Origin of the sequence: Bullifex porci (genome assembly GCF_009695635.1) — a bacterium.
GTDB lineage: Bacteria > Spirochaetota > Spirochaetia > Sphaerochaetales > Sphaerochaetaceae > Bullifex > Bullifex porci.
In genome coordinates, this window is record NZ_VUNN01000006.1 from 1 (window position 1) to 56,921 (window position 56,921).

A 56,921-nucleotide genomic window follows, 5' to 3' on the forward strand; every position below is an offset into this window, starting at 1 on the left:
ATATCAAAATTACTTAAGATGCTTTTTCCTTTTTTAACTGACTTTTTTTGTCCCTTTTTAGTTGACTACTTTTAAATTGTCCCTTTTCATTTGACTATTTCTAGCCCTTTTCAACTGACTCTGACAATGTCATGGCGTGAACACCGAAATAGCTGAAGCCATCATATGCGACTATAACGGAAGGGACAGGGAGCACAGCCTTGAAAGGCGCCTTCCTGAAGCTTTTGAGAAGAGGAAGCAGGGACGGCCGAAGGCAGAAGCTACAGCAGCCCCCGAGGCTGTTCCTGCCCAGCCTCCCATTAAGAGAGGAAGGCCCAAAGGGTCAAAGAACAGGAAGACGCTTGAACGGGAAAGGATGGCACTCATGAATGCGGGAGCCACTCCCAAGCGGGGGCGGGGACGCCCCAGGAAGGATGGTACCTGATCGGTAACTGGATATTATTCGTGTTAGAATTTTGGAAATTTAGGTATATAAAATATCTATCTACAAGCTGTGAGAATGATTTAAATTGTAGATAGTGTGATAAGTTTGTATTAACATAATAGAGTAGACATAGCTTTAAAGAGGAAAATATGAAGGAAATATCAATTCAAGAATTGCAGATTAATCCATATACGATTTTTGGTAAAGATTGGATGGCTTTAACAGCTGGAGATGAATCATTAGGCTTTAATACGATGACTATTTCCTGGGGCCATATTGGTTCTATTTGGGATAGTAAAAGTAGAAGTAATTTACCAACTATTATTAGCTATGTACGTCCAAGTCGCTATACAAAAGAGTTTATGGATAGCCAAGAGTATTTCACTTTATCGCATTTTCCAGAGGAGTATCATAAAGCTCTTTCATACCTTGGAAGTCATTCTGGGCGTGATAGTGATAAGGTTAAAGAAGTTGGTTTAACACCTGTTTTTAGTGATAATACAACATATTTTGCTGAAGCTGATTTAGTTTTTATCTGCAAAAAGCTTTATACCCAGGAGCTAGCTGAAGAGGGATTTGTTGATAAATCTATAGTTCCTCGTGTATATCCAAAAAAGGATTTTCACACAATGTATGTTGGTGAGATTGTAAAGATTTTAATGGCTGAATAATGAGATCAAAAGAGTTAATTGGAAAATTGATAGGGCTTGCTAGAGCTACCGAAGGAAATGAGCATCTAATAAGAGAAAGCTTATTTACTCTTATTAGAGCCTCTTTATCTCAAGATATAGATGATAAAGAGCTTATCAAGCTTTGTGATGAGGAAAAGAAATATCTTGTCCCTGATTGCTTTTCCTGTATGTGTCCATGTGGTAGAACCTCTGATTATGATATTGAGGAACTAGAAGAAGAAAGCGGAGTAGGTAGAGATTTAAGAGTCATTATCCTTAATGAGCTTTTTAATCAGAAGAGTGTTGATAATAATCTCTTATTAAAAGCTTTGTACTCAGTTGGTGCTAATTATTGGGAAAAAGAAGAGCTTATACCAATTTTAAGAGAGCTTACTAATGGACAAATAATTGTAAAACCAACTATTTATCAAGAAATTAGAAGAATTAATTCTATTTTAGAAAAAGAAGATTTTATTATTTCTTTCCCAAGTTAATTTAATAAAACCTCCAAATCTTAATGATAAGGAGGTGTGGCTATAAATAATTATCTAATCATTGATTAACAATGGGTTTAGTAATTTCAGTAATTACGCTTGGAATTACTATTGGTAAAAAAAGATAAAAATAATAGCCACTAATCCTACCAAGATTTATAGTGACGATTTATTTGTATAATAACTTCTCCAAGCTTCATGAGTCAATAATCTATTTTATTTATAAAAACTAATGTTTTACCTTCAAAAAAGTAAGATAAACAGTTTTCTTCAAAATTGAGGTATTCTGCAAATCAAAGTGTATCGCATTGCATTTGCACTAATATGCACTATAAAGAGGTATAGCTTTTGATCTTAGCTTTGCTTAATTAAGTAATCCTTTTTCTATTTCATGAGAATAATGCTTAGTCATGGCATCAGTAGAGTGACCAGTAGTCCTTTGAATATCTTTTTTTATCAAGTCCAGTATCAACCATTGCAGTATTATAAAAATATCTTGAGCTATACATATTAATATTTCTATCCTTTTTCTCTTCTTCAGATGTACCAATAGCAGCAAGAGCTTCTCTAAATACTTCTCCAATAGTTGTGCTGTTAATTGGAACTTCTCTCTTTACAAAAGATTCAAAGATAAACATAACTGGATTCCAACCTGAATAATCCAATATTCCATTACTAGGATGAGTTAGTGCTTTAAGCTTAAGCTAGTCTTAACAGTGATGTATGTAGTAGTTTGATCTTTTTTATACAGGGAAGCAGTTTGATTAAGTGTACTAATTTCAGTAACTCTCATCCCTGTTTGGTGGGAAAGAGCAATTTGAAGATATTTCCAAATTCATTAGCTTTTGATTTTTATGATTTAATTTCTTTAGTATGTTTATCAAACTCTTTAGTATCAAAATGTTTAAATGTAAAATTTGCTTTGTAAAGGTGCTAGTTGATTATATAGGTTTTTGATTTGTTATCTACATCTTTTTCCTCCATGTAAGATACCACTATTTAAGTAAGCTCTTACATGTGTGGGAAAATATTCGAGACCAAGAGGATTCGAACCTCCGACCCTCAGTTCCGCAAACTGATGCTCTATCCAGCTGAGCTATGGTCTCATATCAAGCGCTCACAATTATTAACTAAATAGAAGAAAAATGCAATAGGATTAAAGTCCTATATTACAAAGATTTTTCCGCTAAGCGTTTAAATGCCTCAAATGTCTCCTCTGAAATCACATGCTCCATTTTACAAGCATCTGCTTCAGCAATGTCTCTTGGTACTCCAATAGATGTTAACCAATCAGATACCTTAACGTGTCTATCATATATTTTAGTGGCTAGGGCTTCACCCTGATCGGTAAGGTATATCCTGCCAGTTTCATCCATAGTAATATATCCAGCTTCCTTAAGATTTTTCATTGCAACACTTACAGAAGGCTTAGAGAAATTCAATTCACGTACTATATCGATAGAACGTACAATTTGCTTGCGTTCTCTAATCATAAGAATTGTTTCCAAATAGTTTTCTGCTGATTCCTGTATCTTCATTTTTTTACCTAAGTTCTAAGTTAAAACGTTATAGCATAAAAATCAATCTAAAGTGTTGACTAACAAGGTTAGTGTCTTCTAACCTATTTATTGGTTAGAAATGCCTAACTAAAGGAATTGTTATGCCATTAATCTATGCTAAACCAGGTGAAGAACATGTTATCAAACGTGTTGGGGGCTCTGATAAAGTAAAATCTCACTTATCGAATCTTGGATTTACCTCTGGAAGTACAATATCAATAGTAAATGAGCTTGCGGGAGCATTAATAGTAAATATAAAGGACTCAAGAGTAGCTATCTCATCTGAGATGGCAAAGAGAATTGTGGTTTGAAAGGAGTTTGTATGACAACATTAAAAGATATTCAAATGGGCGTTAAATACAAGGTTGCTCAGATAAATGGTTCTGGCGCTGTAAAGCGTAGAATTATGGATATGGGCATAACTAAGGGAACTGAATTAGTAGTACGTAAGGTTGCTCCACTAGGGGATCCTATTGAGTTAACTGTTAGAGGTTATGAGTTATCAATTCGTAAGAATGATGCTGAATTAATTATTGTTGAATAAAATTTTTTTGACTAAAGAGTTAGTTGAAACTAACTAAAGGTGGATACAATGGATCTAAGAATAGCGCTAGCGGGAAACCCAAATAGTGGAAAAACAACACTTTTTAATGCACTAACAGGGTTAAATCAATATGTAGGTAACTGGCCTGGTGTAACTGTAGAAAAGAAGGAAGGAAGATTAAAGAACCATAATGATGTTAAGGTTGTCGACCTCCCAGGTATTTACTCTCTTTCTCCTTACACCTTAGAGGAGGTTGTTTCAAGAGATTATCTTATTTCTGAAAGACCTGATATAATTTTAAATATTGTAGATGCAAGTAATCTTGAGAGAAACCTATATCTTACTACACAGCTTACAGAATTAGGCCTCCCAGTAGTAATAGCACTTAACATGATGGATGTTGTTAAGAAGAATGGAGACCAAATAGATTCTAAAGCGCTTTCAAAGAAGCTTGGTGTCCCTGTTTGTGAGATTTCAGCACTTAAGGAAGAAGGAATTAAGGAAGCAGTTGATACTGTTTTAAAGAGTGTAAAGGATAATAAAGTAACAATTCCTACTCACTCATATTCAAATGAGATTGAAGAGGTTTTAGCCGATATTACAGAAAAAGCATTAGCTAATGTGCCTAAGGAGGTGCAAAGATGGCATGCTATCAAGCTATTTGAACGTGATAGCAAAATAACTGAAAAGCTTAATATCGATTCAAGAGCTCTTTCCCAAATTGAAAATGATATTTGTAAGGTAGAGAAGGAATTAGATGATGATTCTGAATCCTTAATTACAAATGAAAGATATCTTTTTATTAATAATGTAATAGATGGATCCTATAAGAAAAAGAGAAAGGGCGAAACAACCTCAGATAAAATAGATAAAATTGTTACTAATAGATTCCTAGCACTTCCTATCTTTGCTGTAGTAATGTTCCTTGTTTATTACATTAGTATATCAACAGTTGGTACCTGGATGACAGATTGGGTAAATGACTGTCTGTTTGGTGATGAGCTATCACTATTTGGGCTAGCACTGCCAGGTATTCCTGCCGCTGTTACTTCTCTCTTAGAGAGTATCAATTGTGCTGATTGGCTCATTGGATTAATCGTAGATGGAATAATTGGTGGTGTTGGTGCTGTATTAGGCTTCTTACCTCAGATGTTAGTTCTATTCTTATTCCTAGCATTCCTTGAGGGTTGTGGATATATGGCTAGAGTTGCCTTTATCATGGATAGAATTTTTAGAAAGTTCGGTCTTTCTGGTAAATCCTTTATCCCAATGTTAATTGGTACAGGCTGCGGTGTACCTGCAATAATGGCTTCAAGAACTATTGAGAATATTCGAGATAGAAGAATGACTATAATAACAACAACCTTCATCCCTTGTGGTGCTAAGCTACCAATTATTGCTTTAATTGCTGGTGCTCTATTTGATGGTGCATGGTGGGTTGCTCCAAGCTCATACTTTATTGGAATTATTGCAATCGTAGTATCTGGTATTATCCTAAAGAAAACAAAGCTATTTAGTGGCGACCCAGCACCATTTGTAATGGAGCTTCCTCAATACCATATACCAACAGTATCATCAGTTTTAAGATCTATGTGGGAACGTGGTTATTCCTTTATTAAAAAAGCTGGTACAATTATTTTACTTTCAGCAATTGTATTGTGGTTCTTACAGGCCTTTGGCGTTGAAGATGGTTCCTTCATGATGGTAGAGGATTTAAATAACTCAATCCTTGCATTCATCGGTAACCTTATTTCTTGGATCTTCATTCCTCTTGGATGGGGTAACTGGGAAATGGCAGTTGCTACTATCACAGGATTAATTGCTAAGGAAAATGTTGTATCTACATTTGGTATTCTCTTTGGCTTTGCAGAGGTTGCAGAAGATGGAGCTGAGATTTGGGGTACAATGGCACAAGCCTTTACATCTCTCTCAGGATTCTCATTCCTAGTATTTAACCTTCTTTGTGCACCATGCTTTGCTGCAATTGGAGCAATAAAGAGAGAGATGAATGATAAAAAGTGGCTTGCAATTGCTATTTCCTATCAGTGCATATTTGCTTACATCGTATCCTTTATGATTTACCAAATTGGCTCCTTAATAGTTGGAAGCGGAAATATTATTGGTGGACTACTTGGAATAGTTGTCTTTGCTGCAATGATATATCTACTAATTTGTAAACCAAAGTCAGTTAACTAATTCAAATCTATACTCCTGACCTGCATTTGGATATTTAGTTTTATCGACTAAGGATGCAAACATTTCGTAAGGTCGAATATAGAGTGCTTTATCACCATACAGAGCACGATAGACAACATATCTCTCTCGTGTCTCTGAATGTATAGCAATATCTACTACCTCGTAGTATTTATTCTTAAAGTGTCTATATCGACCTTTTACTATTTCTCTGGAGGTACTAGGAATTAAAAGCTTTCTTATTTCATCCCATGATTTAACTGTTTTAAATTGCTTTGAATAGCAACCATTAACAGGACTTAAGAACATTAGTACATCAATTCCTGCCTTTGATACATTATCAAGATTTGAAAATGTGTCATCGATAAGTAAATCAACCCTTTCCCTTTGGCATGCTTTGAGCTTATCTCCTGTGCAAATTAATAAATCATATTCTATCCCACAGTTTTTTAACTCAAGCTGTGTAGTTAAATAGCAATCACTATAGAGCGTATTATTTCTATGTGTGATGATAATAATTCTATGCCCAAGCCTTCTTAAAGCTCTAATTACATCTGCAGCACCATCCTTTACAGGAGTGTCAGGAATGAGTAGGTCAAAGTACTTCTTTGCAAACTCATTCATTACAAGCCCCCACTCTGGAGGAGTATTGTCATAGGAGATTACTTTTTCCTTTAATTCCTCTAATGGATGTGAGCAATACTCAGCTGTATAAGGCTGAAGATACTCAAATGTATTGGTAATTGTATCATCAATATCAATTGCTATATTCATACTCTTATAATTAACCCCATAGGTACAGGACGTTCTGAATCGCTATTATCGGGATGTCTATCTGATACATGCATCATAGCCTTAGCATCTATAAACATTTCAGCAGATCCGCCTCCATCTAGATTTACTAAATGCTTTAAGCCCTGTCTATAGCCAAAGTCTGCAAGCTCTAAAAGTGAGGTTCCTGCACTTTCATTTCCTATATCATACCTAAGCTTACTGCAACCCTCTGCCCATATTAATATTGGCTTATCATCATTTGTTGCTCCAATAGCCATACGAGGAGCACGAGCATTATCGTAATCTAATGGATATAAAGTAGGAGGGTAGGAAATAGGGTCAACCTCGATATCATAAAATGGTGATGAGAGCTCACAAATCTTATTAAAGTCCTTTACTACAGCTGAACCAACTTGGATTCCAAAAATATAATCCTCTAAGCCTCCATATATTACTTCAGCTTCAACAAAAGGAATATTTTCATTTGTTTGAATTACAAAGCCTGAGGATGGAATAATAGTTTCTCCTCCCTTATGGTATGCAATTACCTTGTTTCCTATAATTACAATATCAGTGCCACTTGTCTTAGGTGTTACTCTATCTACTGGTCTTTGATAGAATGCACTATTTTCTCCATCCTTAAAGGTAGTACCATTAATTTTAACACTTAGCTCTGTAACAGATATTTTTCTTACATAGCTTTTCCCACTTTTATCAACTAGGAGTGCTTCTCTATAAAATAGAGGAGGCTGGGTAAGTGAGCCATTTTTAAGTGCAAGACCATATGATACACCAAAGGTGTCATATGGAGAGTCGTGGTCAAAAATATCCATTGTAAAGAAGTGACTATTTACACTTAGCTTTGGAGTTGGCTTTGTTTGACTTAAATAACCAAAGGTATCACTAACTGGAAGTATCGAGATACAATCCTTATCTCCACATAAAATAGTTAAGTGGCCTTCCTTTATTAGATAAGAAACAAATTCATTTAATGCCTTATCACTAATTACAATGGTATTATTGTCTTTTTTTATTAATCCAGCCTTATACTGCCTTTCAAGCTCAGATGCAAGGATAAGCTGAGGATCAAATAGTGTCCCAATATCTGTTTGAGCCTTAAATGGTACAGTAATATCCTTAGGAAGGTGGAATATTACTAAAGCTCCGTACCAAGAGCGATGCTTAGGTATTATAAACGCCTCATACATTCTTACAAATTCTTCGTAAGCTTCTCTTGAAAACGGTGGTATTTGAAAGGAGATATTTGACCAATCAAAGCCCTTTGCTATTTGGTAGCGCTGCATCTCTTGGTTTTCATATCTCTCTGTAATTATTTGTGTCTCTATCATCCCTTTACTCCTGAAGAAAGTGAGTTTTCAATGATATATCTCTGACAGAATAGATATACGATTATCAAAGGTAGAACAGAAAGTACACTACCTGCAAGTAGTAATGACCATTGTGATGAATATGCACTTTGGAATTGAGTAAGTCCTAAGGTAACAATATATAAATCTATTTTAGCTATATAGTATTGGCCTTATAAAAATTTTTTTGTGCGTTTAGAAGTTAAATAACCAAAAAACAAATGGGTGAAGAGATTAGAAAATATCAAAAAAACAAAATGTGAACATAAACGAACAAGATTATGATATTTCATTATAATACTAACAATTATAAGAAAAAAATGTTTGACATCGTACTTTAAATAGCTTATTATCCCATTAAACATGGCCATGAGGATTTAACTAAATAGTTTTTCTGCTAATAGATTTCTATTGGCATATAGGAGAGGAAAAATGAAAAGATTAAATTTGTTTGTGGTTCTTTTTGCCCTTTTGGGTATATTGCTCTTAGTTTCCTGTACAACTGTTAAGGAGCCTTCAGTAATAGAGGAATTGCCAACAGTTGAGAGTGCTATTTCAATTTCAGGAAAATTTACTAATACCTCAAAGTATGGAAATATCGATACAGATATCCCTGCTACAGCAATGTTCGAAGCAGGCTTTGAGCTTGGTGATATTTGTACTATTACAGCTGGTGATATTACCTATGACGCTCCATTTGTAAATTCCTATGGTGATGTTGAGCCAGGAAACTACCTTTTCCACCCACATCACGAATGGGTTGAATTTGCTATTTGTAATGGAAATTATTCAAAAACAACAGGCTTAAAAGAGGGTGATGTCGTTACCATTACTATGAAAGAGAAAGCTGGATACCTCACACAGTATGAAATTAGAAATATAGTAAAGAGTGAAGATAGAAATGATTATATCTCAGATTCTGTTTTTGCAAATGTAAGAGCTATCCAGTTAGGAGAAATTGGTTTTAGAAAGCTCTATAGATCTTGTAATCCTATATTAGATGATGCGCGTGGCCCTTATGCAGCAGAGCTATTAAGTGAAGCTGGAATTAAGACAGTAATTAACCTTGCTGATAAGCAAGAGGATCTTGCTACTAAAGCAGCTGTAGCTCCTAATGCTGAATGGTATTTAGAAATTGTAGAGGAAGGAAATGCTATTGGTCTTGATATGGGTATAGCATTCTTTGATCCAGTATTTATCTCACAGCTTAAGGAAGCTCTAATATTTATGAGTGAGCACGAGGCTCCATATTTGATCCACTGTAATGAGGGCCGAGATAGAGCAGGTTATCTATCTGCATTATTAGAAGCCTTAATGGGTGCTTCTACAGATGAAATTTGGGCTGACTATATGGCATCCTTCGATAACTATTTTGGTATCAAGGAGGATACTCCAAAATATGATGCCTATAAGCAAATACAAATTGACCAGCTTAAGACTGTAAATGGTGGCGTTGAAATAACTAATGCTACAGTAGCTGATGCTGTTAAGAATTACTTTATTAATACTGTAGGCTTAACAGAGGGGCAGGTTGAGGCATTAAAGGCAAATCTAAGATAACTTCGAAAAAAAATAAAGAGATAGGAAAAGGGTGATAAGCTCTTTTCCTATTTTTTATCATAAATAATTACTCTTTTTTCCTTTTGTTGGTATATTTCAATATGGCAGGAGAAAGATAAAAATGGCAAAGAAAAAAACACCTATTACATTACTCTGTGGATATCTTGGAGCTGGAAAGACTACACTTTTAAATAAGGTATTAAATAACCAAGAGGGATATAGAGTAGCAGTAATAGTAAATGATATTGGAGAAATAAATGTTGATGCTTCCTTAATAGCTAAGGGTGGTCATATTACAGATACTAGTGATATCGTCCCACTTACAAATGGTTGTATCTGCTGTACCCTTAAGAGTGAAATGACTAAGGGAATTGAGAAGCTTATTTCTAAGGGCCTTTATGATTACATCCTTATTGAGGCTAGTGGCGTATGTGAGCCAATGCCTATTGCACAGGAGCTTGAACTAATTAGAAATGGTTATCTTGATAATGTTGTAGGAGTTGTTGATGCCGCACGCCTTGTAGATGAATTTGCATCAGGTGAGAAGCTATTAAAGAAGGATGAAATTGATGAAGAGGATATCGAAAGCCTCTTAGTTCAGCAAATTGAATTCTGCTCAACTCTTGTAATTAATAAAAAGGACTTAGTATCACCAGAGGAGCTTAAAAAGGTTAGAATGGTTGTAGATGCTCTCCATCCAGGTGCTAAGGTAATTGAAACAAGCCAGGGAGATGTAGCTGTAAAGGATATTCTAAATACTAATTCCTTTGATTTCGAAGCAGTGTTTAATAGCGCAGGCTGGTGTCAGGCTCTCTCTAAGGAGGGTGAGCTAGGAGATGCAGAGGATGAAAATAATCCTGATCACCACCATGAGCATGAACACCATCATGATGAAGAAGATCATGAGCATCACCACCATGAAGATGAGGAGCACCACAATCATGAGCACCATCACCATGAACATAGACATGAGGGTGAGAGTGAGGATGAATATGGAATTGGTACCTTTATTTACTATAGAAGAACTCCTTTTGACAGAGAAAAGCTTCGTGCCTTTGTTCCATCTTTCCCAAAGAATATAATTAGATGTAAGGGTGTTATTTGGTTTAGTGATGAAAATGACATGGCTTATGTTCTAGAAACCAGTGGACGTCAAATGCTTTGTGGTGCATATGGAAGATGGGTTGCAACTGCTCCTGAAAGAGAGAAAAAGCAGCTTCTTAAGGAAAATCCTCAGCTTAGAGCCGATTGGGATGAAAAGGTTGGCGATAGAATGATAAGACTTTGTATCATAGGTCGAAATTTAGATAAAAAAGAGATTGCAAAAACATTTGATGAGCTCTTAGATAAATAAGATATTAAAGGGACAGTAGCTAATGATGAAACTAATACTGTCCCTATTTTTATATATCTAAGCTAAATGTGTGCTTTCTTCCTTTTTACTAGATAGCATTTAAAGCTATCTATGAAATACTCTTCCAAGTTCTGTTTTGTAGGAAGCTAGTTTTTTGTATTATTAAGGCCAGTGGACGCAAGGAATGCGTGATATTAGTCCAATGTCCAAAATAGATAATAATGTCCTCTTTTCTGACCTTATGGCTCGATATTCTTTGGGTTATTAATTCTTTTCACAATATAGTTTTTAGTGTTATTCTAATTAAGAGAAGACAAATTGTGGCATTCCAAAAAGTAAAGATGGCTTAAGAGGTTGAAGCATAATGTAGAATGGAGATTATCCAATTCTAAATGTGTAAAATGATTTTTTGGGATGAAAGAATATGGATAAAGATAAAGAGAATATCCAACTTTTGGATGATGAGGATTTAGATAAGGTTACAGGTGGCATATGAATTTTTGAAGCAAGTGAGGAGAAGCGAAAAGATAACAATCGTTCTAGGGATTTTTTATTTTTCTTTTTTAAAAAAGAAGTAAGTCCATATTTAAAACAATTTCAATCATAGATTGGATAATGAATTTGTACTTTATCGTTTTCTAGTATAAGAATGAAGTAAAGTACCATGAATGTAAGTAGCTTTATACAGTTCGTATTTTTACCTTTGCTGGCTTTAAATTGTGTAATACTCTTTTTTTTGTAGCATTAGTATCTGTCAGCAATTTTCTCTTATTTTTATCTCAAGTTTACATATTTTGAAAGTCGTCAAATGAATTTATTCGACGACTTAAAAAAATATCGAATTGGGGGCAGATGATTACCAGAAGCACCTTCCTATTAATACATCTATCCAAAGTATTTCGTTAGCTATCAGTCTTTATATTTGTGGACTCTTAAAGTAAAAACAATGGTTAAATAGAAAACTCTCCTAATTATCTTTTGCTACCATGCTTTCCTGCTCTTCTCTTTCGTTTACAGTGAACAATCAAAAAGACGATTAATGCAATTAGAAGGAAAAGGATGACAACCACGGCTGCAAAGGCTTTTTGTGCCATTCCTCTTAGGTCAATGACCTCTCCCACAACAGGTAGAGTGGTGCTATAAGAATTTAGGTTACTCTCATTTTGGAAGCTTACACGCCACACAGTGACACCATTTTCGATAGCTAAAGGCTCCAGGGAAGAGATTTTTGTACTGTCGATGTTCATGGCGGGACGTGCACATGAGGTCATATGAAAGAGGAATTGGCCATTGACAGGATAGTCCATCAGTGTTCCAAACGAGAAGACAAAACCTACATCTAGAGGGAAGGTGTCAATATGTGGAGACCTCAACCAATAGCCAGCAGGGGTGCCTTTATAAAGAGCAACTCTAGATTTGTTATCTACAAACCCATAGTCCTTATTGTATGCCTCCTCTGCGGAGAGAAGAAATAGCTGGTCTCCATCAAGGATATTTTCTACAGGATCAAAATCCACTGTACCATGTAGGGCTCCAGGCAGAGGAATACCTAATCCAGGGATTGTAGAGGCTTCATCTGATTTATAGGTTGGTAGGATGGCCTTCTTTTCCGCATCAGAAAAATGGGTGTCGAGAAAAGCCTTACACCAAAGTTGGATCTCACTACCTTGATAAGTTTGGGAACCAGGATGAGCTTTAGCAAAGTCTTCCCCTCTGTCAAGAAAATTGACAGATACATCCCCAATGTTTCGGAAGAGTAGCTCTTCTCCAGTTTCATCCCCGATGAGACTCAAGGATGTAAGGAACATTCCTGGTTTACCATCATTGGTGCTGGTATTATCCAATACTAGCCATCTACCATCAAAGCCACACTCGTCATCAGGTGTTCCAAAGCATAGAATATCTCCAACCTTAATTGCCTCTTCTGCATAAGCTGGAAGCGTAGAAAGCATAGTCAGAACCATGCATATGAGTAGAAGAGTCCTTATCTTCTTACGATTAAAATTCATTATCATTATTCTCCTTGCCAAAAGTCGTGTTTAATTAATTTGAAGATATCTAGGACATGAGATAGAGGTCAATTTTCAATAATTAACTTATGTTTACTTTATTTATGAATTGATATCTATGTATAATAACTTAACACGAGTAAAGAATAGTGCTTACAGGAAAGGTACAAACGGTATGGCAAATGATGTTAGGACACAAGTGACAAAAAGACTTTTGAAAGATGCTTTTCATTCTATGATTGCAAGGGATATGGAGAATGAAATTACTGTAAAATCGCTTTGTAAGATGGCTCAGGTATCTAGAGTGACTTTCTATACGCACTACAAGGATATCTATGAAATGATATTAGAGGACCAAACAGAGAATCTTCGACTTCTTGGAATTGAAGAACTGTACCAATCAAAACGATGCTACAAGGAGATTACTGAGGAGTTGATTTTGCGTCTACTTGTTCATATAGATACTAATGAGAAGCTATACAGATACTACTTTTCTGTCATTAAGGACAATTACATGGAGATTGTTATTCGTGATTTACTGTCTCATATTTCTGTTCAGGTTGGTGAGTATGAAAAGAATCTGTATCCGGAACTGGTGAAAATGTTTGTAAACTACCATGCGGCAGGTATCATTCAGATCATGAGGCAATGGATGGATTATAAAGGTCAAAAGCCTTGTACTAGAGAGTTCTATGCCAAGGAATTGGTCTCTGTGATGTTTTATACAAAACAAAGAGATTCATTTTATTGAAGGAGTTAAAAATGATTAGCTTTGATAATTATGAATTCATATCAGAGTATAAGAACAAGACCTTGAACACTGTAATCTCTGTATTACCAAATTATTCAAAGACAGAAATCAGTAATGAAGTATTGTTTAACTTTATGGTTGGTGCTCAGCTATTGATAAGTTCAGATTATGCAGATGTTTAAAATTTGGAAGATGCTTCTGTTTTAAAAAATTCCAGAAATCATGAGCCGTTTTGCAACATTGAAGAATTAGAACTTTCTTCGATTCAAGTGAATGAACCTGCATTGTCAGTGAAGCTTGTAATTGACGAGGCGTGTATTTAAGTTTCCTTACGGTTTCTTGTGCTTTTCTTATGGCTACTAAGAAACTTATTAGAAAACTTTAGGTGAACTTTTTGGGTGACTTTTTGAGGTATAGAAAACTAAAGAAGTCTTTATTACTGTTTTCTGTTTGAGAGTGTGAAATCTTTTTTGTATCATAGAAATAACTCAATTCTTGCATTCATCGGTAACCTTATTTCTTGGATCTTCATTCCTCTTGGATGGGGTAACTGGGAAGCATCAGTTGCTACTATCACAGGATTAATTGCTAAGGAAAATGTTGTATCTACATTTGGTATTCTCTTTGGCTTTGCAGAGGTTGCAGAGGATGGAGCTGAGATTTGGGGTACAATGGCACAAGCCTTTACATCTCTCTCAGGATTCTCATTCCTAGTATTTAACCTTCTTTGTGCACCATGCTTTGCTGCAATTGGAGCAATAAAGAGAGAGAGATGAATGATAAAAAGTGGCTTGCAATTGCTATTTTCTATCAGTGCATATTTGCTTACATCGTATCCTTTATGATTTACCAAATTGGCTCCTTAATAGTTGGAAGCGGAAATATTATTGGTGGACTACTTGGAATAGTTGTCTTTGCTGCAATGATATATCTACTAATTTGTAAACCAAAGTCAGTTAACTAATTCAAATCTATACTCCTGACCTGCATTTGGATATTTAGTTTTATCGACTAAGGATGCAAACATTTCGTAAGGTCGAATATAGAGTGCTTTATCACCATACAGAGCACGATAGACAACATATCTCTCTCGTGTCTCTGAATGGATAGCAATATCTACTACCTCGTAGTATTTATTCTTAAAGTGTCTATATCGACCTTTTACTATTTCTCTAGAGGTACTAGGAATTAAAAGCTTTCTTATTTCATCCCATGATTTAACTGTTTTAAATTGCTTTGAATAGCAACCATTAACAGGACTTAAGAACATTAGTACATCAATTCCTGCCTTTGATACACTATCAAGATTTGAAAATGTGTCATCGATAAGTAAATCAACCTTTTCCCTTTGACATGCTGTGAGCTTATCTCCTGTGCAAATTAAAAGATCATATTCTATCCCACAGTTTTTTAACTCAAGCTGTGTAGTTAAATAGCAATCACTATAGAGCGTATTATTTCTATGTGTGATGATAATAATTCTATGACCAAGCCTTCTTAAAGCTCTAAAAGTGAGGTTCCTGAACTTTCATTTCCTATATCATACCTAAGCTTACTACAACCCTCTGCCCATATTAATATTGGCTTATCAGCTTGTTCTGAGATAAGATAGTACGAGAATATACAAGATAGTTTTAATCATTCAATAGGACATTGTTATCTAAGAAAAAAACCTCATTCTATGCACAGGAATGAGGTTTTAAGTCTTTTTATGACTTATTAAGTTCTAAACTTTAAAAGCTACGAAAATAATTAATATGAGATGCAATAACCTACATATGGAGTTACTATGAAATAGCTTCCAAAATCGATTGAAGTATTAGAAGTTGCTGTTTGATTACCGGTTTTAATTGTCATGCTTCCCCAGAATGGAGCCTGTCCTTTAACTCCAAGACGAAATGCTGACATTTTACCAAAGCTATATGAACAGCTTAAATCTGCAATTGCGCGTACATCTATGTATGTTTGTTTAAATGTCATTGGCTTATTTTTTCCTGCGGTAACTTCAATACCTGCATTTGCAGCAAAGCTCAAGTTGGAGGTCATATTTAACTTATAGGAAGCAAAGAGTCCAAAGCCAAATCCTATAGGATTTTTTGATTCTATGGCCTTACCATTATTATAGTTGTATATTGGAGCTTCAACAGAGAGAAGAGAACCAATACCAAAGCCACTATCAAAGTAATAGATTGTTTTAGACTCAAGGAGAAGGCCTCCTTCAAAGCCCTTGACATCCTTTAATAGAGCAAAAGAATGTCCGATATCAAGTGTAGTGGAAAAATCTTCCGCAAATACGGAACCTGTAAATACCAATGCTATTAGCAATACAATGACTATTTTTTTCATTATAATTTCCTCTTTGATTAAATTTTTTTTACATAAGATATCGTAACAACTGTTACAGAACCGTTTCAAATGAGAAAAATACACATAAACTTCTAATAATTTGGTATCAACAATACAAAAATTCAAATATCAATAATCAAATACTCAAAAAAAAATAGGCTATTCTTGTTCTTCTTATATATTATTTGGTGAATGACTGAGAAAAATAGGTTAACCAGGCTTCAAATAATTTTATAAACAACTAAATGCTTTATTTTACAAGATGCAGGGATAAAGTAACTTATCTGCAACATAAAATGTGAACATTTTAAAGTAGGGATAACCCAAGAAGTCTTTACAGTTGATAAGTAGGCATATCAATATTGTTATATGAAAGGAGTGATAAAAATGATTAGCAAAGATAATTATGAATTCATATCTGAGTATAAGAATAAGACCTTGAGTACTGTAATCTCTGTATTACCAAATAATTATCCAAAGACAGAAATAAGTAATGAAGTATTGTTAAACTTCTCGGGTGGTCTCAGCTGTTGATAAGTTCAGATTATGAAGATGTTGAAACACCGTTCCATGATGAAGAAGATGATTCTGTTTTAAAAAATTCCAGAAATCATGAGCCGTTTTGCAACATTGAAGAATTAGAACTTTCTTCGATTCAAGTGAATGAACCTGTATTGTCAGTGAAGCTTGTAATTGACGAGGCGTGTATTTAAGTTTCCTTACGGTTTCTTGTGCTTTTTTTATGGCTACTAAGAAACTTATTAGAAAACTTTAGGTGAACTTTTTGGGTGACTTTTTGAGGTATAGAAAACTAAAGAAGTCTTTATTACTGTTTCCTGTTTGAGAGCGTAAAATCTTTTTTGTATCATAGAAATAACGAGTATCAGATATTTTTTTGTGCTATGCTATAGGTAAGAAGCAAATTAATGCTATGAGTATGTGGAAAACAATTAGATGTTAGTATGTTTGAGGTCACAAAATGTGTACTCAAAGGTGGTGTTTATGGAAAGTCAAGAACATGTTAAACCTACAGATATTATCTCTGCAATGTCAGATAATAAAGATATTCGAAGTCTAATATACATGGTACGTGGACAGCAGGTTATGTTGGATAGTGACCTTGCCAAGCTGTATAAAGTTGAAACTAAAGTATTCAATCAAGCAGTAAACAGGAATTTAGATCGTTTCCCAGATAATTTCAGGTTTCAACTCACAAAAGAGGAATTTGATGCTTTGAGGTCACAGATTGCAACCTCAAACGGAAAAGGTGGTAGAAGATATAGACCGTACATGTTTACAGAGCAGGGTATAGCCATGTTATCTGGTGTTCTTCGAAGTGATATAGCGGTTCAGATGTCAATCCGAATAATGAATGCTTTTGTTGAAATGCGTCGTTTTATTTCCAATAATGCATTGCTTTTTGAAAAAATCAGCAGCATAGAACTGAAACAGCTTGAATACCAGAAAAGTACAGATGAGAAATTTGATAAAGTATTTAGATATATTGCGGATCATGCAGAAGTAGAACAAAAGATATTCTTTGATGGTCAAATATATGATGCTTTTAGCTTGATTACTTCCATAATACAAAAGGCGCAGAATGAAATCATTCTGATTGATGGATATGTTGATGTTGATACATTAAATATTCTGGCGAAGAAGAATAAAGGAACTGATGCAAAGATATATACATATGCAAGTGCAACACTTTCGAATAAGGATGTAGAAAAATTTAATTCCCAATACCCGACTTTGACGATTAAAAAGACACAAGTATTTCATGATAGGTTCATCATTTTGGATAAAAAGATGGCTTATCATATAGGTGCTTCTATAAAAGACGCAGGGAAAAAGTGTTTTGGCATTTCCCTAATGAAGGACAATGAAATAGTAATAGAGTTATTGAATAGACTGAAGACAATTTGAAAATCACATTTAATGCTGGTTCTCAAAAAAAATTAAGCTATTATCAAATATAATTATCTTTACGGTTTTTAGTGCTTTTCTTATGACAATAAGAAACTGATTAGAAAACTTTAGGTGAACTTTTTGGGTGACTTTTTCATAAACAGGATGTTTCACAAGAGATCATATAAAAGTATATCGGTAAAGTATTTTATTTTAGAATAAACATTTAGTAAAAGAAAAACCCTAGGATAACCTAGGGTCTATAATCTCGGAGAAGGGGGGATTCGAACCCCCGGACCCGAGTTTAGCAGGTCAACTCCTTAGCAGGGAGCCCGATTCGGCCTCTCTCGCACCTCTCCAAATAAAAAAAACGGAGAGAGAGGGATTCGAACCCCCGGATACTTGCGCATCAACGGTTTTCAAGACCGCCTCCTTCGACCGCTCGGACATCTCTCCATTATTACAAATGGTGCTTAACACCAGTCATTTTTAGGATGATAGAGTAATGAATGTTTTTTGTCAATATGGGTTTATTGCTTTTTTTTATTACTACAATATAGTTTTCTGTTCTTGATATAGCTGATATATTTACAAAGTATGTTTTGGCCCTTTAAAAAGAAAAAAGAAAAAAAAGATATTTTTGAAGTAAAAAAAGGTAATGAGAACCTTGAAACTCTAAAAGCTTCAAGGCTAGCAGATAAAGCCTTTGAGTTAGCTAATAACATTTTTGAACAAACAGGGGCTAGAAGAGCAGGAGATGAAAGCTCCAAAAAGTGTGCTCGAATACTACACGAAGAATTAAAGAAATACAGTGATGATTCTCTAATCACATCCTTTAGGTCGAGTGAGAGTTCATACTATGGATCTCTAAAGCTATTAGCATTAAGTGCTCCTGTAATAATATTACTAAGCTATTTTAGTCTTACTATTTTTGCATTATCACTATTTTGCTTTATTTCCTTTATCTTTCTTTGGGAATTTATCTATTGTAAGGGAAGTGATAAGACCTTCTTTCCTAAATGTGATATGACTAATGTTCATGCAACAATAGAGCCAAGTGAGAGTTATGAAAATACAATTATCTTTACCTCTCATCATGATAGCGCTCCACTATTTAATAGAGAAAAATCATTATTAGTAGCTTTGTATATTCCATTAATCCACTGGCTATTTCTAGGTGTTATATGTTTGGTAGGCTTTATTACAGATATATTTACTTTAGGATTATTTAAAATAAGTCTTCCTCCTATATTTGTATTAGTGCTCCTTTCGATAATGGCAATAACCTCCTTTGTTTATATCAATTTATATAAGCTTGTATCTAAAGAATATTCACCGGGAGTAGGTGATAATCTAATGTCATCCTGTGTCTTAGAGGAGCTTGCAAGATATTTTCACTGGAAAAAGGAAAGAGGAGAGGGCTTAAAGAATACTAAGCTAATATTTGCATCCTTCGATGGAGAGGAGTGTGGACTTAAAGGCTCAAGGTGGTGGTTTGAGCACCATAAGGAGCAATTAATAAAGCCAATAGTAATTAACCTTGATTGCCTATACGATTCCTCTGAGTTAACTATCCTTACAAAGGATAATAATGGGTTAGTTAAGCTATCAAGCTCATTAGCTTCAGATATTGCGGCTCTTTGTGAGAAGATGGGCTATAAGGTAAAAATGGGTGGAATGGAAATGTTCTGTGGCTCAACAGACGCTACATCGGCAGCTAGATGTGGCTTTGATGCTATCTCTATTGTTTGCACAAATATGACACCCTCTGATAAGAGCTATTACCATACATTAGAGGATACTATTGATAAAATTGATAAAGCTACTATTGAGGAAGTAATCTCAATTTGTATTAAAATTGTTGAAAATAATAGTGTTAGTAATACTCCAAAAAAAGAGATACTAGCTTTGCAGGATAGTGATAGAAAGCTAGCTGTTATGAAAAGGTAATTGTACACCTACCCATTGTAATAGAAACAAACTTTGACGATAGAGCTTCCTTCTCTGTTAGAGGAATCATACCCTTAATTGTAATTCCTGATGTAAATTCCTCTTCAACATTTGAAGCCTTAACCTGTACTAATAGTCTTTTTATTAGCTCATAAAAGTCATATGAAATCATCATTGAAAAGGATACTTTAGCTATTAGGGGCTCTGTCTTAATTACATCTAATACCTCTTTTGTGCTATCACCATATGCCTTTACTAAGCCACCTGTACCAAGAAGAGTTCCTCCAAAGTAGCGTACTATACATACTAAAATATTCGTTACTCCGCTTCCCTTTAAAACCTCTAAGGCTGGACGACCTGCTGTGTTTTTTGGCTCTCTATCATCACTCATTGAGTATAAATCACCCTTAGGCCCAATAACTGCTGCATGGACAACATGGGTTGCATTAGGGTGTTCATCTCTAATTTGTTTAACTAAGCTCTTAATCTCCTCTAAGGATGAACAAGGAAGTGCAATTGAAATAAATCTACTCTTTTTGACAATAATTTCGCTTTCAGCTCTTTCAAGTAATATTTCCAATTTTTACCACCTATGTTCATATATATTATCTGTTGAGTTTAAGGCACAAAGCTTATCAGCTAATTCTCTAAGCTGCTTTATTTCATCATCAAGCAAAGAAAGCTTTGATGAAAATATCTCTAATTGATTAAGCTTGCTTACTCCTATAAAGATTTTATCAAAGCAAGCAGAACGTGAAAATGCTAAAGCTACCTCTTGCATCGATACATCATGATTTTTTGCAATTTGTGATACCTTATCTAGCAGTTGATTATAAACTAGAGGATATCTAAAAACCCAAAGCTGCTTTCTATTATCATTTAAGTCCTCAGGCCTTCGATATTTCCCACTTAAAAGCCCTTCCCCTAGAGGAGCATAGCAATAAAGCTTTATCCCTAGAAGCTTAGCTTCATCGATTTCCTTAGTCCATATAAGCGAATATGCACGTTCTAATACATTAATTTCAAAATCTCTACTTATTTTTGCTAGCAGGGTAAAAGGGAAGTTGCTAACTCCGATATTAATGCATTTTTTCTCTTCCTTTAGAGCTTCAAGAGTCTTTAGAGTAGAAAATAGTAGTGCTTCATCTTGAGTTGGCCAATGGATTAAAAGAGTATCGAGAAAGTCAACGTTCAAGCGTTTTAAACAAACCTCAGCCTTCTTTTTAAAGGTTGGAAGAGGCATTATCTTAGTTGTGATATCATAATCCTCTCTTTGGATATGCTGTTCCTTAATTACGGAACTTAGAAGCTCATCTGCATTTTGATACGTATAGGCAGAGTCAAAGCTTCTAAGTCCATCTCTGATGGCTTTTCGAATTATATCCTTATATGCTTTCGGGTCTGTATTATTAAAATATGATAGCTTCCCGCCAGCTTGAACAAGCCCTAATCCTAAATCACTCTTCACTTAGCCAAATCACCTTATGGTCAACAAGCTTTCTATCATCTAGTAAGAAATATGCTTCAAATTTCTTGCCTTCAAGCATTCCTGGTAGCCAAAGTACATCGTCCTCCCACATGTTTTCATATGGGATTTTATCTTTATCAATCCAAAATGGACGAGCTTCCTCACATTCCTTTAACTCGCCCTCTGCACCATATGATGTAAAGACATATCCAAGCTCTCTAATATCCTTATGCTTAAATTGAAAATAAATTGTACCCATAAGCTTTGGTTCTTTGATATCAAGCCCTGTTTCCTCTTTAGTTTCACGTATAGCAGCCTCACTAGCTGTTTCCTCAAGCTCAATGTGACCACCTGGAGCATTATAATATCCCTCTCCAAGACCTCTCTTTTTTTCAATAAAGAGGATTTTATTATTTTCTTGGGTAAATGTAATTACACATCTATCTGTAGGCTCCCAAAGATCCCAGTTGATATCATCGATCTTCTCAGCTTCCATAAAGCTTGTTTGTAATAGCTCAGGATTTTCTCTATTTGCCTTTTCTCTTTCCTTTCTCTCTCTTTCAGCCTTTTCTTCAGGGTGCTCTAGCTCATGACAATCCTGACAGAGACAATCATCATGTCCAATTATATATTCATAGGACAATCTCTTTTTACATTTTTTACAGTGAAGTCTAAAAGGCCATATCTTATTTCTAAATATAATTCCAATAATTATTGAGATTACAATAGGAACAATTATAAACCACCCTGAAAGCTCCTTTACATCGATAATTATTACACCTAAATATGTTAATAATGATAAAAGAGCAATGTATATTATTGCCTTACTTTTATAATAAGTACCTTTAATTCTTCGTTGAGACATGTTTATTAACAAAATAATAAATAGAATCCAAATATATACGTCATTAAATTTTTCTATCATGGGTTTAAGATATTATGTCTTTTGACGATTTACAACCTTCTTTTTTCTTTATTGCACCGTAAATGAAAATGGGGTAGTCTTAATGACGTATAAGGAAAAGAAAATGAATAATATTGCATTATTTATTGATCATACTATGCTTGCAGCAAATGCAACTATTGATCAAATCAAACAGCTTTGCGAGGAAGCTAAGAAATATCACTTTGCTTCAGTTTGTGTAAACTCTTGTCATGTAAAATATTGTGCTGAACAATTAAAGGATACAGGAGTTAATGTATGTACTGTTGTTGGCTTCCCTCTTGGAGCTATGAGTACAAAGGCAAAAGCATATGAAGCTAGTGTAGCTGTCGATGATGGTGCTAATGAAATTGATATGGTACTAAATGTTGGTGCTATGAAGGATAAAAACTATGACTTTATCCTCTCTGATATCAAAGCTGTAAAAGAGGGTTGTAAGGGAAAACTTTTAAAGGTAATTCTAGAAACCTGTCTTTTAACAGATGATGAAATTGTTAAGGCTTGTGAGCTCTCAGAGAAGGCTGGAGCAGATTATGTAAAGACATCTACTGGTTTCTCAAAGGGTGGTGCTACAGTTGAGGCTGTTAGCTTAATGAGAAAAACAGTTGGTAATCGTCTTGGAGTAAAAGCATCAGGTGGTATTAGAGATAAAGAAACAGCTCTCAAGATGATTGAAGCAGGTGCATCAAGACTTGGTTGCTCAGCTGGTGTAAAGATTATGGAAGGTGAGGTATCTGATGCCGCATATTGAGGCTACTTCCTCAAGTGAGGATTTCTTAAAATCCTTAGGGTTTCCTACTATCGATGTTCATGAAACCTTTACTCACTTTGATTTCACAAAGCCAGGTCGAAGAGTTTTACTTATCGGACCTATGGGTAGCGGAAAAACAGAGTTCGCTGCCCGTGTTTGGCGTGATGCAGCTATTGCCCAAAAAAAAGGTGAGGCCGTAAGAAAGCTAACTAGTACTGGAAGTGTAGACAGAAGAAAGGTTTTCTTTATTCGTAGTGAAATTGATGGAGCTCGTTTCACAGACTACCCAGAGGATGCATTAGCATATCGTTCTGGATATATTAGATGTGGAGATAATATTGCAAGGATTAAGGACTCCTTTGGTCTTGAACAGGTTATAAAGGATAATCCTACAGTTGGAACCTATATTATTGATGAAGCATCCTTCTTTGATGAGCGTCTTGCATATGTTGTAAGAAACTGCTCTTTAGAGAAGGGGTGTATGTTTATATTTCCAACTCTAGTACTCAATTTTAGACGTGATTTATTTAATAACACGGCTAGATTAATGCTAGATATTGCTACTGACGTAATCCCTCTTACAGCATACTGCGAGCATCCAGATTGTATGGATTCTGCATTCTATACCTATAGATATTATTCTATTGGTGGGAAGGAGTGTCCTGCTCTCTTCTTCGATCCTCTAATTATTGTTGGCGGAGATAAAACAAAGGATAGCTCTCTCGAACCAAATTACGCATCACGCTGTGATAAGCACCACTATCTTCCAGGTAAGGAATATACCTTCTTTACTCTTAAGCCTTTAGGAGAGGCTGCTGGTAGAGGTGATAGCGCACCTCTTGTAAAGGAGATTGAAGCCTTAAAATGTAATAAGAAGGCTTCTATCCTATATTCGAACCTACAAAAAAGCTATGGTGATTCTCCAGATGGAGAGAAGTATCTAAATAGCTTATTGCCTGACTATACTGCTGAAAAGGCATTGAGCTTTTTATTCTGTGAACAAAACTTAATTAGTGAACAGTTATTACAGAGAATTGTATTTGATTTGGAGCTTGATATTAATTATTTGACAAAAACGTTATCAGATAATAGAAGGCCAGTCAGTTTCGACCAGCCTTATTTGCTCTAGTTCGGAATAGTCCAAAAAATCAATGTTAATTTTCCCTTGCGTCCTTGGTTTTCTGTTTTAGAATTTATTAAGGGTAGCAAGGGTTTCTTTTAATGTCTTAGGATTGTGATTTTCAAGCAATATTGGGACATTGATGTTTCTCTTTCTGAGTTCTTTGAAAAATAGATCCCATCTAAAGATACCGGTAGTTACAGGAAGATCTCCCTTCTTGTGACCATCTTCAGAAAGGACATAATCTTTACAGTGTAGAGCACATATTCTTAGGGCGAACGCATCTAGACATGTATTAATGTACTTTGCTTGAGCTTCTTCGCTTGGAATTGCTCTATAGGAGCCATCAAGCTCAGGAATTCCTAGTCTAGGAACAAGATTGATAGGGTCAAAGATAAGCTTAAGGTGCTCATCCTGGAACTTATTTAGTACTCTGAGAGTTCTTTCTACTGTGCACATAGTATGTGGGAATGCAACTGGCTCGATAGCACAAATTGCATCGTTTTTGATCGCTTCATTTAACATATAGTCTATCGATGAAAGAAGTGCTTCAAAGACATGTTCCTCATATGTTTCTGGGCTATAAGTAATCTTTGGGGTCCATGAACCAGTCTCAGTACCTACTATCCTACAACCGAATGCTTTATTGAGCTCTAAGCTTCTTTTAAAGCGTGTAAGTTGCTTTTTCCTTTCATCCTCATCAGGATGCACAGGATTGATATAGCAGCCAATAACTGCGACAGAAACATCTTCTTTTGCAAGGTCATCCCTGATGCTAGAGATGTATTCTTCATCCCATTCTGGCCATTTCTTGGCGGTTGGAATGACTTTATTAAGTGCAAGTTGAATCACAGCTGGTGATTTAACTTCCGATACAACCTTTGCCAGTTCGCTGGCAGAATTAAATGAGCCAAAATCGTGAGCTCTGAAACCAATGTTAAACATGGTTTAAGAATATTTCACTTTTGCTGATTTAGTAAATAAAAAAAAGAGAGGAAAGAAAATGAGTGATCTTGCAACAACAACCAAGAATCTACAAGCGATGCTCGATAAAGCTGGTGTAGTAACAATCCCAGCAGGTGAATATTTCATAGGCCCTATTGAAGTAAGATCAAATACTACACTTATTTTAGAGAAGGGTGCAGTTTTAAAGTTCTCTTCAGATCCAGCACTTTATGAGCCAGTTTTCTCAAGATGGGAGGGTGTAAAATGCTACTGCATGCATCCTTGCTTTTTCATCAATAACGCCCATGATGTAGTAATAAAGGGTGAAGGTATAATCGATGGAAATGGAGAGGCTTGGTGGAAAGAGGTTAGAAGAAAAAAGAGTGTCGGACAAAGCGCTCCAGAGTCTGAAATAGAGAAGAAATTCGCTTCTCTTAATCCTGGCTATGAGACACAACCTGGTGGAGGTGGCGGAAGACCATGTCAGTTCCTTCGTCCAGCTCTTTTCCAGATAAAAGATAGCTCAAATGTAACTGTTGAGGGTATTACTGTACAAAATAGCCCATTCTGGACTATCCATCCAGTATTTAGCCAAGACCTAGTTATTAAGAATGTAACAGTAAAAAATCCATATGATTCACCTAATACAGATGGTATTGATATCGAATCCTGCTCAAGAGTAAAGGTTATCGATTGTAATGTCTTTGTAGGAGATGATGGTATTGCATTAAAGAGTGGTTCTGGCCCTGAGGGAATTAAGGATAATGTCCCAACAACAGATATTCTTATTAAAGGATGTCGTGTAGTTAAGGCTCATGGCGGTGCTGTAATTGGCTCTGAAACAGCCGCAGGAATTAATAATGTAGTAGTTGAGGACTGTGTCTTTGATGATACAGATAGAGGAATAAGAATTAAATCAAGAAGAGGACGTGGTGGTGCTCTTCATGACCTAGTATTTAGAAATCTAACAATGAGAAGAAATATTTGTCCTCTAGTTGTTAATATGTTCTATAAGTGTGGCTGTAATGATGACTCTCTATTCTCTCTTGAAAAGCAGGAAGTTACAGCAGAGACACCAAGCTTATACAATGTTGTAGTTGAGGGTTGTATTGCAGAGGATAGTAAGGCATCTGCAGGTATGATCGTAGGTCTTCCAGAGATGCCAGTTAAGAATCTTACAGTGAAGGATTGTAATCTTGCAGTTGCTCTTGATGCAGATGTTGATGTTAATACATCCGGTATGTATCGCGGCCTACCAACACCAGAAAGTCGTGGCTTAAGATTAAGATATATTGAAGCTCTTAAGCTTGAAAACGTTAAGGTTAGTGGCACTGATAAAGAAATCTTGATTGAGGATAGTGTAACATTCGCTTGATCAAAAAATAATTAAGATTATCCTGAGAGCAGTCCAGTCTTGTTTCTCCTTATGGACTACTCTCTTTTCTTTTATTAACCATTTGCTTATTATTAGTTCATATTTTTTTATGGGGAGTAATTAATGATACAAGCTGTCATTTTGTTTTGTATTGGACTTGTACTACTAATTAAGGGTGGTGACTGGTTTGTCGATGGTGCTGTTGGTGTTGCTCATAAATATAGACTTCCTGAGATATTAATTGGCGCAACAATCGTTTCTATCGGAACTACTATTCCTGAGGTAATGGTTTCTTCAATTGCAGCAGCTGCAGGCCAAAGCCAGACTGCTTATGGAAATGCTATCGGTTCATGTATTTGTAATACAGCTCTTATTGCTGCAGTAACAATTGCCGCAAAGAGTGTTCAAGAAATAGATGCAAAAGCATTTAGAACTCCAATAATATTCTTTTTTATTGCAGCTATTTTCTACTCTGCGGTTGCATGTATTACAGGTGAGTTCTCAAGATTAATTGGTATCCTTTTACTTGCTATCTTTGTAATTTACATGGTTATTACAGTTAGACAGGCTTTAAATAATAGAGTTAGTGTAAAGGTAGAGGAGGAAGAGCAGGAGGAAAAGCCAATGTGGAAAAATATTCTTTTCCTAATTGGTGGAGCTGCAATAATTGCAGTTGGTGCTAACCTTTTAGTTAATAATGGACAAATTATTGCTAAGGGACTTGGAGTTCCTGAATCAGTAATTGCACTTACATTTATTGCTCTGGGAACCTCACTTCCTGAATTTGTTACTGCAATTACTTCACTTGTAAAGGGCCACTCATCACTTTCTCTTGGAAATATTATTGGTGCAAACCTATTTAACTTAGTATTTGTAAGTGGTATGGCTATTACAATCAATCCATTTAAAGTCCCTTCAGAGAAATTAATCGCAGGTCAAAATGCTTCTTTAGTAGTTGATATCCCTGTAATGTTTGCAACTATGCTTCTACTTACTGTTCCAACACTAATTTCCAAGAAGCTAAGAAGATATCAAGGTATAGTCCTATTGCTAATCTACTTTACATATGTTCTTTTCCAGTTTTTCTTTTAATAAAAAAATGGTAGCAAAGCTCATTTTGCTACCAAATTTTTATATTTTACTTATTAAAGAAGGCTGCTTCTTTATTAGAGTACTCTGCTAAAGGAACCTTTTAGTTTTTAATCTATTACTTAGCAAAGTAAGATTTCATATCCTTTTCAAACTTTTCAACAGTAATATTAAGTTTATTAGCACCAGTTTCCTTTGTAATTATTCCATCACGAGTAAGCTCATAAAGAGTTTCAGCTTTGCCTTGAGAATAACCTTCCTCTAAAGTATGCTTTTTCATTTGTTCTATAGCTCTACACATATTATTTCCTCCATCATTTGGTATTTTATCATCAACAAGTGCTTCAATTAACTCAAAAGTTACTTCATTAAGATTTTTAAAGTATTCTTCACTATTGAAATACTTTAAAAGCTTTTCCTCATCTGATTTAAATTTAATAGTATTGAGAACATACTTCAAGTCTGTTTGTAAGCTATTTATAACAGAGCTATCTAATGTATGTGGGTCTACTACTATTAACTCAACATTAGTTTGCAAAAAGCCAAAGTACTCTAAATCCTCCTCTGAGATAAACTCTCTTAAGGAATAAGGTCCCTTCCAAATATCATCACTCATATTTAAGACAATGATATAGTTTAGCTTAAGCTTCTCTTCATCCTTTATTGACGATAGCTGCCAATCATACAATAAAAGAGATGCAAGTCCTACTCTTAATACCATATGTTTATCAAAGCTTGATTGGTTTTCAAGACCAAGTAAACAGTATGTGTTTACTTTTTCATCTTGAAAGGCTGCAGCATAAAGCTTATCGATTAAAACCTCTAATGATTTATGCTTCCCTAGTACCTTGTTTACAACTGGGTCTTGAGAGGATAAACAATTAGGATCTGTTTTAATCTTATCACTTAGTCTTGAGATGTTTACAAGCTCAGAAAAGTGTTTTGGATTAGAGAAAAACCTTTTTCCAGCACGATCTTTTGTTTTACTCATATTTACTCCTTTTTTAAAAAAGTCTTTATACTAATAATTCAAAAAAGAGAGTGAAAAAATCGTAATAAAAATGAAGAAAAATCATAAAATCCGGAGATTCTATGATTTATAATTATATAGAGTAAAATAAATTAAAAAATAATAAATAATTTTATAATATAATAAAAAGGTGCCTTTTACAGCACCTTAATACTTAGTAATTCTTTACTAATTATTTGATAAGATGGATAGCAAAGCCGCTAACCTCTTCGTTGAAGTAGCAAACCTTCATCTTACCCTTAGCATCGAGAGAAACAGAATCCTTATTGAGTGTGAAACCATTGTTTTCAAGGTAGTATACAGCTCTTTCAATATCGTTACATCTGAATGCAAGGTGACCCTTAGCACCTCTTCCCTGCTTTGGAAGAACTTCAATTGACTTATTCATAAATACAGATGAGTTACCTCTGTTTGTAGCCATACCAAAGGTTGAGAATGCTTTGATATCTGCTTCGCTTTCTTCTACGCTATCATTGTTGATGCCGAGGTGTGCGAACTCAAAGCCCTGAAGAGCACATGTAGCTTCCTTACAAAGTCTTGTGATTTCTGCCCAGTTATCGTTATCAATTAAATCAGCCTTAACCATCCAGCTACCACCAATAGCAAGAACGTTAGCTGCCTTTGCATATTCACCGAGGTTAGCTGTGCTAATACCACCAGTTGTCATGAACTTAACCTGTGGGAATGGACCAGCAAGGTTCTTGAGCATGTTAACACCACCACTTGCTTCAGCTGGGAAGAACTTGAGAACGTTAAGGCCATAGCTTAAGCCTTTTTCGATATCTGAAGGTGTGCATACACCTGGAACAACTGGAATATTTCTTTCGAGACACCACTCAACTGTTGCAGGATTTAAGCCTGGAGATACAATAAATTTTGCACCAGCATTTACAGCCTTTTCAGCAAGCTCTGGGTTGATAACTGTACCAGCACCGATCATCATTTCAGGGAAAGCTTCACTCATCTTTCTGATTGCTTCCTCTGCTGCAGCTGTTCTAAAGGTTACTTCTGCACATGGGATACCACCGTCGATCATTGCCTTTGCAAGTGGTACTGCTTTTTCTGCGTCATCGATCTTTACTACAGGTACAAGGCCGATGTTATGAAAAAATGAAAATAATTCGTCTTTGTTCATGGTATGACTCCTTTTATAATCTATACTAAGTATAATAACACAGTTTTTTAGAAAATGGAACAATGTTTCAAAAAATTATTGACTGATGTTAATTTATAGCTTACAATAGAATTACAAAAAGAAAATCGGAGGATTTTATGACAAATAAATATGTAACATTTGGTGAAGTCATGCTTCGCCTCAAGAGCCCAGAAAGAACAAGATTATTCCAAACACCTAGCTTAGAAGCAACATTCGGTGGTGGTGAAGCTAACGTATCCGTATCTCTCTCAATCTTTGGTGAGAAAGCTAAGTTTGTTACTGCTGTTCCAGAGAATGCGGTAGGTGAGGCTTGTGTTCGTGAGCTCATGAAGTATGGCGTTGACACTTCAGATATAAAGCAAGTTAAGGGTTCAAGACTTGGTATTTACTACCTTGAGACAGGTGCTAACCAGAGACCTTCACTTGTAGTATATGATAGAGCTGATAGCGCAATTGCTAATGCTAAGCCAGAAGATTTCGATTTTGCTGCTATCCTTGATGGTGCTACATGGTTCCATACAACAGGTATTACACCAGCTATTAGCCAGGGTGCTGCAGATTGTGCTCTTGCTGCAATGAAGGCTGCTAAGGCTGCAGGTGCTACAGTTTCTATCGACCTCAACTACAGAAAGAAGCTTTGGAACTATGGTAAGAAGGCTCCAGAAGTAATGAGAGAGCTCGTTAAGTATGCTGATGTTATTATCGCTAATGAAGAGGATATCCAGAAGTGTCTCGGTATCGAAGCTGACAGTGATGTAACAAGTGGTGAGCTTGATACTAAGGTATATGAGAACCTTGCTGCAGAAGTTAAGAAGCAGTTCCCTAACGTTTCAGTAGTTGCTATTACACTCCGTGAGAGTAAGTCAGCTGATAGAAATGGTTGGTCAGCAGCTCTTTCTGGTAAGACAGGCTTCTACCTCTCAAGACACTATGAAATCACAGATATCATTGACCGTGTTGGTGGTGGTGACTCATTCGCAGCTGGTATCATCTATGGTCTCTCACACTATGAAGATGAGCAGTATGCAATCAACTTTGCAGTTGCTTCTTCATGTCTCAAGCACTCAATCGACGGTGACTTCAACCTTTCAAGACTTTCTGAAGTTGAAGCTCTCTGCAAGGGTGATGGAAGCGGAAGAGTTCAGAGATAATCTGATAAACTTAAATATTGAAAAAGCGGTGCAGATAGCTGTACCGTTTTTTCATTGAGAGGAAAAATATGTCAAAGTTATTTTTACTTGGTGATTCAACATGTGCTATTAAAGAAGAGAGATATAGACCTGAAACAGGGTGGGGAGAGTGCTTCTCTCAATATCTAGCTAATGGCTTTGAGCTATGTAATATGGCACAAAATGGAAGATCTACAGAGATGATTATCCACGAAGGTATCTTCTTTTATTGCTATTATCGATCTCAAGCTGGGGACTGGGTTATTATTCAATTTGGACATAATGAAACTAAGCCTGAGCTACATAGACATACATTTTCTCAGACAACATATAAATTAAATCTAAGGTGGTTTATTAGAAACCTTAGAAAGAAGGGTGTTAATGTAGTATTAATATCTTCAATTGCTAGAAGACGCTTTGAAAATGGTGTTTGTGTTAATACTCATGAGGATTACCCAGAGGCTATGAAGCAGGTAGCGGAAGAAGAGGGTGTAAGCTTTATTGAAATGAGCGAAAGAACTCGTAAATACTTAAATGAGGTTGGAGAGCAGGAGTCAATAAAGTATTTTATGAACTTTGGTCCTGGTATTTATCCAAATTACCCAAATGGAAAAGAGGATAATACTCATCTTCGTCCTGAGGGTGCCGCTTTAATAGCTAATATGATTTATAATGAATGTAAGAAATTAAAGTTAGAGTTTGTAAAATGAAATAAGAGAGCTGCAACTTAATTGTGCAGCTCTTATTTCATTATTCTTCTTCGTATCCTAATACAATAGATAGCTCATCAGCAACGCTCTTTATTTCCTTCGTTGCTTTTTCAAACTCATCCTTATTGAACCTAAATAGAGGCCAAGATACAGATATTGCAGCAACAACACTCTTTGTGTAATCACGAATTGGTGCTGCGATACACATCACATTATCCTCATGTTCTTGGTCGTCGATAGCCCAGCCACGAGTTTTTGTAAGCTTTAATTGATCAATTAGAGCCTCTTTTGTTTTTATAGTTCTAACTGTAAAAGGCTTAAGTACTGTTGCCTTTAAATATGCATCTAACTCAGCTGGACTCTTTTCTGAGAGGAAAATCTTTCCAATAGCAGTGCAATAAAGTGGTATTACCTTACCAACACGGGAATACATTCTAAGAGTGTAGGAGGACTCTTCTTTAAGGACGTATACAGCGCTATTATCCTCAAGAATACCCATGTGTACTGTTTCACCGAGATCATCACATAGCTTCTTAGCAAATGGTCTTGCCTTTGTAATAAGATCATTTCTAGAGAGAGCTCTTGAACCCACAGAAAAGAGTCTTAGTGAGAGAGAATATCTATCAGCATCATCTCTGAAGACATATCCGAGTTGTTGCAATGTTGATAGGAACCTAAGGAGAGTTGCTTTTGGAAGATCTGTTTCTTTCGCAAGCGATTCAAGATTTAGCTCTCCTTTCTTAGAGAGGACTTCTAATATCTTTATTGTGCGACTAACGCCGCTCATCATATTTTTCTCGTCAAGTTCCTTAACTGCCATTATTAACCCTCGAAGTAGTGCTGAGCATTATTGAAGCAGATATTTTCTACTACTCTTGAGAGCATATCCATATCTGATGGGATTTCTCCTTCTTCAGCCCATGTTCCTAAGATGTTACAGAGTATTCTTCTGAAATATTCATGTCTAGAATATGAGAGGAATGAGCGTGAGTCTGTAAGCATACCGATAAAGCGTGGAAGCATTCCAAGATTACCAAGAACCTTCATCTGCTCTTCCATACCATCCTTGTGATCACAGAACCACCATGCAGAACCAAGCTGAATCTTTCCTGGAATTCCGCCACCCTGGTAACAGCCCATGAGTGTACCAAGAGAGTAGTAATCCTTTGGATTTAAGCTATAGAAGATAGTCTTTGGAACTTCATCTGTCTCTGAGAGCTTTGACATGAATGCTGAAACACTCTCTGCAAGCTCCTTATCATGAGATGCATCGTATCCTGTATCTACACCAAGCTTCTTAAACATTTTTATGTTATTATCTCTGATTGATGCAAAGTGTAGCTGCATTGCAACATTCTTCTTGTTGTAAGCCTTAGCAAGAGCTGTAAGTACAAGAGTCATGTAAGCATCAACTTCAACATCTGTAAGTACTTCACCTGCCATCTTCTTAACAAATACAGCATTAACTGCATCTTCACTCCAGAAGGTGTGTGGGCACTGAACGAGAGCATGGTCACTAGCCTTACAACCCATCTCACAGAAGAAATCAAGTCTCTTAAGGAGTGCTGTAATAACATCTGATACACTCTCAATCTTCATATCTGCAGCAACTGCAAGCTTAGCAATGTAATCTGCGAAATCTGCCTTTTCAATGTGTAAAGCCTTATCAGGACGATAAGAAGGGATAACCTTTGCAGGACAATCTGTTTCGTCTCTAATGATCTTATGCTGAGCAAGGTCATCAGCTGGATCATCTGTTGTACCAACTGCATATACATTGAACTTCTTCATGATACCAAATACAGATAAGTCTGGATCGTTTGCAAATTTATCATTTGCTTCATCATAGATTTTCTTTGCATTCTTCTTATTTAAAACATCATAGATACCGAAATATCTCTGAAGCTCAAGGTGAGTCCAGTGATAGAGTGGGTTACCAATGAGGTTTTCCATAGTATCTGCCCATGCAACAAACTTATCATATGGATCAGCATTACCAGTTATGAGCTCCTCTGGAATACCATTAGTTCTCATCTGTCTCCACTTATAGTGGTCTCCACCAAGCCAAGCATCTGTTATTGTTGTGAAGCGCTTGTTCTCAGCGATCTGAGAAGGAATGAGGTGACAATGGTAGTCAAAGATTGGCATCTTTGATGCATATCCGTGGAACAGCTCCTGAGCTGTCTTGTTTTGTAAGATGAAATTTTCATCCATAAACTTTTTCATAGAATTACTCCGTCTTTAAATACTGAGATTTCGCTATAGCCATTAATCTCATTCTTTGTGAGAACTTCACCTGAAGCTACTTTAACAAGGAACTGGATAAAGTCTGCAGATACATCTGCTACATCCTCTGTAAGTACTCTACCTGCATTGAAGTCAATCCAATTTGCCTTTCTCTTTGCAAGATCAGGATTAGTAGCAACCTTTACTGTAGGAACTGGAGCGCCAAGTGGTGTTCCACGTCCTGTTGTGAACAAAATCATGTGAGCACCAGCTGCACTCTGTGCAGTAGTAGAGACGATATCATTTCCTGGACCTGAGAGTAGGTTAAGACCAGTAGAGGTTACTCTATCTGCATATTTTACAACTGCAGAAACTGGAGCTCTACCACCCTTTTGTACACATCCAAGGCTCTTATCCTCAAGAGTTGAAATACCACCAGCCTTGTTACCTGGAGATGGGTTTTCATATACTACTTGGTTATGAGATGTAAAGTAGTTTTTAAAGTTATTGATTAAATCTACAATTTGCTCAAATACCTCTTTTGATACTGCACGGTTCATGAGCATTTGCTCTGCACCGAACATCTCAGGAACCTCTGTAAGGATTGCTGTACCGCCCATAGATGTGAGTTCATCACAGAATCTACCAACGAGTGGGTTTGCTGTGATACCAGAGAAACCATCTGAGCCACCGCATTTAAAGCCAACTCTTAAGCGAGACATTGGTACTGCGACTCTCTTATCTTCCTCCATTGCTTTTGCAATTTGAGTTAAGAGCTTCTTTCCATCCTCTAATTCATTTTCACTCTCTTGGCAAACAAGGAACTTTATTCTTTCCTCATCTACTGGTCCTAAGAGCTCTTTAAAGGATGTGATTGTGTTGTTTTCACAACCAAGTGAGAGAACAAGTACACCGCCTGCATTTGGATGCTTGACTAAATCAGCAAGAATCTTTCTTGTGTTATCATGGTCATCACCCATCTGAGAGCAGCCATATGGATGTGTCCAAACATGTACTCCGTCTGCAATCTTTAGGTTTTCATTTGCCCAAGCTTCAAGCTTTTGACCAATTCTATTAACACAGCCTACTGTTGGTACAATCCAAAGCGCATTTCTGATACCGATATCACCATTCTTTCTCTCATAAGCCATGATTGTTGGAACCTTGCCGTTCCATTTCTTAGCTCTCTCTTCAGCCTCTTTTATAAAGGTCTTTGCCTTTTCCTCATCATATGAGTATGAAGCTGATTCAGAGAGAAGAGTGTGAATATTAAATGCATGAACATGGCTACCAGCCTTGATATCCTCTTTTGCGGCACCAATTGGATAACCATATTTAATAATCTTTTCATCCTTGGCAATGTCCTTAAGGGCCATTTTGTGGCCCGCAGGAACATCTGTAAGGAGAGTATAAGTTGTATCATTTACAGTAACGACATCTCCCTTAAAGAGAGGTGTAATAGCTACTGCAACGTTGTCTAATTCGTTAATTTTAAGGATAGATTCCATCAAAGACTCCTTATTGCTGCCTCCATACCGTCATTGAAAATCTTTGTAAGATTCTCGACGATAGCTTCTTCAAGACCTGGTACCTTAGTTAGATCCTGACCCCACCAAGCTTCCTGTGAAAGAACACCGTTAGCAACTGCAACACTCTTACAATGGTTACACTTGTAGTCACCACTATAGAGCTCGGCAAACTTAGCAAGATACTCTGGGTTATCGTTGATAAGGTATGTTTCACCATTTCTATTACCCTTGAGAGCTGCACCCTCAAACTCTGTTCCCTGATAGAAGCTAATTAAAGCTGCAAGAGAGAATACGAGGTATTTTGGAAGCTTACCAAACTTATTGTAGTAGCCAAGTAGAGAAGGAAGATCTCTTGTCTTGAACTTTGATACGCTATTTAGTGAGATAGACATTAAGAGGTGGATGATATATGGGTTAGCAAATCTCTCAAGTACGTCAGCTGCATATTGCTCGAGCTGAGCCTTATCGCCATCCATTGAAGGAATAATTTCTTCAAATAGACCGTTCTTCATGAATGGGAAGATTAAGTCGCTCTTAATACACTCTTCAACTGTATTTAAACCAGCCTGATAAGCTGCGAGAGTCATGAGTGTATGAGTACCATTGAGGATTCTTACCTTTCTTGTTCTATAGAAGGACATATCATCTGTCCAAATTACATTTACACCAGCCTTTGCTGTTGGGAGCTCTTCATCATAGTATTTCTTATGACATTCGATAACCCAAAGAAGGAAGATTTCTGCTGCATCGATGATGTTATCCTGGTAGCCAAGACGATTCCAAAGCTCTTCAGCCTCTGCTCTTGGATAGCCTGGAACAATTCTATCTACTAAGCTATTGCAGAAGTCACATGCTTCTTCAACCCAAGAAATAAATCCTTCCTCAAGATTCCATTCCTTTGCATACTGTAATACGATTCTCTTAAGGTTATCACCATTTTTCTCGATAAGCTCACAAGGAATAGCAATGATACCCTTGCTCTGATCACCCTTGAATGCACAATATCTCTTATAAAGGAATGCACAAACCTTACCAGGGAAGCTTGACTGTGGCTTGTCATCGAGCTTATCGCCTTCATGATAAGCAATACCAGCCTCTGTTGTATTTGAAATGATAAATCTAAGATCTGGATTTTCTGCCTGAGCAATAAATTTCTCATATTCTGAGTATGGATTAATACAACCTGCAACAGATGTAATCTGTCTGAATTCCTCTACAGGCTTACCGTTTTGTACGCCTCTGAGAACTGTTGTATAGAGACCATTCTGGTCGTTGATCATACCAGCTAAGCCTCTATCTAGTGGCTGTACTAGCATTACATTACCGTTGAAATCACCCTTTTCATTAAGTTGATCAATAATCCAATCAACAAATGCGCGAAGGAAGTTACCTTCACCAAACTGAAGTACCTTAATAGGTCTTTCAACTGTCTTTACTACGTCTTTAATATTCTTCATGTGTTCCTCCTACGAAACGCTTTTAACTAATTAATTGTAAGTTCATTTTGACATAACATAAAGGATAAAATGAAACATAATTCCACTTTACCTTCGATGTAATTAGCTGTCAAGAAAAACTAAAGATCCTATATGTCTTTATTGTACAATAAAGGATGTTGTAAAAAAACGATATTTTTTGTTGTAGTGCGGTAAAAACAGGGCTATTCTGAATATATGAACAAAAGGATAGGACTAGTATTGGCATCAATTCATGAGGGAGCGTCCATCCGCCTTTGGAGAAGTGTTCTCTCATCTGTAGATTTACTTAGTGATTCAGTTGTTGTATTCCCAGGAGGAAGACTCAACTATAAGGAGCAGGATGAGTATTTAAGAAATAATATCTACTCCTTAGAAACTAAGGAAAATTTTGACGGTATCATCAACTGGAGTAGCTCTCTTACTGGAGAGCTTACAGCTGAAGAGGTATGTTCAATTATCAGAAGTACAGAGGTTCCTGTTATCTCAATTGGACTTCCTGTAGAAGGATCTCCTTCTGTTACCTTTGACGCTTATGAAGGTATGTATAATGAGGTTGAGCACTTTATTACAAAGCATAAGCTGAGAAGGATTGCTTTTTTAAGAGGTCCAAATAGCCATGCAAGTGCTGAATCAAGATATTGTGCTTATGAGGATTGTTTAAAGAAATATAACATTCCTATAAATAATGATTTAATATCATCACCACATCACTGGGCACAGGGTAGAGAGGCTTTAAGAGAAATAATAAATGAAAGAGGGCTTGTTCCTGGAATAGATTTTGATGCTCTAATTTGTGCTTCAGATTTAATGCTTAGTGGGGCGCTACGCTATCTTGAGGAGATAAATGTAGAGGTCCCTGGAACATTAAAGGTTGCTGGCTTTAACGATAGTGATAACAATAAAATAATGAAGGTTGCTCCAACAACTGTTAGAATGCCTGTCGTTGGTATGAGCCATGTAGCTGTTGAGATTTTAAATCAAATTTTCAATGACCCTGCTACAATGGTGGAGGATGTAATCCTACCAGCTGAGCTAGTTATAAGGCACTCATGTGGCTGTGACCATAGCTTTGGAGCTACTGAGCCTGCAGGAAAGGAGCTTGAGAATAAGGAAAACTTTATTAGCTGGATTAGAAGCTTAACTCAAGATCAAATAAGCTATTCAGAGGTAAAGGCTTTTATTGATTATGCCTTTGAAGCTAGCAAGCTTAATCGCGAATCTGATTTCGTAAAATTTAGAGATAGATTTTTATTCTTTGTAAGAAGATTCCTAGAAAGTGGAGGGGAGCTTTACGATTTATTAGATGTTTATAAGTGCTTCTTTGATACCTTTAACTTCCCTAAGGATTTCTCTCTATTCTTCTCCTCTGAATTAATGCCTTCAATGATTGAAACCTATTCACGCTACCAGGCAGAGGTTTCATATAAGCAGAGTGTGATGAGTAATAAAGTAAATGCTCTCAAAAATAAGCTTCTATCAATTAGATCAAATGTTGACCTAGGAAATACCTTAAGAAGTGATTTGCCAAAACTAGGTATTAAGCAGTGTTACTTAGTTTTCGCTAATTATGGAGAGGGGATCTCACATCTAGAGACTGGCTTTGATAGGCAATTAAATCCTATTAGTCCACAAAATTTCCCAGCTCATCTTCTCTTGCCTGAAGTACTTTCAGCAAATATTTCAAAAGGAGCGTATGTTTTACTTCCTTTAACATATGATAAGGAGTATTTAGGCTATTTACTCGTTGATGTTACTGAGCAAAGAGATGAACAATTCTTAGAGGATTTAAGAGCAACAATCTCCTCAACCTTAAAAGGCATTAGCTTATTAGAGGCTGCAAATAGAGCTAAGGATGTTGCTGAGAAGGCTGAAAGAGCCTCCTCTGATTTCTTTGATAGTATTTCAGATGGGCTTAAGGAGCCTCTTCAGCAGATGAAGCAAATCTTGAGTACCTCTGATATTCAAAATAAAAAGGATTTATTAAATCATCTACTTAAGGCTGAGCATCTATTAGACCTGTGTTATACAGAAAAGGGACAAATAGAGCTAAAGAAAAAGCTTATTTCTCCAACTCCATTCTTTAAAGATATTGCTTTAAAGCTTGGAATTAATGCTTTAATTCCTGATTCTCTTCCTGCAATATATGCGGACCCTGAAAAGGTAACTCAAGTATCTGAGATTTTATATCAGCTTGCATCTGAGGATAATGATGTGATTGATATCGAGGTATCAATAAAGCCTTCAGGCTTATCTGTATTATTATCCTCAGATAGCTGGAATCCTATGCAGGAAAAGGATGACGCAGCTCTTTCCTTAGCAGAGAAAATAGTTGTGCTTCATAGTGGTACATTCCATTTTAAAGAGCATGGAATTGCTATTTGCTATCCATGGCCTTCTCTTTCTAGTGAAATTACTCAAAATATAGGTATTGGATATACCTTATATATTAAGAAAAACGAATCTAGTACTATTCCTGATGTTGTAAGAACTCTACCTCAGGTTCTTTATGTTACAGAGAATGATTTAGCAGATGAGTTTGAAATTCCAGATAATGTAACACGTATTGCTTGGGATTATGGTGATAAGAGAGAACGAGAAAGTGTAGTATTAAATCTCCTAAAGAACCATCAGAGAAGTAAGAGCATGCCATTCTTATGCTTCAATGTAGAGTCCTCTTCCTTGGATTTATGGTCAACATTGAAGGCTGGAACTCATGATAGTATAGAAGGTGTAATTTTAGTTCTTGGAACTCCAATAGATGGTTTATCAAAGCTTAAAGCATTTGGTAGCTTCCTACTCGTTAAGAGTGAAGAGGAGCTATTGAACTACTCAAAGACACCAGCGATGATAATCCTAAATTCCTCTTCCTATGATATTGTTTTACAAATTAGAAAGGAAAAACGTTTTTCTAAGGTACCAGTATTGATGGTTAAGGATCATTTTAATGAAAATGAGATTGAGAAGATTGCTCAATTACCTAACCTTATTATTAGTAATTCATCACTCTGCGACTCAGATGAGTTTATCTCAAGGCTAATTGGTATCTTTGGTGGAAATGGAATATTACCGCCATTAACAGGTGCTTTAGTAAAGAAAGCAATTGGCTATATTAACAAAAAGGCTACCTACCAAATTTCAAGATGGCAGCTTGCTGAGTATGTAAATATTAGTGAGGATTATTTAACAAGAATATTTAAGAAGGATATGGGGCTTTCTCCTTGGGATTATTTAAACAGATATAGGGTACAGCTTGCGACTGAAATGCTAACTCAAACTGGCTCAACTATAAACGAAGTAGCCTCTGCAACTGGGTTCCAAGACCAAGCTTACTTCTGTAGAGTCTTCAAAAAAATAAAAGGAGTATCACCTGGACAGGTAAGAAATCGTAACTAGATAATAGTAAAAAAACGATATTTTATCGGAATTGTGCAATAATATGTTTGTAAAATTTGAAAAAACCATATGATACTAACTTTACGGGGTTGAAATCGTATTTCTACGGATTTTCGAACTCCGTATTTTTTCTTTTTTTTAACTTGCGTTACAAAAGATGGGAAATTAAAATTAAAAATGGAGGGATTAAAGGAGTGAATTCCACTATCAGACGGTATCAAGCAGTGGATCTGATGATATGGAGTATTATTCTTTTTGTTTTCGAATTCATTGTTGTCAAAGCAGGTTCAGTATGGTTTAGAGCTCAGCTTTGGACTCTATCTATAGTTCCAGCACTTGTTGCTGTTGTCTATATGAGGTGGAGTGCTTTTGGCGTCTTGTATAGTGCATTAGGAGGCATTGCTCTATGCTTTGCAAGTGGTGCAAGCACCCAACAATATTTGATTTATACCCTCGGAAATTTATTTTCAGTAGTGCTTCTTTTATTTTTGAAGTTTATTGGAAAGGAGAAGATTAGAGATAGTGTATTCACTTCAATAATCTTCGCATTGGCTTCTGCTTTGTCGATGCAGATTGGACGTGGAGTTGTTGCAGCTCTATTAGGAAATGGTATTGGTAGTATCGTAACCTTTATTGCTACAGATATTATTTCAGAGCTATTTGCAATCCTGATAATTTGCATAACGAGAAAGCTGGATGGTGTATTTGAGGATCAAATTTCGTATTTGGTACGTGTTAATAACGAAGAAAATGAAAAAGGGGGTAGAGAATGAAGGTAGATGCATCGGACTATTTAATGTATGATGCCGAGACCAAGACCTACAGAGAAAATCCCGAGCAGAGAGTAAGGGATGACGTTGAGAAGCACTATTGGCTTCACGTCGGAAGAACAATCGTTAAGGACTGGAGATTGTATATCATGCTGGTTCCAATGTTGGTTGTATTCCTTCTTTGGAGATATTTCCCAATGTATGAACTCCTTGGCTGTTTCAAGGTTTATGACCAGGTACTTCCTGTATCTGAGCAGCTTTTCTCTGGATTTTCATATTTTAAGCGTCTTATAGCAGGTGGAGATGCTCTTTCTGCAGAGTTCTGGAGAGCATTAAGAAATACATTCTTACTCTCCTTCTATGGCCTCTGTTTTGGCTTCCCAGTACCTATTATTTTGGCACTCTTCTTCAACGAAGTTAAATCAAACGTTGCAAGAAGTATTTTCCAGGTTCTTACATATCTTCCAAAGTTTATGTCTACTGTAGTAATGACATCTCTTGTAACAATGCTTGTTAAGCAGGGTTCATTAACATCTAGCTATGGTATTGTATCTCAGTTACTAGAGGCTCTTGGATTAATCTCTCATGAACTTGCAAATGGTGGTCTCTTAAATGACCCAAGATTCTTTAGAGGTATTTACCAGTTATCAGGAATTTGGGAAGAAGCAGGTTATGGTTCTATCGTATACTTCGCTGCAATTATTGCTATTAGCCCAACAAGCTATGAAGCAGCTCAAATCGACGGTGCCGGAAAAATGGCTCAGATGAGATATGTTGTATTACCTTGTATCTTATCAACAATCGTAATCATGCTCATCACAAAGATCGGTTCTCTCCTTTCTATCGGTTATGAGAAGGTTCTCCTCCTCTATAATCCAAATACATATGTAACAGCTGATGTAGTATCTACATTTGCTCAGAGATATGGTCTTGAGGGTGCAGCTAAGGGTATTGCCACAGCTGCTGAGATGATGAACAACGTAATCGGAATGTTACTCGTTATCGGTGCTAATACGATTGCGAGAAAAGCATCAGACGTATCACTTTATTAATGGAGAGATGGCAAAATGAAAAGAAAACTTGAAACAACCGAATTAATATTCAAGGTCATCAGCTATACTCTACTTACAATGTTTGCTATTGGATGTTTATATCCATTCTTATATGCAATTGCATCATCTATTAGTGGTAGAAGAGCTGTAGAGTATTCAGAAGTTGTACTCTTCCCTAAGGAAATACAGTTTGAAGCATTTGGTCAAATGTTTACAAACAATATGTTCTGGAATGCTTACTCAAATACTTTATTTATTACATTCTATGGAACAATTTGGTCTTTAGGATATTCAATCTTAGGTGCATATGCACTTTCTAAGAAAAGACTTCTATTCAGAAAGACCTTTAACTTCTTCCTTGTTTTCACAATGTGGTTCAGTGCAGGTATCGTACCTCAGTACTTAAACTACTTAAATACTAAGGCAGCTTTCAATGCTGTAGGTATTATGGATGATAAGTGGCTCGTAATCATCGCTATGGGTATGGCCGCTATGAACATCATCTTGCTTAGAAACGCTTTTGAAGGTGTTCCTTCAGAAATCGAAGAAGCAGCAATCGTTGATGGTGCAACAGAATTCCAGGTACTTTCAAAGGTATATATACCAATGAGTAAATCTACAATCGCAACAGTAGCTCTCTTCTTTGGTATTTCAAGATGGAATGGTTACTTCTGGGCACGCCAGATGATTAGTAACTCAAACGAGCATCCATTGATGGTATTTATAAGACTAACACTTGAGCAATATACAGACCCTGAGGTAATGAGTGGTTGGAACCAGGCATATGCTTCTGACTCTGTTATATATGCTTTGATTGTATGTTCAATTGTACCAATTCTTGTTATCTACCCATTTATCCAAAAGTATTTCGCTAAGGGTACAAATGTCGGTGGTGTAAAGGAATAATATAGATTAAGTAATTGGAGGAAAAATATGAAAAAGACTATTGTTAAGGTCTTAACTATCTCCCTAATGCTTTGTTTGCTCATGGCATGTGGTGGAAATAAAAAGACTATTGCTGTTCAGCAGACAGCAGCTCCTGCAGCTACAACAACTACAGCAGCTCCTGCTCAGACAGCTACTAAGGCAGAGACTTCTGCTCCAGTTCAAGAAGTTAAAGAGCTTGAATATGCTGAAGGAACAGTTCTTAGAATGGCAACAGGTTATAACAGTAAGAAGACTGGTCTCTCTTTCGATGCTGATACAGCTAAAGATGGTATCGAGCTTGCAGGAAAGACATATCGTGCTGGTGACTTAAAGCCAACCTGGGTTGAAGTTCAGAATATTCTTGGTATCAAATTCGAAGATAAATATCAGGGTAACTCAGCTACAAACGAGCTTAAGTATTGGGCTGAAAAGCTTGGTGATGTAGATATGGTTTCTGGTAACGCTACATCTCTCGTAGAATATGGTGACAAGGGTGCTTTCGTTGATATCGCAAAGTACCTCGATCAGATGCCTAACTTCAAAGCATACTTAGATGCTAACCCAATTGTAAGACTTTCTATCACAGGTAATACATCAACTGGTGCTATCTACTTCTCACCTTATTTCGATGGTGTAAACGATATCGAAAGAATGCCTCTTATGAGAACTGACTGGGTTGTAAAGCTCCTCGATGGTGAAGGTGCTTTCACAGCAGCTAAATCAGGTACACTCAAAGCAGCTGCTTATACTCCATATATGCCAGAGAAGGGCAAAGTAACTGTTGATACAGTTAAAGCTGATGGTAGTGGTGTATTTGCTCTTACTAAAGATTATGATAAAGCAGGTAACATCGTAGCTAAGATGAATGCTGCTCTTGCAAAGGGTAGTGTTAGTGGTGTTGAAGCAGTTAACATGCTTAGAACATACATCGATGAAGCTTACAATGGTTACTATGGAACAACTAGATCTAACCTCTTTATCGGACAGGATGCAGCATGGGATGCAGATGAACTCGTTGCTCTCTTAAGATGTGTAGTAGCTAACGCATATACACTTAATGGTACAGATACAGTTCAGGGCTTATTCTCACGTGAAGATGCTAACAACCAGAGAAGAGTAGACCTTTTCAGATTCGCTGGTACACTCTTTGGTGTTCGTGGTCTTGAATCAAGACAGGATTATCTCTACTTCGGTTCAGATGGTAAGCTCTATGATGCACGCCAGATGGAAGCTACATACAAGGCAATGGAGAGAATGAATGACCTCGTTAAGGAAGGTTTAATTTCTCAGTCATTTGTTGATACTTCAGCTGAAACATCTGCAAAGATGCTCGAAAATGACCTTGGTTTCATGAGCTATGACTACAACCAGACTCAGACAATCATGAACGAAACAAAGCTCCAGGATGGAGAAAAGTACATGGCTGTAATGGTTCCTGTTGCTCGCTGGTACGATGGTTCAAATGCTGACGGCGTTTACATGAGATTTACAGAGTCTTGGAGATCTGTAAAGACCGATGGTTGGGCAATCAGTAAGGCTGGTGTTGGTGATGACACTAACAAGCTTAATGCAGCTCTTAAGCTCATCGACTTTGCATATAGCCCAGAAGGTATGATCCTCATGAGCTATGGTCCAAAAGAATTCATCAAGACTAATGCAGATGGTAGCTATGTAACATTCACATTCAACGGTCAGGAAATGCCAGTAATTGCTGATGTTACACAGGAACTCCTCTGGAAGCTCACAAGTGGTAACTACACTAACTTCGCAAGAATGTATCTTGGATCAACTCTCTCATTCGCAAAGAGCCAGGCATTCGAATATCAGTGCACACACGAAGTTGGTAAGGAAGGTGCAGGATACATTTCAACAGCTATTGGTCTTGGTACAATCAAGCACCCAGAGCTCGCTGTTACATCCAATATGTGGTATGCATCAATCCCTACAACACTTCCAACAACATCTGTTGAGACAGATACTGTTAACCAGTATACAGAGCTCCAGAACCAGTTCAACCAGCAGAAGGGTAAGATTAACATTCTCGTTGATCAGATCGTAAAGGGTTATACTCTTGAAGGTTGCTCATCTGCAGCTACAACTGTTAATAAGGTTGCTAATGAATGGGGTGGTTCTCAGTACCTCTTTATCAAGCAGGGTGCTTGGAATCGTCTTCTCAAGTTCTATACTCAGCTCTAAGCTAGAGTTTAAAAAAACAATCCTATGCGGGAGTATGAATCTTCCGCATAGGTACCATTAATAAAAAAATTAAGGAGGAGGAGTTATGTACAAAAAGCAGATGTTATTTCAGAAGTTGATCTGCTACCTTGCACTAGCTACCGGTTTCGTTGTATTCCTTTATTCTCTTGGAATTATGACGGACCTATATGACTGTCTATATTCGACAATGATGGATCCATCTGATCTAACATATACAACTGTTCCGGGCTCCATCGTATACTATAATATGCAGGGATTTAACAAAGCATTCCTGTCTACATCAATCGTAATGCTTTTGTTAGCATGCCTTCTCTTTGTTACACAAACAAATAATCGCAGAAAGTATTATATTGGTAACTATGTAGCAACAGGCTTATTTGTTGTCGCTACACTTGTTATCGTTGTTTGGGCACATTTTCAGATTCAGGAGTTTAGAGCTCAGTGGCTTGCTGTAGACTTTGAGGCTCTAAAGATGCATGCTCAGATGTTTAAACAGAAATATACAGAATCAACATTCTGGTTCGATATCCATTACGGTGTATTTGCTCTTTGTTTAATTGAAGTTGGTCTTTTAATTTACAACTGTATTTGGAAGATGAATCTCATGAAGGCAGAGCGTGAACTCATCGCAAAGGGAGGTGCTGTATGACAGATCAAGATAAAAGCATCAAAGTTGATCGAATGCGCTATACAAAGAATAAGTTTTCTTCAAACCTTGCTTTGCTTGCCATTATTTTTGATGTTTTCTATTTCGTTAGCATCTACAAATCAGATGTAAGTAACTATTACTATACACTTATGATTGGCGCTTCAATCATTTATAACCTAGCATTTATGCTTGCAGCATTCCTTGCATCAGAGGGAGTAAAATCCTATGGTGAAAAGTATTGCTACTTACTCATTGTTCTTGGTGTCTTACAGTTTGTTAGAATTTTCTACATCCCATGGAATGCAAGTCATGCAACAGTAGTAATTGCTAATGTTGATGTAGTTGTTATGGGTGCTGCTCAATTCGTACGTTGTGCTATCTACCTTGGAATCTCTGGAATTGCTCTCTTATTAGCAGCAGTTGTTGGTATCCAAAAGAGCCGTGTATTGAATGCATATCTTGCTACACTTGGTGAAGAGGTCAGGAGGGACTAATGGCTACTTTGAGCTTACAACATATCGATAAGATATATGATAATAATGTTCAAGCTGTCTTTGATTTCAATCTAGAAGTAAAAGACGGTGAATTGATTGTCCTTGTTGGACCATCAGGCTGTGGTAAATCTACTACACTTAGAATGGTTGCAGGTCTTGAGGATATCTCTAATGGTAAGCTTTTACTTGATGGAAAGGATATTACACAGGCTCCTGCTAAGGATAGAGATATGGCAATGGTATTCCAGAACTATGCTCTCTATGGTCATATGACAGTTTATGAGAACATGGCATTTTCTCTTACAATGAGAAATGAGGATCCAAATGTCATTCATAAGAAGGTTTTAGCTGCTGCTGAGATTCTAAATTTAACAACTCAGCTTAATAAGAAGCCAAGTCAGCTTTCAGGTGGTCAGAGACAGAGAGTTGCCATGGGAAGATCTATTGTAAGAACTCCTAAGGTATTCTTATTTGACGAACCACTTTCTAACCTTGATGCTAAGCTCAGAGGTTCAACAAGAAGAGAGATTCTTCTTCTCCATAAGAGACTTAAGGCTACAATGCTCTATGTAACTCACGACCAGACAGAGGCATTAACTCTTGCTGATAGAATCGTATGTATGTCAATGGGCCATGTGCAGCAGGTAGGTACTCCACTTGAGCTTTACGATACACCAGCTAACCTTTTCGTTGCAGGCTTTATTGGACTTCCTCCAATGAACTTCTTCGATGTTAATGTAAATAAGGGTCGCTTAGAGGGTAAGGGATTTGCTATTTCTCTTTCAGATAACGATAAGAAGACATTAAAGAATTATGAAGGTAAGACAATTGTTCTTGGTGTAAGACCAGAAAACGTAATTCTAGGTAACGATGTAGGTATTAAGGTTACATTAAATGAAAACCTTGGTATGAATACTCTCGTTCATGGAAATATCGAGGGTGGTACAAAGATTACTGGTAAGATTCGTGGCTGGTGTGATTATAAAGCTGGTGATAACATTAAGGTTTCTTTTGATAGAATGCACTTCTTCGATAAGGAAACTACAAATGCAATCAGAGGGGAGGTTAAATAATGGGCTCTAGAAAAGGCATTAAGGAATGGCTTAGAAAGAAGGTTGTTTCCATTAAGAGAAACCCTCAGAAAATTGGTTTGATCGCATTTGCAATCACCTTCCTATATTATTCTTTGAACTTAACATGTATTTCAAATACAACAGCTAAGATTCAGGGCTCTGGAATGGGACTTTGTGGCTTTGTTACAATGCTTTTCTCAATGTTAAGCTTACTTTGCTACATGAACTCATTCCCAAGAAGAAAAAAGGTAAATAAGCCAATGCTTATTATCTTTATTGTAATGATTGGTATTATTCTTTTCTGTGATTACAGATATAGAGACCTAGTTTACTATGCAGTAGCACTTTCTGCTAACCCAATTGTTATTACAGAATCTACTATATACATCCTTGAGGCATACAATATGCTACTTACACATATGATTCTCTTGGTTGTATCACTAGTATTAATGGCTCTTGGTCCTGTATTTAAGATGCTTCTTAATAAGATTAATACTAATGTTAATATCGATGGCTACGATAAGATGGAAGCTATCGATATCTCAGCAGAGGAGTAATATAGCTGATGGAAAAACGAAAGGATGACCCTTATAGGATAAAAACAGAGGCTGTTGAAGATCTTGTAGGGGCAACTCCTGAGAACACCCCGCACTATAGCGAAGAGGAGCTAAAGAAATATAGAACTAAGTCAAAGCTTCACATAAGTGGAACTTCAAAGGCACTATTGATGAAGCTATGGTTCAGTGGTGCAGTTTGTTATTTCTTTATTTGGGGCCTTGGATTATATATTGGATCAACTCTAGATCTCTTCTTCGTTACCGCTATTGGAATGGGCTTTGTTAAGGATATTCTTGAGAACAATGCTTTAAGGTGGATTGCTAATCCTCCGAGGTCCAATGATAAGTGGATGATGTTCCCTGAAAAGAGGTATAGGAGTTTAATCTTCAATGTCCTCTATTCGTTTTTAGTCATGTTTTGTGTCATGATGACATATGAAGGAGTTAATGGTGCCTTTGGTACCATTACCGGCCAAACAGATGTAGTTTTGTTTGGAATCGAACCAGTTACATTCGCAGTAATCTATTTGCTGTTTGATCTTTTCTTCCTTTGGATAAAGCGTCAGTTCAGTAAGATTATTGCAGATGCAAAAAGAAAAGTAGAAAAAGGAGACTGATATGCCATACCTTGTTCTTAAAGACATAAATAAAATCTATCCAAACGGTTTCCATGCCGTACATGACTTCAACCTTGAAATTGAAAAGGGTGAATTCATCGTCTTTGTAGGCTCTTCTGGCTGTGGTAAATCCACAACACTCAGAATGATTGCCGGACTTGAGGATATCAGTAAGGGTGAGTTCCTTATCGATGGTAAGAGAGCAAATGAAAAGGGACCTAAGGATCGTGGAATAGCAATGGTATTCCAGAGCTATGCTCTTTATCCTCAGATGACTGTATATGATAATCTTGCATTTGGCCTTACACTTGAAGGTATCGATGAAGATGTTATCGAGGAAAAGGTTAAGAACGTTGCTAAGATTTTAGGCTTAACAGATTATCTTGAAAGACTTCCTAAGGCTCTTTCTGGTGGACAGAGACAGAGAGTAGCTGTAGGGCGTGCAATTATTAGAAAGGTAGGTATCTTCCTTATGGATGAGCCTCTTTCAAACCTCGATGCTAAGCAGAGAGTAACAATGAGAAGTGAGATTACAGAAATTCACAGAAAGACTGGATCAACAACAATCTATGTAACTCACGACCAAACTGAAGCTATGACAATGGCTGATAGAATCGTTGTTATGAAGGAAGGCTATATCCAGCAGGTTGGAACTCCATACGAATTGTACTTTAACCCAGTTAACGTATTCGTTGCAGGATTTATTGGAGAGCCTCCAATGAACTTTGTTACAGCAACATTAAAGGGTGGAAAGATTTCTATTGGTAAGAATGTTGTAGACCTTTCTAAGAAGCTTAGTAGTGAGAATCTTAAGAAGTATGAAGGAAAGAAGCTTGTATTTGGCTTCAGACCTGAAGCTATCACACTTGGTGAAGGTGATGGATATACAATCGATTGTACTGTAGAGCTAACTGAGCTTCTTGGTGATAATACTAATGTATATATTGATATCCAGGGTGAGAAATCAATCTTGAAGGTTAATCCTCATGAAACACCAGAGATGGATAGTAATATTAAATTCACAATACCTCTTGAGAGTGTTTATCTCTTCGATGGAGAAAGTGAAAAAGTTATTAAATAATAGCTTTTCTAATAGGGGACCACTAAGGTGGTCCTCAACTATTTTATAAGATAAAAATTTTATTTGTTGCACTTTGTTTTATTGTAAATAAATATCTATAAATTAAAGAAAAAAGAAATAATATTTAAGAATGCTTTACAACTTTACAGTTGTAACTCTTTCGTCTATTATTTAACAATACTAATTATTTTCACAGGAGAATAACAATGAAGAAGGCTTTTGCTATTTTAATGATTTGTTTAGTAGCTTTCTCAGCATTTGCACAGGGTGCAGCTGAAACTCAGGCTAAGCAGACTCTTAAAGTCGGTATGGTAACAGACTCCGGTACAATTGATGACCGCTCATTCAACCAGGGTACATATGAAGGTGTCAAGAAGGCAGCTGAAGAACTTGGTTGGGAGAACACATACCTCCGCCCAACAGGCACAACAACATCTGATTATGTTCAGGCAATCTATGCTCTCTATGATCAGGGATATTCATTTGTTGCTTGCCCAGGATTCCTCTTTGCTGAAGCAGTAGCTCAGATTCAGGGTGAAGTTGAAGATCTTAACCTCGTTATCATCGATGATGCACTTTCTGCAGGTATTGGTCCTAAGACAGTAGCTATCGTATTCAAAGAGCAGGAGTCAGGCTTCCTCGCAGGTCTTGCAACAGCTCTTAAGATTAAGACTGGTGATGTTGGTTTCGTAGGTGGTATGGAAATTCCTGCTGTACAGAAGTTCAACTGGGGCTTCCAGCAGGGTGTTAAATATGCTAACGACAACTTCGGTACAACAGTATCAATGAAGGCAGAAAACTTCGTATACTCTGGTTCATTCGCAGACCTTGCTCTTGGTCAGCAGCTTGCTAATGCAATGTATGCTAGAGGCGTAAAGGTAATCTTTGCTGCAGCTGGTGGTACAGGTGTTGGTGCTATCAACGAAGCTAAGAACAGAAGACTTGCAGGTCAAGATGTTTGGGCTGTAGGTGTTGACGTAGACCAGTATTCAGTTGGTGATATGGGTAACGGTCAGTCTTGTATCCTTACATCTGCTATGAAGGACGGCTGGTGTAGCATACGACATGGTTAAGGCTCTTGCTGATGGTACATTCCCAGGTGGACAGCTTCTTACTCTCGGTATTAAGGAAGATAGAGCAGGTATCCCAGCTTCTAACCCTAACTTAACACCTGAAATTGAAGCTAAGGTTGCTGAAGTTGTAGAGCTTATCAAGGCTGGTAAGGTCGTAATCTCTGACAACGGTAATGGACTTATCAAATAAGTAAATTTTAGCTAACAGTAATAAGGCCGCCTTGTATGTCTTGGCGGCCTTTTAAGAATCATGTTCGTGCATATGCACGCCTCATTTTGGAGAAGAGATGAGTCACGTAATCGAAATGATCGGAATTCGTAAGGAATTCCCAGGTATCGTTGCTAACGACAATATTACCTTACAGGTTGAAGAGGGAGAAATCCACGCTATACTTGGTGAAAATGGTGCTGGTAAATCTACTCTTATGTCTATCCTCTTTGGTCTTTATCATGCGGATAAGGGCGTTATTAAGGTTAGAGGAAAGGAAGTAAATATCAAGAGTCCTAATGATGCTTTTGACCTTGGTATTGGAATGGTACACCAGCACTTCCAGCTGGTACATAATTTTACAGTTGCAGAAAATATCATCCTAGGAAAAGAGGGTGGCTTTGTTTATGATATCAAAACTGCATCTAAAAAGATAAAAGAGATATCTGAACGTTATGGCCTTGCTATTGAGCCAGATATGGTAATTGAGGACATCACTGTTGGTATGCAGCAGCGTGTAGAGATCCTCAAGATGCTTTTCAGGGATGCAGATATATTAATCTTTGATGAACCAACAGGTGTATTAACACCTCAGGAAATCAAGGAATTGATGCAGATCATGAAGAACCTCATTAAAGAGGGTAAATCAATTATTCTTATCACACATAAGCTCGATGAGATTAAAGAGGTCGCTGACCGTTGTACTGTTATCAGACGTGGTAAATACATTGGAGTTGTTGATGTAAAGTCTACTAGCGTTGATGAAATGGCTGCAATGATGGTTGGTCGCCCAGTAAGCTTTAAGGTTGAGAAAAAGCCAGCTGTATTAAAGGATACAGTACTTGAGGTAACAAACCTTAGTGTTAAGAATGCAAAGGGTGTTCTTGGTGTTAAGGATTTCTCTCTTTCTGTTAGAGGTGGTGAGATCGTTGGTATTGCAGGTGTCGATGGTAACGGTCAAAGTGAGCTAATTGAAGCAATCACTGGTCTCAGAAAGATTGAAAGTGGTAGTGTTATTCTCTGTGGTAAGGATATTACTAACATGTCTATTCAGGAAAGAAATGAGTTAGGCTTAGGTCATATTCCTGAGGATAGACAGAAGAGAGGCTTGGTTCTTTCAGCTCCACTTACAACCAACATGGTAATTAAGGAGTTCTATAAGCCTAGATTTGGTAAGAAGGGTATACTGCAGACAAAGGAAATCAATGAATACACACAGGGTATCATTGAAAAGTTCGATGTACGCTCAGGTGAGGGTAAGGATTCTCTAGCTGGTAAGCTCTCTGGTGGTAACCAGCAGAAAGCAATTATCGGTCGTGAGGTTACAGCAAATCCTGAATTATTAATTGCAGTTCAGCCAACTCGTGGTCTTGATGTAGGTGCTATTGAGTTTATTCATAAGCAGCTTGTTGAGCAGCGTGATAAGGGTAAAGCTGTTCTCTTAGTATCATTCGAGCTAGATGAAATATTTAACCTTTCAGATAGAATTGCTGTTATTAATGCAGGTCGCCTAATCGATATCGTAAATACTAAGGATACAGATGTTAACTCAGTAGGTCTTATGATGGCTGGTATCAAGAAGGAGGGTGAGTGATGAAGGATAAAGTATTAAATAAACCACTCGAAGCAAGAAAGGCTTCACCTCTTCTTGTTTCTATTTCTGCAGTTATCATGGGTATGCTTGCAGGATGCTTATTAATTATGCTAATTGGAAAGGATCCAATAAATGGATATAAAAATCTATTTATGGGTGCCCTTTCAAATAAGAGAAAGATTGGCGCAACAATCGGTCTTTCTACACAATTAATATTTGCAGGACTATCATTTTCATTTGCATATAAGACCGGACTATTTAATATCGGTGGTTCTGGACAGATGTTAATTGGTGGTATCATTTGTAGCTTACTTGCACACAAGCTTCCATTAGGAATTCCACGTCCAATATACCTTGTAATTATTATCCTTGCTGCTATTTTAGCTGGTGGCTTATGGGGCTTTATTAGTGGATACTTAAAAGCAAAGTTTAACGTACATGAGGTAGTATCATGTATCATGCTTAACTGGATAGCTTATTGGGTTTGCTATGACTTTATACCTCGTTTTATCATTGACCCATCTATTGCTGTAAAGTCTGCACCAATAGCAACTGAAAGAACACTTAGAAGTGGAATTTTTGGAGCTATCTTTGGAAAGAGTACAACAGCAAACTTAGGCTTCCTATTAGCTATTATAGCTGTAATCTTAATATGGTTTATTCTTAATAAAACAACACTTGGCTTCAACTTAAAGGCAGTAGGTGCTAATAAGTATTGTGCTGAATATGCGGGTATTAAGGTAAATAGATCAATCATTATTTCAATGGCAATTTCCGGCGCTCTTTGTGGTTTAGCAGGTCTTTCATATTACTGTGGTTATTCAAATATCATGGAAATGGGAAAGATGCCAAGTGAGGGATTTGATGGTATTGCAGTATCATTACTTGGTAACTCAACTCCTCTCGGCTCCTTAATAGCTGGATTATTCTTTGGTATTCTTAAGAATGGTAAGCTTTCTCTTGTAACTCTTGGTATCCCAACAGAGCTTGCAGATACAATTATTGCTATTATCATCTACTTTGCAGCTACAAACGTACTCTTTAGAAACTTCTGGGATGGCTTATTTAAAAAATCATTCGAGAAGAAGGAAGCATACTTCGCCCTTGCAGTAAATGGAGAAAAAACCATGGATCAAGTAAGTGCCGAGGAGCGAAAGGAACTGATAAAGAAAGGTAAAGAGCTCAGTAAAACTTCTAAGGAGGTAAAATAATATGTGGGAATTACTAATAATCATTGTGCCTTCAGCTATCGCATATACAATGCCTCTTTTAATGGGAGCACTTGGTGGACTATATTCAGAGCGAAGTGGTGTAACTAACCTTTGTATTGAGGGCTTAATGCTCTTTGGATGTTTTGCATCTGCCGCTACAATTGTAAAATTACAAGCTATTCCAGGCTTTAGCTTTAACCTTGCCATTGTAATTGGTATTGTAGTAGCTATGCTCGCTTCTACACTATTAGCAGCATTACATGCAATTGCATCAATTAACCTTAAGGCAGACCAAACTATCTCTGGTACAGCTATTAACATGCTATCATCTGCACTATCACTCTTCTTAGCACAGACTATTACAGGTAGTGGTAATATTACAGTTGTTAGAGCAGTAATCAGAAGTGATGTTCCTATTCTTTCTAAAATTCCTGTAATTGGACCACTTTTCTTCTCAGAAACCTATTGGACTACTTGGATTTGTATTGCAGTTTGGGTAATAAGCTATTTCTTACTATATAAGACAAGCTTTGGCCTAAGATTAAGAGCTTGTGGTGAGCATCCATCAGCAGTTGCATCTGCAGGTGTAAATGTACATAAGATGAGATATATCGGTGTATTAACATCTGGCTTCCTTTCAGGTCTTGGTGGTGCATGTATCTTAGTTACCTACGCAGGTGAGTATAATGCTGGATCAGGTATTAATGGTCTTGGCTTCTTAGCAATTGCAGCTTTAATCTTTGGTCAGTGGAAGCCACTTGGAATTTTAGGCTCTACAGCATTCTTCGGACTTTGTATGACAATTGCAAATATCGGAAGAATCCTACCAGCCTTCAGTGGTATCCCAATGGCAGTACTTGGTGCTTTCCCATACATTGCAACTCTTATTGCTCTTGTATTCTCATCAAAGAAGAGTGCAGCACCTCTTGCTTCAGGTCAGCCATTCTAATTAGGAGATATTATGTTACTTGATAATTTAAAAGAAAGTGCAGCTTACATAAAATCTATTACTGGTGATATTAAGTTTGATATCGCGATGGTTCTAGGCTCAGGCCTTGGGGATATGGCAGAAACTCTAGGAGAAGTAATCTATATCCCATATTCAGAGATTCCACACTTCCCAGTATCAACTGTACCGGGACATAAGGGTAGACTTGCTATTGGTCTATTAGAGGGTAAGCGTGTTGTATGTATGCAGGGTCGTTTCCACTACTATGAGGGATGGACTATGCAGCAGTGTGTATATCCAATCCAAGTATTTAAGATGCTTGGTATTAATAATTTAATGCTTACTAATGCAGCTGGATGCGTTAATACAGCATGGCAGCCAGGTGATTTAATGGTTATTAATGATCATATTAAGGTAATGGGTGATAGCCCAATGAGAGGAGCAAACTGCGATGAGCTTGGTCCTAGATTCTTTGATATGAGTCATGTATATGAAAAGGAATTACAGAAGGTAGCTCATAGTGCTGCAGCTAAATTAGGCTTCTCCTTAAGAGATGGTGTTTACATGCTCTTTGGTGGTCCTCAGTTTGAAACTCCTGCAGAGGTTAGAATGGCAAGACTTCTTGGTGCTGATGCTGTAGGTATGTCTACAGTACCTGAAGCAATTTCAGCAAGTCAAATGTCTATGAAGGTATTGGGTATTTCCTGTTTAACAAACATGGGTGCAGGTATCCTTGACCAGCCACTTAACCATGAAGAGGTATTAGAAACTGGTGAAAAGGTTAAATCAAGATTCCAAGCTCTTGTTAGAGAGATCGTTTCAACATGGCCTCTATAAGCGAAGTTATTAAAAAATACAACCTCTCTCCCCTCCCTGGGGAAGGAGGTTTTTTTCGTTTTATCACAGAATTTGGAAATGCAGGGTGTATTTACTATCTAATTACAAAGTCCACATTTTCATCTATGCATAAGCTTACAGATGATGAGCTTTGGTTCTTTTTAGAGGGTGGAACCTCTGAGCAGCTAATTATTGATAGTAATGGTAAAGAGGAAATTAGAGTTTTAAACCAAGATAATAGAGATTCCCTAGTTAATGGAGGATCCTTCCAGGGAACAAGATTGCTTGATGGTGAATATGCTTTATTTTCAACTGTTATGAGTCCAAAATATAGTGATGATATGTATTCATCTCCTGATGAAGAATTTCTTTTATCACACCCAAAGGCAAAGGAGTTTTTAAATTGAAGAGTGTACTAATAACTGGTGCTTATTCACCTCTTGGACATGCTATTGCAGAGAAGTTTTTTAAAGAAAATTACTTAGTCTATGGTACCTCTACTAGAGAAAGAGAGGATGGGTGCTTTAAAACAATCTGTGTTGATATTAGGGATGAAAAGGCCGTGAAAGAAAAGCTAAAGGATATCGATTCTTTGGATGTTCTAGTAAATAATGCAGGAATTTTCACAGTGAATGCTCCAGAGGCTTTAACACTCGATGACTTTGATAGTGTTTTTGATGTCAATGTCAAAGGTATGATGCTGGTAACTAAGTATCTTTTACCTGTCTTAAAAAAGAGTAATGGCTCTATTGTAAATATCTCATCTATGAACTCTCTCCATCCTGGCTTTGGAGGAACTAGTCACTATGATGCTTCTAAAGGGGCTGTTAGCGCTTATACTCGCTCACTTGCTCGAGAAAGTGGATTAAGAGTAAATGCACTTGCTCCAGGATTAATTAAAAGAAAGGATTTAATTAAAAGTGACCTTGCTAAGCACTATGAGAGCCATAGTATAGCTGGAATGCTAGATGTTAAGCAGCTAGCTGATAGCGTATTTTTCTTAGCTAATTCTAGTGGAATTTATGGACAAACATTACTTCAAGATAATGGATATTGTCTTTACTAATGGCAAAATGGCATTATAATTTAACTCATGAAGATCCTATGTGTAGCTGATGAAACCGATTCTCTTGTATATTCTCCATCTTCAAAGAGACTATTTGGGGATTGTGATTTCGTTATCAGTGCTGGTGATTTACCTTTACGCTATTACGACTTCATAATGACTATCATGGGTAAGCAGCTATACTATGTGTATGGAAACCATAATCTAGAGCAATTTAAGGAAAATGTATTAAAGGTCCAAACACCAGCTACTAATGACTT

At 36.8% G+C, this 56,921-nt stretch carries 58 protein-coding genes and 3 tRNA genes (1 of these 61 running past the window's edge); 41 read left to right on the plus strand and 20 right to left on the minus strand.

The genetic code is table 11. The features are described 5' to 3' along the window. Positions 1 to 573 precede the first annotated feature (573 nt). On the plus strand, positions 574 to 1,095 hold the full coding sequence (locus tag FYJ80_RS04475) for a flavin reductase (protein WP_154425006.1): 522 nt from the start codon (positions 574 to 576) through the stop codon (positions 1,093 to 1,095). Next, entirely contained in the window at positions 1,095 to 1,589 is a 495-nt protein-coding gene (locus tag FYJ80_RS04480; RefSeq protein WP_154425007.1) for a hypothetical protein, read from the plus strand. The genes FYJ80_RS04475 and FYJ80_RS04480 overlap by 1 nt, the downstream gene beginning before the upstream one ends. Positions 1,590 to 2,005: 416 nt before the next feature. Here FYJ80_RS04480 and FYJ80_RS04485 read toward each other — a convergent pair whose 3' ends face one another. From FYJ80_RS04485 to FYJ80_RS04495, 3 genes are all read right to left on the minus strand, one after another. Further along, positions 2,006 to 2,227, minus strand: coding sequence for a hypothetical protein (locus FYJ80_RS04485; RefSeq protein ID WP_154425008.1), 222 nt, complete (start codon positions 2,225 to 2,227; stop codon positions 2,006 to 2,008). 394 nt (positions 2,228 to 2,621) lie between these two features. Then, positions 2,622 to 2,695, minus strand: a tRNA-Arg gene (locus FYJ80_RS04490). Positions 2,696 to 2,758: 63 nt separating this feature from the next. Continuing rightward, a complete protein-coding gene (locus tag FYJ80_RS04495; protein ID WP_154425009.1) occupies positions 2,759 to 3,127 on the minus strand; it encodes a metal-dependent transcriptional regulator in 369 nt (122 codons plus the stop codon). A 122-nt stretch (positions 3,128 to 3,249) separates the two neighbouring features. Here FYJ80_RS04495 and FYJ80_RS04500 point away from each other — a divergent pair, with 122 nt between their 5' ends. Genes FYJ80_RS04500 through feoB form a run of 3 tightly spaced genes read left to right on the plus strand, consistent with a single transcriptional unit; the run spans position 3,250 to position 5,888 of the window. Continuing rightward, positions 3,250 to 3,459 carry a FeoA family protein gene (locus FYJ80_RS04500; protein WP_154425010.1) on the plus strand — a complete coding sequence of 70 codons (210 nt, stop codon included), beginning with the start codon at positions 3,250 to 3,252 and terminating at the stop codon, positions 3,457 to 3,459. A gap of 11 nt (positions 3,460 to 3,470) precedes the next feature. Continuing rightward, positions 3,471 to 3,692, plus strand: coding sequence for a FeoA family protein (locus FYJ80_RS04505; RefSeq protein ID WP_154425011.1), 222 nt, complete (start codon positions 3,471 to 3,473; stop codon positions 3,690 to 3,692). A 48-nt stretch (positions 3,693 to 3,740) separates the two neighbouring features. Further along, positions 3,741 to 5,888, plus strand: a complete 2,148-nt coding sequence (feoB, locus tag FYJ80_RS04510) for a ferrous iron transport protein B (RefSeq protein WP_154425012.1) — start codon at positions 3,741 to 3,743, stop codon at positions 5,886 to 5,888. Here feoB and FYJ80_RS11895 read toward each other — a convergent pair. Then, complete coding sequence (locus FYJ80_RS11895) at positions 5,877 to 6,659, minus strand: 5' nucleotidase, NT5C type (protein WP_235899587.1); 783 nt, start codon at positions 6,657 to 6,659, stop codon at positions 5,877 to 5,879. The genes feoB and FYJ80_RS11895 overlap by 12 nt on opposite strands. Then, complete coding sequence (locus tag FYJ80_RS04520; protein ID WP_154425013.1) at positions 6,656 to 8,008, minus strand: phosphodiester glycosidase family protein; 1,353 nt, start codon at positions 8,006 to 8,008, stop codon at positions 6,656 to 6,658. Before FYJ80_RS04520 ends, FYJ80_RS11895 begins: the two co-directional genes overlap by 4 nt. Before the next feature lie 450 nt (positions 8,009 to 8,458). On the opposite strand from FYJ80_RS04520, the gene FYJ80_RS04525 reads away from it, so the two are divergent. Together FYJ80_RS04525 and FYJ80_RS04530 are read left to right on the plus strand one after the other, a co-directional pair. Next, positions 8,459 to 9,586, plus strand: a complete 1,128-nt coding sequence (locus FYJ80_RS04525; RefSeq protein WP_154425014.1) for a tyrosine-protein phosphatase — start codon at positions 8,459 to 8,461, stop codon at positions 9,584 to 9,586. A gap of 121 nt (positions 9,587 to 9,707) precedes the next feature. Then, positions 9,708 to 10,940: a CobW family GTP-binding protein gene (locus FYJ80_RS04530; RefSeq protein WP_154425015.1), complete on the plus strand. Its 1,233-nt coding sequence runs from the start codon at positions 9,708 to 9,710 to the stop codon at positions 10,938 to 10,940. Positions 10,941 to 11,911: 971 nt separating this feature from the next. On the opposite strand, the gene FYJ80_RS04535 is transcribed toward FYJ80_RS04530, so the two are convergent. Beyond that, positions 11,912 to 12,892 carry a DUF6273 domain-containing protein gene (locus tag FYJ80_RS04535; protein WP_154425016.1) on the minus strand — a complete coding sequence of 327 codons (981 nt, stop codon included), beginning with the start codon at positions 12,890 to 12,892 and terminating at the stop codon, positions 11,912 to 11,914. Between the two features lie 307 nt (positions 12,893 to 13,199). Here FYJ80_RS04535 and FYJ80_RS04540 point away from each other — a divergent pair, with 307 nt between their 5' ends. The 4 genes from FYJ80_RS04540 (at position 13,200) to FYJ80_RS11905 (ending at position 14,664) form a co-directional block, all read left to right on the plus strand. After that, entirely contained in the window at positions 13,200 to 13,700 is a 501-nt protein-coding gene (locus tag FYJ80_RS04540; RefSeq protein WP_154425017.1) for a TetR/AcrR family transcriptional regulator C-terminal domain-containing protein, read from the plus strand. An 11-nt stretch (positions 13,701 to 13,711) separates the two neighbouring features. Continuing rightward, positions 13,712 to 13,882, plus strand: a complete 171-nt coding sequence (locus tag FYJ80_RS04545) for a hypothetical protein (RefSeq protein WP_154425018.1) — start codon at positions 13,712 to 13,714, stop codon at positions 13,880 to 13,882. Positions 13,883 to 14,158: 276 nt separating this feature from the next. Beyond that, positions 14,159 to 14,476, plus strand: a complete 318-nt coding sequence (locus FYJ80_RS11900; protein ID WP_328596748.1) for a nucleoside recognition domain-containing protein — start codon at positions 14,159 to 14,161, stop codon at positions 14,474 to 14,476. Further along, positions 14,473 to 14,664, plus strand: a complete 192-nt coding sequence (locus FYJ80_RS11905) for a hypothetical protein (RefSeq protein ID WP_235899588.1) — start codon at positions 14,473 to 14,475, stop codon at positions 14,662 to 14,664. Before FYJ80_RS11900 ends, FYJ80_RS11905 begins: the two co-directional genes overlap by 4 nt. Here the strand turns inward: FYJ80_RS11905 and FYJ80_RS04555 are convergent. Then, the gene (locus tag FYJ80_RS04555) at positions 14,653 to 14,970 is read right to left on the minus strand and encodes a DUF1653 domain-containing protein (protein ID WP_154425019.1); all 318 of its coding nucleotides are present in this window, start codon (positions 14,968 to 14,970) and stop codon (positions 14,653 to 14,655) included. The two genes, FYJ80_RS11905 and FYJ80_RS04555, sit on opposite strands and share 12 nt — an antisense overlap. Positions 14,971 to 15,452: 482 nt before the next feature. Further along, positions 15,453 to 16,046: a hypothetical protein gene (locus FYJ80_RS04560; protein WP_154425020.1), complete on the minus strand. Its 594-nt coding sequence runs from the start codon at positions 16,044 to 16,046 to the stop codon at positions 15,453 to 15,455. Between the two features lie 387 nt (positions 16,047 to 16,433). Between FYJ80_RS04560 and FYJ80_RS04565 the strand changes: the two genes are divergently transcribed. From FYJ80_RS04565 to FYJ80_RS04575, 3 genes are all read left to right on the plus strand, one after another. After that, positions 16,434 to 16,580: a hypothetical protein gene (locus FYJ80_RS04565; protein WP_154425021.1), complete on the plus strand. Its 147-nt coding sequence runs from the start codon at positions 16,434 to 16,436 to the stop codon at positions 16,578 to 16,580. Continuing rightward, on the plus strand, positions 16,577 to 16,759 hold the full coding sequence (locus FYJ80_RS04570) for a hypothetical protein (RefSeq protein ID WP_154425022.1): 183 nt from the start codon (positions 16,577 to 16,579) through the stop codon (positions 16,757 to 16,759). The genes FYJ80_RS04565 and FYJ80_RS04570 overlap by 4 nt, the downstream gene beginning before the upstream one ends. Positions 16,760 to 17,048: 289 nt before the next feature. Continuing rightward, a complete protein-coding gene (locus FYJ80_RS04575; protein ID WP_154425023.1) occupies positions 17,049 to 17,972 on the plus strand; it encodes an ORF6N domain-containing protein in 924 nt (307 codons plus the stop codon). Between the two features lie 251 nt (positions 17,973 to 18,223). On the opposite strand, the gene FYJ80_RS04580 is transcribed toward FYJ80_RS04575, so the two are convergent. Together FYJ80_RS04580 and FYJ80_RS04585 are read right to left on the minus strand one after the other, a co-directional pair. After that, a tRNA-Ser gene (locus FYJ80_RS04580) sits at positions 18,224 to 18,313 on the minus strand. Between the two features lie 12 nt (positions 18,314 to 18,325). Next, a tRNA-Ser gene (locus tag FYJ80_RS04585) sits at positions 18,326 to 18,410 on the minus strand. Between the two features lie 141 nt (positions 18,411 to 18,551). Here FYJ80_RS04585 and FYJ80_RS04590 point away from each other — a divergent pair. Further along, complete coding sequence (locus FYJ80_RS04590) at positions 18,552 to 19,904, plus strand: M28 family metallopeptidase (RefSeq protein WP_154425024.1); 1,353 nt, start codon at positions 18,552 to 18,554, stop codon at positions 19,902 to 19,904. Here FYJ80_RS04590 and FYJ80_RS04595 read toward each other — a convergent pair. The 3 genes from FYJ80_RS04595 to FYJ80_RS04605 are packed head-to-tail and all read right to left on the minus strand — an operon-like array spanning position 19,891 to position 22,297. Continuing rightward, positions 19,891 to 20,484, minus strand: coding sequence for a YigZ family protein (locus FYJ80_RS04595; protein ID WP_154425025.1), 594 nt, complete (start codon positions 20,482 to 20,484; stop codon positions 19,891 to 19,893). The two genes, FYJ80_RS04590 and FYJ80_RS04595, sit on opposite strands and share 14 nt — an antisense overlap. A gap of 3 nt (positions 20,485 to 20,487) precedes the next feature. Then, a complete protein-coding gene (locus FYJ80_RS04600) occupies positions 20,488 to 21,372 on the minus strand; it encodes an aldo/keto reductase (protein WP_154425026.1) in 885 nt (294 codons plus the stop codon). Continuing rightward, the gene (locus tag FYJ80_RS04605) at positions 21,362 to 22,297 is read right to left on the minus strand and encodes an 8-oxo-dGTP diphosphatase (RefSeq protein ID WP_154425027.1); all 936 of its coding nucleotides are present in this window, start codon (positions 22,295 to 22,297) and stop codon (positions 21,362 to 21,364) included. Before FYJ80_RS04605 ends, FYJ80_RS04600 begins: the two co-directional genes overlap by 11 nt. Before the next feature lie 82 nt (positions 22,298 to 22,379). On the opposite strand from FYJ80_RS04605, the gene deoC reads away from it, so the two are divergent. Then, positions 22,380 to 23,066 (plus strand): deoxyribose-phosphate aldolase, encoded by a 687-nt coding sequence (gene deoC, locus FYJ80_RS04610; protein ID WP_206360965.1) that lies wholly within the window; start codon positions 22,380 to 22,382, stop codon positions 23,064 to 23,066. Beyond that, entirely contained in the window at positions 23,053 to 24,195 is a 1,143-nt protein-coding gene (locus FYJ80_RS04615; RefSeq protein ID WP_154425028.1) for a thymidine kinase, read from the plus strand. The genes deoC and FYJ80_RS04615 overlap by 14 nt, the downstream gene beginning before the upstream one ends. Before the next feature lie 57 nt (positions 24,196 to 24,252). Here the strand turns inward: FYJ80_RS04615 and FYJ80_RS04620 are convergent, their stop codons facing one another. Continuing rightward, positions 24,253 to 25,131, minus strand: a complete 879-nt coding sequence (locus FYJ80_RS04620; RefSeq protein WP_154425029.1) for a sugar phosphate isomerase/epimerase family protein — start codon at positions 25,129 to 25,131, stop codon at positions 24,253 to 24,255. A 58-nt stretch (positions 25,132 to 25,189) separates the two neighbouring features. On the opposite strand from FYJ80_RS04620, the gene FYJ80_RS04625 reads away from it, so the two are divergent. Both FYJ80_RS04625 and FYJ80_RS04630 read left to right on the plus strand, forming a co-directional pair. After that, positions 25,190 to 26,506 (plus strand): glycoside hydrolase family 28 protein, encoded by a 1,317-nt coding sequence (locus FYJ80_RS04625; RefSeq protein ID WP_154425030.1) that lies wholly within the window; start codon positions 25,190 to 25,192, stop codon positions 26,504 to 26,506. A 123-nt stretch (positions 26,507 to 26,629) separates the two neighbouring features. Beyond that, a complete protein-coding gene (locus FYJ80_RS04630; protein ID WP_154425031.1) occupies positions 26,630 to 27,598 on the plus strand; it encodes a calcium/sodium antiporter in 969 nt (322 codons plus the stop codon). Positions 27,599 to 27,713: 115 nt separating this feature from the next. Here FYJ80_RS04630 and FYJ80_RS04635 read toward each other — a convergent pair whose 3' ends face one another. Continuing rightward, positions 27,714 to 28,586 (minus strand): hypothetical protein, encoded by an 873-nt coding sequence (locus tag FYJ80_RS04635; RefSeq protein ID WP_154425032.1) that lies wholly within the window; start codon positions 28,584 to 28,586, stop codon positions 27,714 to 27,716. Positions 28,587 to 28,797: 211 nt separating this feature from the next. Continuing rightward, on the minus strand, positions 28,798 to 29,760 hold the full coding sequence (locus FYJ80_RS04640; RefSeq protein WP_154425033.1) for a bifunctional 4-hydroxy-2-oxoglutarate aldolase/2-dehydro-3-deoxy-phosphogluconate aldolase: 963 nt from the start codon (positions 29,758 to 29,760) through the stop codon (positions 28,798 to 28,800). A 137-nt stretch (positions 29,761 to 29,897) separates the two neighbouring features. Here FYJ80_RS04640 and FYJ80_RS04645 point away from each other — a divergent pair, with 137 nt between their 5' ends. Continuing rightward, positions 29,898 to 30,932, plus strand: coding sequence for a sugar kinase (locus FYJ80_RS04645; RefSeq protein ID WP_154425034.1), 1,035 nt, complete (start codon positions 29,898 to 29,900; stop codon positions 30,930 to 30,932). A 68-nt stretch (positions 30,933 to 31,000) separates the two neighbouring features. Next, complete coding sequence (locus tag FYJ80_RS04650) at positions 31,001 to 31,660, plus strand: rhamnogalacturonan acetylesterase (RefSeq protein WP_154425035.1); 660 nt, start codon at positions 31,001 to 31,003, stop codon at positions 31,658 to 31,660. A gap of 40 nt (positions 31,661 to 31,700) precedes the next feature. Here the strand turns inward: FYJ80_RS04650 and FYJ80_RS04655 are convergent, their stop codons facing one another. From FYJ80_RS04655 to FYJ80_RS04670, 4 genes are read right to left on the minus strand one after another with little or no spacing between them, the layout of a single operon-like run. Next, positions 31,701 to 32,480, minus strand: a complete 780-nt coding sequence (locus FYJ80_RS04655) for an IclR family transcriptional regulator (RefSeq protein ID WP_154425036.1) — start codon at positions 32,478 to 32,480, stop codon at positions 31,701 to 31,703. A 2-nt stretch (positions 32,481 to 32,482) separates the two neighbouring features. Further along, the gene (gene uxaC, locus FYJ80_RS04660; RefSeq protein WP_154425037.1) at positions 32,483 to 33,886 is read right to left on the minus strand and encodes a glucuronate isomerase; all 1,404 of its coding nucleotides are present in this window, start codon (positions 33,884 to 33,886) and stop codon (positions 32,483 to 32,485) included. After that, entirely contained in the window at positions 33,883 to 35,394 is a 1,512-nt protein-coding gene (locus tag FYJ80_RS04665) for a UxaA family hydrolase (protein ID WP_154425038.1), read from the minus strand. Before FYJ80_RS04665 ends, uxaC begins: the two co-directional genes overlap by 4 nt. Further along, positions 35,394 to 36,872 (minus strand): tagaturonate reductase, encoded by a 1,479-nt coding sequence (locus FYJ80_RS04670; protein ID WP_154425039.1) that lies wholly within the window; start codon positions 36,870 to 36,872, stop codon positions 35,394 to 35,396. The genes FYJ80_RS04665 and FYJ80_RS04670 overlap by 1 nt, the downstream gene beginning before the upstream one ends. Positions 36,873 to 37,088: 216 nt before the next feature. Here FYJ80_RS04670 and FYJ80_RS04675 point away from each other — a divergent pair, with 216 nt between their 5' ends. The 20 genes from FYJ80_RS04675 to FYJ80_RS04765 form a co-directional block, all read left to right on the plus strand. Then, on the plus strand, positions 37,089 to 40,286 hold the full coding sequence (locus FYJ80_RS04675; protein WP_154425040.1) for a helix-turn-helix domain-containing protein: 3,198 nt from the start codon (positions 37,089 to 37,091) through the stop codon (positions 40,284 to 40,286). A 233-nt stretch (positions 40,287 to 40,519) separates the two neighbouring features. After that, positions 40,520 to 41,059, plus strand: coding sequence for a hypothetical protein (locus tag FYJ80_RS04680; RefSeq protein WP_154425041.1), 540 nt, complete (start codon positions 40,520 to 40,522; stop codon positions 41,057 to 41,059). Continuing rightward, positions 41,056 to 42,108 (plus strand): ABC transporter permease, encoded by a 1,053-nt coding sequence (locus FYJ80_RS04685; RefSeq protein WP_154425042.1) that lies wholly within the window; start codon positions 41,056 to 41,058, stop codon positions 42,106 to 42,108. The genes FYJ80_RS04680 and FYJ80_RS04685 overlap by 4 nt, the downstream gene beginning before the upstream one ends. A 15-nt stretch (positions 42,109 to 42,123) precedes the next feature. Further along, on the plus strand, positions 42,124 to 43,014 hold the full coding sequence (locus tag FYJ80_RS04690; protein ID WP_154425043.1) for a carbohydrate ABC transporter permease: 891 nt from the start codon (positions 42,124 to 42,126) through the stop codon (positions 43,012 to 43,014). Positions 43,015 to 43,041: 27 nt separating this feature from the next. After that, positions 43,042 to 45,231, plus strand: coding sequence for a type 2 periplasmic-binding domain-containing protein (locus FYJ80_RS04695; protein WP_154425044.1), 2,190 nt, complete (start codon positions 43,042 to 43,044; stop codon positions 45,229 to 45,231). 85 nt (positions 45,232 to 45,316) lie between these two features. Continuing rightward, positions 45,317 to 45,901 carry a hypothetical protein gene (locus tag FYJ80_RS04700; RefSeq protein ID WP_154425045.1) on the plus strand — a complete coding sequence of 195 codons (585 nt, stop codon included), beginning with the start codon at positions 45,317 to 45,319 and terminating at the stop codon, positions 45,899 to 45,901. After that, positions 45,898 to 46,395 (plus strand): hypothetical protein, encoded by a 498-nt coding sequence (locus FYJ80_RS04705; RefSeq protein WP_154425046.1) that lies wholly within the window; start codon positions 45,898 to 45,900, stop codon positions 46,393 to 46,395. Before FYJ80_RS04700 ends, FYJ80_RS04705 begins: the two co-directional genes overlap by 4 nt. Further along, positions 46,395 to 47,468 carry an ABC transporter ATP-binding protein gene (locus tag FYJ80_RS04710; protein ID WP_154425047.1) on the plus strand — a complete coding sequence of 358 codons (1,074 nt, stop codon included), beginning with the start codon at positions 46,395 to 46,397 and terminating at the stop codon, positions 47,466 to 47,468. The genes FYJ80_RS04705 and FYJ80_RS04710 overlap by 1 nt, the downstream gene beginning before the upstream one ends. Then, the gene (locus FYJ80_RS04715) at positions 47,468 to 48,025 is read left to right on the plus strand and encodes a hypothetical protein (RefSeq protein ID WP_154425048.1); all 558 of its coding nucleotides are present in this window, start codon (positions 47,468 to 47,470) and stop codon (positions 48,023 to 48,025) included. Before FYJ80_RS04710 ends, FYJ80_RS04715 begins: the two co-directional genes overlap by 1 nt. An 8-nt stretch (positions 48,026 to 48,033) precedes the next feature. Then, positions 48,034 to 48,642, plus strand: coding sequence for a hypothetical protein (locus tag FYJ80_RS04720; protein ID WP_154425049.1), 609 nt, complete (start codon positions 48,034 to 48,036; stop codon positions 48,640 to 48,642). Between the two features lies 1 nt (position 48,643). Next, positions 48,644 to 49,723: an ABC transporter ATP-binding protein gene (locus FYJ80_RS04725; RefSeq protein WP_154425050.1), complete on the plus strand. Its 1,080-nt coding sequence runs from the start codon at positions 48,644 to 48,646 to the stop codon at positions 49,721 to 49,723. A gap of 206 nt (positions 49,724 to 49,929) precedes the next feature. After that, positions 49,930 to 50,796, plus strand: a complete 867-nt coding sequence (locus FYJ80_RS04730; protein WP_235899589.1) for a BMP family lipoprotein — start codon at positions 49,930 to 49,932, stop codon at positions 50,794 to 50,796. Further along, a complete protein-coding gene (locus FYJ80_RS11910) occupies positions 50,789 to 50,986 on the plus strand; it encodes a hypothetical protein (protein ID WP_235899590.1) in 198 nt (65 codons plus the stop codon). The genes FYJ80_RS04730 and FYJ80_RS11910 overlap by 8 nt, the downstream gene beginning before the upstream one ends. 97 nt (positions 50,987 to 51,083) lie before the next feature. Continuing rightward, positions 51,084 to 52,598, plus strand: a complete 1,515-nt coding sequence (locus FYJ80_RS04735) for an ABC transporter ATP-binding protein (RefSeq protein ID WP_154425051.1) — start codon at positions 51,084 to 51,086, stop codon at positions 52,596 to 52,598. Further along, entirely contained in the window at positions 52,598 to 53,809 is a 1,212-nt protein-coding gene (locus tag FYJ80_RS04740; protein WP_154425052.1) for an ABC transporter permease, read from the plus strand. Before FYJ80_RS04735 ends, FYJ80_RS04740 begins: the two co-directional genes overlap by 1 nt. Position 53,810: 1 nt before the next feature. Then, positions 53,811 to 54,758 (plus strand): ABC transporter permease, encoded by a 948-nt coding sequence (locus FYJ80_RS04745; RefSeq protein WP_154425053.1) that lies wholly within the window; start codon positions 53,811 to 53,813, stop codon positions 54,756 to 54,758. Between the two features lie 12 nt (positions 54,759 to 54,770). Next, positions 54,771 to 55,595, plus strand: coding sequence for a purine-nucleoside phosphorylase (locus tag FYJ80_RS04750; protein WP_154425054.1), 825 nt, complete (start codon positions 54,771 to 54,773; stop codon positions 55,593 to 55,595). Then, positions 55,583 to 56,002, plus strand: a complete 420-nt coding sequence (locus FYJ80_RS04755) for a cupin domain-containing protein (protein WP_154425055.1) — start codon at positions 55,583 to 55,585, stop codon at positions 56,000 to 56,002. Before FYJ80_RS04750 ends, FYJ80_RS04755 begins: the two co-directional genes overlap by 13 nt. Beyond that, positions 55,999 to 56,661, plus strand: coding sequence for an SDR family NAD(P)-dependent oxidoreductase (locus tag FYJ80_RS04760; protein WP_154425056.1), 663 nt, complete (start codon positions 55,999 to 56,001; stop codon positions 56,659 to 56,661). The genes FYJ80_RS04755 and FYJ80_RS04760 overlap by 4 nt, the downstream gene beginning before the upstream one ends. A 27-nt stretch (positions 56,662 to 56,688) precedes the next feature. Then, on the plus strand, positions 56,689 to 56,921 hold the start of the coding sequence (locus FYJ80_RS04765; RefSeq protein WP_154425057.1) for a metallophosphoesterase. Its footprint extends 454 nt past the window's final position; 233 of the gene's 687 nt are visible here — the first part of the coding sequence; its start codon is at positions 56,689 to 56,691; its stop codon lies beyond the right edge, outside the window.

What these genes read in the sequence shown, in the direction of transcription:
- FYJ80_RS04505 (WP_154425011.1), top strand. Translation starts at nt 3,471, where the DNA reads ATGACAACATTAAAAGATATTCAAATGGGCGTTAAATACAAGGTTGCT.
- FYJ80_RS11910 (WP_235899590.1), top strand. Translation starts at nt 50,789, where the DNA reads ATGGTTAAGGCTCTTGCTGATGGTACATTCCCAGGTGGACAGCTTCTT.
- FYJ80_RS04675 (WP_154425040.1), top strand. Translation starts at nt 37,089, where the DNA reads ATGAACAAAAGGATAGGACTAGTATTGGCATCAATTCATGAGGGAGCG.
- FYJ80_RS04495 (WP_154425009.1), bottom strand. Translation starts at nt 3,127, where the DNA reads ATGAAGATACAGGAATCAGCAGAAAACTATTTGGAAACAATTCTTATG.
- FYJ80_RS04555 (WP_154425019.1), bottom strand. Translation starts at nt 14,970, where the DNA reads ATGTTCTTAAGTCCTGTTAATGGTTGCTATTCAAAGCAATTTAAAACA.
- FYJ80_RS04705 (WP_154425046.1), top strand. Translation starts at nt 45,898, where the DNA reads ATGACAGATCAAGATAAAAGCATCAAAGTTGATCGAATGCGCTATACA.
- FYJ80_RS04670 (WP_154425039.1), bottom strand. Translation starts at nt 36,872, where the DNA reads ATGAAGAATATTAAAGACGTAGTAAAGACAGTTGAAAGACCTATTAAG.
- FYJ80_RS04475 (WP_154425006.1), top strand. Translation starts at nt 574, where the DNA reads ATGAAGGAAATATCAATTCAAGAATTGCAGATTAATCCATATACGATT.
- FYJ80_RS04640 (WP_154425033.1), bottom strand. Translation starts at nt 29,760, where the DNA reads ATGAACAAAGACGAATTATTTTCATTTTTTCATAACATCGGCCTTGTA.
- FYJ80_RS04540 (WP_154425017.1), top strand. Translation starts at nt 13,200, where the DNA reads ATGGAGAATGAAATTACTGTAAAATCGCTTTGTAAGATGGCTCAGGTA.
- feoB (WP_154425012.1), top strand. Translation starts at nt 3,741, where the DNA reads ATGGATCTAAGAATAGCGCTAGCGGGAAACCCAAATAGTGGAAAAACA.
- FYJ80_RS04735 (WP_154425051.1), top strand. Translation starts at nt 51,084, where the DNA reads ATGAGTCACGTAATCGAAATGATCGGAATTCGTAAGGAATTCCCAGGT.
- FYJ80_RS04650 (WP_154425035.1), top strand. Translation starts at nt 31,001, where the DNA reads ATGTCAAAGTTATTTTTACTTGGTGATTCAACATGTGCTATTAAAGAA.
- FYJ80_RS04690 (WP_154425043.1), top strand. Translation starts at nt 42,124, where the DNA reads ATGAAAAGAAAACTTGAAACAACCGAATTAATATTCAAGGTCATCAGC.
- FYJ80_RS04485 (WP_154425008.1), bottom strand. Translation starts at nt 2,227, where the DNA reads ATGTTTATCTTTGAATCTTTTGTAAAGAGAGAAGTTCCAATTAACAGC.
- FYJ80_RS04730 (WP_235899589.1), top strand. Translation starts at nt 49,930, where the DNA reads ATGAAGAAGGCTTTTGCTATTTTAATGATTTGTTTAGTAGCTTTCTCA.
- FYJ80_RS04480 (WP_154425007.1), top strand. Translation starts at nt 1,095, where the DNA reads ATGAGATCAAAAGAGTTAATTGGAAAATTGATAGGGCTTGCTAGAGCT.
- FYJ80_RS04695 (WP_154425044.1), top strand. Translation starts at nt 43,042, where the DNA reads ATGAAAAAGACTATTGTTAAGGTCTTAACTATCTCCCTAATGCTTTGT.
- FYJ80_RS04565 (WP_154425021.1), top strand. Translation starts at nt 16,434, where the DNA reads ATGATTAGCAAAGATAATTATGAATTCATATCTGAGTATAAGAATAAG.
- FYJ80_RS04620 (WP_154425029.1), bottom strand. Translation starts at nt 25,131, where the DNA reads ATGTTTAACATTGGTTTCAGAGCTCACGATTTTGGCTCATTTAATTCT.
- FYJ80_RS04590 (WP_154425024.1), top strand. Translation starts at nt 18,552, where the DNA reads ATGTTTTGGCCCTTTAAAAAGAAAAAAGAAAAAAAAGATATTTTTGAA.
- FYJ80_RS04700 (WP_154425045.1), top strand. Translation starts at nt 45,317, where the DNA reads ATGTACAAAAAGCAGATGTTATTTCAGAAGTTGATCTGCTACCTTGCA.
- FYJ80_RS04665 (WP_154425038.1), bottom strand. Translation starts at nt 35,394, where the DNA reads ATGGAATCTATCCTTAAAATTAACGAATTAGACAACGTTGCAGTAGCT.
- FYJ80_RS04500 (WP_154425010.1), top strand. Translation starts at nt 3,250, where the DNA reads ATGCCATTAATCTATGCTAAACCAGGTGAAGAACATGTTATCAAACGT.
- FYJ80_RS04745 (WP_154425053.1), top strand. Translation starts at nt 53,811, where the DNA reads ATGTGGGAATTACTAATAATCATTGTGCCTTCAGCTATCGCATATACA.
- FYJ80_RS11905 (WP_235899588.1), top strand. Translation starts at nt 14,473, where the DNA reads ATGAATGATAAAAAGTGGCTTGCAATTGCTATTTTCTATCAGTGCATA.
- FYJ80_RS04635 (WP_154425032.1), bottom strand. Translation starts at nt 28,586, where the DNA reads ATGAGTAAAACAAAAGATCGTGCTGGAAAAAGGTTTTTCTCTAATCCA.
- FYJ80_RS04545 (WP_154425018.1), top strand. Translation starts at nt 13,712, where the DNA reads ATGATTAGCTTTGATAATTATGAATTCATATCAGAGTATAAGAACAAG.
- FYJ80_RS04530 (WP_154425015.1), top strand. Translation starts at nt 9,708, where the DNA reads ATGGCAAAGAAAAAAACACCTATTACATTACTCTGTGGATATCTTGGA.
- FYJ80_RS04645 (WP_154425034.1), top strand. Translation starts at nt 29,898, where the DNA reads ATGACAAATAAATATGTAACATTTGGTGAAGTCATGCTTCGCCTCAAG.
- FYJ80_RS04710 (WP_154425047.1), top strand. Translation starts at nt 46,395, where the DNA reads ATGGCTACTTTGAGCTTACAACATATCGATAAGATATATGATAATAAT.
- FYJ80_RS04680 (WP_154425041.1), top strand. Translation starts at nt 40,520, where the DNA reads ATGATATGGAGTATTATTCTTTTTGTTTTCGAATTCATTGTTGTCAAA.
- FYJ80_RS04575 (WP_154425023.1), top strand. Translation starts at nt 17,049, where the DNA reads ATGGAAAGTCAAGAACATGTTAAACCTACAGATATTATCTCTGCAATG.
- FYJ80_RS04535 (WP_154425016.1), bottom strand. Translation starts at nt 12,892, where the DNA reads ATGCTTTCTACGCTTCCAGCTTATGCAGAAGAGGCAATTAAGGTTGGA.
- FYJ80_RS11895 (WP_235899587.1), bottom strand. Translation starts at nt 6,659, where the DNA reads ATGAATATAGCAATTGATATTGATGATACAATTACCAATACATTTGAG.
- FYJ80_RS04720 (WP_154425049.1), top strand. Translation starts at nt 48,034, where the DNA reads ATGGAAAAACGAAAGGATGACCCTTATAGGATAAAAACAGAGGCTGTT.
- FYJ80_RS04740 (WP_154425052.1), top strand. Translation starts at nt 52,598, where the DNA reads ATGAAGGATAAAGTATTAAATAAACCACTCGAAGCAAGAAAGGCTTCA.
- FYJ80_RS04520 (WP_154425013.1), bottom strand. Translation starts at nt 8,008, where the DNA reads ATGATAGAGACACAAATAATTACAGAGAGATATGAAAACCAAGAGATG.
- FYJ80_RS04655 (WP_154425036.1), bottom strand. Translation starts at nt 32,480, where the DNA reads ATGGCAGTTAAGGAACTTGACGAGAAAAATATGATGAGCGGCGTTAGT.
- deoC (WP_206360965.1), top strand. Translation starts at nt 22,380, where the DNA reads ATGACGTATAAGGAAAAGAAAATGAATAATATTGCATTATTTATTGAT.
- uxaC (WP_154425037.1), bottom strand. Translation starts at nt 33,886, where the DNA reads ATGAAAAAGTTTATGGATGAAAATTTCATCTTACAAAACAAGACAGCT.
- FYJ80_RS04755 (WP_154425055.1), top strand. Translation starts at nt 55,583, where the DNA reads ATGGCCTCTATAAGCGAAGTTATTAAAAAATACAACCTCTCTCCCCTC.
- FYJ80_RS04560 (WP_154425020.1), bottom strand. Translation starts at nt 16,046, where the DNA reads ATGAAAAAAATAGTCATTGTATTGCTAATAGCATTGGTATTTACAGGT.
- FYJ80_RS04525 (WP_154425014.1), top strand. Translation starts at nt 8,459, where the DNA reads ATGAAAAGATTAAATTTGTTTGTGGTTCTTTTTGCCCTTTTGGGTATA.
- FYJ80_RS04630 (WP_154425031.1), top strand. Translation starts at nt 26,630, where the DNA reads ATGATACAAGCTGTCATTTTGTTTTGTATTGGACTTGTACTACTAATT.
- FYJ80_RS04715 (WP_154425048.1), top strand. Translation starts at nt 47,468, where the DNA reads ATGGGCTCTAGAAAAGGCATTAAGGAATGGCTTAGAAAGAAGGTTGTT.
- FYJ80_RS04685 (WP_154425042.1), top strand. Translation starts at nt 41,056, where the DNA reads ATGAAGGTAGATGCATCGGACTATTTAATGTATGATGCCGAGACCAAG.
- FYJ80_RS04625 (WP_154425030.1), top strand. Translation starts at nt 25,190, where the DNA reads ATGAGTGATCTTGCAACAACAACCAAGAATCTACAAGCGATGCTCGAT.
- FYJ80_RS04725 (WP_154425050.1), top strand. Translation starts at nt 48,644, where the DNA reads ATGCCATACCTTGTTCTTAAAGACATAAATAAAATCTATCCAAACGGT.
- FYJ80_RS04615 (WP_154425028.1), top strand. Translation starts at nt 23,053, where the DNA reads ATGCCGCATATTGAGGCTACTTCCTCAAGTGAGGATTTCTTAAAATCC.
- FYJ80_RS04750 (WP_154425054.1), top strand. Translation starts at nt 54,771, where the DNA reads ATGTTACTTGATAATTTAAAAGAAAGTGCAGCTTACATAAAATCTATT.
- FYJ80_RS04605 (WP_154425027.1), bottom strand. Translation starts at nt 22,297, where the DNA reads ATGATAGAAAAATTTAATGACGTATATATTTGGATTCTATTTATTATT.